The 57671-nt window shown below is 42.1% G+C and carries 61 protein-coding genes and 1 pseudogene (1 of these 62 running past the window's edge); 16 read left to right on the plus strand and 46 right to left on the minus strand.

What is annotated here, in order from left to right; all coding sequences use genetic code 11:
• The 4 genes from essC to MHB66_RS14985 form a co-directional block, all read right to left on the minus strand.
• Window positions 1-719, minus strand: partial view of a type VII secretion protein EssC gene (essC, locus tag MHB66_RS14970; protein WP_046313327.1) — the start only. Its footprint begins 3757 nt before the window's first position; 719 of the gene's 4476 nt are visible here — the first part of the coding sequence; it begins with the start codon at window positions 717-719; its stop codon lies off the left edge, out of view.
• 51 nt (window positions 720-770) lie between these two features.
• Window positions 771-2084, minus strand: coding sequence for a type VII secretion protein EssB (gene essB, locus MHB66_RS14975; protein WP_046313325.1), 1314 nt, complete (start codon window positions 2082-2084; stop codon window positions 771-773).
• A gap of 14 nt (window positions 2085-2098) precedes the next feature.
• The gene (locus MHB66_RS14980; protein WP_003213579.1) at window positions 2099-2338 is read right to left on the minus strand and encodes an EsaB/YukD family protein; all 240 of its coding nucleotides are present in this window, start codon (window positions 2336-2338) and stop codon (window positions 2099-2101) included.
• A gap of 95 nt (window positions 2339-2433) precedes the next feature.
• Window positions 2434-2727, minus strand: coding sequence for a WXG100 family type VII secretion target (locus tag MHB66_RS14985; RefSeq protein WP_003213769.1), 294 nt, complete (start codon window positions 2725-2727; stop codon window positions 2434-2436).
• A 406-nt stretch (window positions 2728-3133) separates the two neighbouring features.
• Here MHB66_RS14985 and MHB66_RS14990 point away from each other — a divergent pair, with 406 nt between their 5' ends.
• The 3 genes from MHB66_RS14990 (at window position 3134) to MHB66_RS15000 (ending at window position 6323) form a co-directional block, all read left to right on the plus strand.
• Complete coding sequence (locus tag MHB66_RS14990) at window positions 3134-4363, plus strand: PucR family transcriptional regulator (RefSeq protein ID WP_024423341.1); 1230 nt, start codon at window positions 3134-3136, stop codon at window positions 4361-4363.
• Between the two features lie 110 nt (window positions 4364-4473).
• Entirely contained in the window at window positions 4474-5610 is a 1137-nt protein-coding gene (ald, locus tag MHB66_RS14995) for an alanine dehydrogenase (RefSeq protein ID WP_034282594.1), read from the plus strand.
• Between the two features lie 116 nt (window positions 5611-5726).
• Window positions 5727-6323: a biotin transporter BioY gene (locus MHB66_RS15000; RefSeq protein WP_034282595.1), complete on the plus strand. Its 597-nt coding sequence runs from the start codon at window positions 5727-5729 to the stop codon at window positions 6321-6323.
• Window positions 6324-6362: 39 nt separating this feature from the next.
• Here the strand turns inward: MHB66_RS15000 and MHB66_RS15005 are convergent, their stop codons facing one another.
• From MHB66_RS15005 to MHB66_RS15015, 3 genes are all read right to left on the minus strand, one after another.
• On the minus strand, window positions 6363-7139 hold the full coding sequence (locus MHB66_RS15005; protein WP_041115801.1) for a sporulation protein: 777 nt from the start codon (window positions 7137-7139) through the stop codon (window positions 6363-6365).
• Window positions 7140-7297: 158 nt separating this feature from the next.
• A complete protein-coding gene (locus MHB66_RS15010) occupies window positions 7298-8626 on the minus strand; it encodes a Na+/H+ antiporter family protein (protein WP_041115799.1) in 1329 nt (442 codons plus the stop codon).
• Window positions 8627-8767: 141 nt separating this feature from the next.
• Window positions 8768-10258 (minus strand): leucyl aminopeptidase, encoded by a 1491-nt coding sequence (locus tag MHB66_RS15015; RefSeq protein ID WP_034282598.1) that lies wholly within the window; start codon window positions 10256-10258, stop codon window positions 8768-8770.
• Window positions 10259-10582: 324 nt separating this feature from the next.
• Between MHB66_RS15015 and MHB66_RS15020 the strand changes: the two genes are divergently transcribed.
• Window positions 10583-11059 (plus strand): divergent PAP2 family protein, encoded by a 477-nt coding sequence (locus MHB66_RS15020; protein WP_024423347.1) that lies wholly within the window; start codon window positions 10583-10585, stop codon window positions 11057-11059.
• Between the two features lie 40 nt (window positions 11060-11099).
• On the opposite strand, the gene MHB66_RS15025 is transcribed toward MHB66_RS15020, so the two are convergent.
• From MHB66_RS15025 to MHB66_RS15040, 4 genes are all read right to left on the minus strand, one after another.
• A complete protein-coding gene (locus MHB66_RS15025; protein ID WP_034282599.1) occupies window positions 11100-11744 on the minus strand; it encodes a 3D domain-containing protein in 645 nt (214 codons plus the stop codon).
• Between the two features lie 99 nt (window positions 11745-11843).
• On the minus strand, window positions 11844-12164 hold the full coding sequence (locus MHB66_RS15030; protein WP_024423349.1) for a YuiB family protein: 321 nt from the start codon (window positions 12162-12164) through the stop codon (window positions 11844-11846).
• An 81-nt stretch (window positions 12165-12245) separates the two neighbouring features.
• On the minus strand, window positions 12246-12371 hold the full coding sequence (locus MHB66_RS15035; protein ID WP_157840088.1) for a YuiA family protein: 126 nt from the start codon (window positions 12369-12371) through the stop codon (window positions 12246-12248).
• Between the two features lie 135 nt (window positions 12372-12506).
• Window positions 12507-13724, minus strand: coding sequence for an NAD(P)/FAD-dependent oxidoreductase (locus MHB66_RS15040; protein WP_170825856.1), 1218 nt, complete (start codon window positions 13722-13724; stop codon window positions 12507-12509).
• A gap of 391 nt (window positions 13725-14115) precedes the next feature.
• On the opposite strand from MHB66_RS15040, the gene yumC reads away from it, so the two are divergent.
• Window positions 14116-15114, plus strand: coding sequence for a ferredoxin--NADP reductase 2 (gene yumC, locus MHB66_RS15045; protein WP_034282604.1), 999 nt, complete (start codon window positions 14116-14118; stop codon window positions 15112-15114).
• A gap of 46 nt (window positions 15115-15160) precedes the next feature.
• Here the strand turns inward: yumC and MHB66_RS15050 are convergent, their stop codons facing one another.
• Entirely contained in the window at window positions 15161-15367 is a 207-nt protein-coding gene (locus tag MHB66_RS15050) for a hypothetical protein (protein ID WP_024425965.1), read from the minus strand.
• Between the two features lie 191 nt (window positions 15368-15558).
• On the opposite strand from MHB66_RS15050, the gene MHB66_RS15055 reads away from it, so the two are divergent.
• Window positions 15559-15975 (plus strand): hypothetical protein, encoded by a 417-nt coding sequence (locus MHB66_RS15055; RefSeq protein WP_046313321.1) that lies wholly within the window; start codon window positions 15559-15561, stop codon window positions 15973-15975.
• A 121-nt stretch (window positions 15976-16096) separates the two neighbouring features.
• On the opposite strand, the gene MHB66_RS15060 is transcribed toward MHB66_RS15055, so the two are convergent.
• From MHB66_RS15060 to MHB66_RS15070, 3 genes are all read right to left on the minus strand, one after another.
• Window positions 16097-16459 carry an iron-sulfur cluster assembly accessory protein gene (locus tag MHB66_RS15060; protein ID WP_024423354.1) on the minus strand — a complete coding sequence of 121 codons (363 nt, stop codon included), beginning with the start codon at window positions 16457-16459 and terminating at the stop codon, window positions 16097-16099.
• 73 nt (window positions 16460-16532) lie between these two features.
• Window positions 16533-17387, minus strand: a complete 855-nt coding sequence (dapF, locus tag MHB66_RS15065) for a diaminopimelate epimerase (protein ID WP_046313318.1) — start codon at window positions 17385-17387, stop codon at window positions 16533-16535.
• A gap of 270 nt (window positions 17388-17657) precedes the next feature.
• Window positions 17658-17894: a YuzB family protein gene (locus tag MHB66_RS15070; RefSeq protein WP_008346813.1), complete on the minus strand. Its 237-nt coding sequence runs from the start codon at window positions 17892-17894 to the stop codon at window positions 17658-17660.
• 255 nt (window positions 17895-18149) lie between these two features.
• Here MHB66_RS15070 and MHB66_RS15075 point away from each other — a divergent pair, with 255 nt between their 5' ends.
• Complete coding sequence (locus MHB66_RS15075; protein ID WP_034282611.1) at window positions 18150-19217, plus strand: NAD(P)/FAD-dependent oxidoreductase; 1068 nt, start codon at window positions 18150-18152, stop codon at window positions 19215-19217.
• A 50-nt stretch (window positions 19218-19267) separates the two neighbouring features.
• On the opposite strand, the gene MHB66_RS15080 is transcribed toward MHB66_RS15075, so the two are convergent.
• Window positions 19268-19498, minus strand: a complete 231-nt coding sequence (locus MHB66_RS15080) for a hypothetical protein (RefSeq protein WP_046313316.1) — start codon at window positions 19496-19498, stop codon at window positions 19268-19270.
• A gap of 100 nt (window positions 19499-19598) precedes the next feature.
• Window positions 19599-19928 carry a YuzD family protein gene (locus MHB66_RS15085; protein WP_034282615.1) on the minus strand — a complete coding sequence of 110 codons (330 nt, stop codon included), beginning with the start codon at window positions 19926-19928 and terminating at the stop codon, window positions 19599-19601.
• 121 nt (window positions 19929-20049) lie between these two features.
• Between MHB66_RS15085 and MHB66_RS15090 the strand changes: the two are divergent.
• A pseudogene (locus MHB66_RS15090) lies at window positions 20050-20349 on the plus strand (NifU family protein).
• Between the two features lie 212 nt (window positions 20350-20561).
• Here the strand turns inward: MHB66_RS15090 and MHB66_RS15095 are convergent.
• The 6 genes from MHB66_RS15095 to yutH form a co-directional block, all read right to left on the minus strand.
• Window positions 20562-22532, minus strand: a complete 1971-nt coding sequence (locus MHB66_RS15095) for a S9 family peptidase (protein ID WP_046313315.1) — start codon at window positions 22530-22532, stop codon at window positions 20562-20564.
• Between the two features lie 103 nt (window positions 22533-22635).
• Complete coding sequence (thrB, locus tag MHB66_RS15100; RefSeq protein WP_039181185.1) at window positions 22636-23568, minus strand: homoserine kinase; 933 nt, start codon at window positions 23566-23568, stop codon at window positions 22636-22638.
• Window positions 23565-24626, minus strand: coding sequence for a threonine synthase (thrC, locus tag MHB66_RS15105; protein WP_034282619.1), 1062 nt, complete (start codon window positions 24624-24626; stop codon window positions 23565-23567). Before thrC ends, thrB begins: the two co-directional genes overlap by 4 nt.
• Complete coding sequence (locus MHB66_RS15110; RefSeq protein ID WP_041115785.1) at window positions 24623-25927, minus strand: homoserine dehydrogenase; 1305 nt, start codon at window positions 25925-25927, stop codon at window positions 24623-24625. Before MHB66_RS15110 ends, thrC begins: the two co-directional genes overlap by 4 nt.
• A gap of 223 nt (window positions 25928-26150) precedes the next feature.
• The gene (locus MHB66_RS15115; protein ID WP_046313313.1) at window positions 26151-27119 is read right to left on the minus strand and encodes a D-glycerate dehydrogenase; all 969 of its coding nucleotides are present in this window, start codon (window positions 27117-27119) and stop codon (window positions 26151-26153) included.
• Between the two features lie 74 nt (window positions 27120-27193).
• On the minus strand, window positions 27194-28216 hold the full coding sequence (yutH, locus tag MHB66_RS15120; protein ID WP_046313312.1) for a spore coat putative kinase YutH: 1023 nt from the start codon (window positions 28214-28216) through the stop codon (window positions 27194-27196).
• 132 nt (window positions 28217-28348) lie between these two features.
• Between yutH and MHB66_RS15125 the strand changes: the two genes are divergently transcribed.
• Entirely contained in the window at window positions 28349-28849 is a 501-nt protein-coding gene (locus MHB66_RS15125; protein WP_025094161.1) for a phosphatidylglycerophosphatase A, read from the plus strand.
• Window positions 28850-28887: 38 nt separating this feature from the next.
• On the opposite strand, the gene MHB66_RS15130 is transcribed toward MHB66_RS15125, so the two are convergent.
• Genes MHB66_RS15130 through MHB66_RS15140 form a run of 3 tightly spaced genes read right to left on the minus strand, consistent with a single transcriptional unit; the run spans window position 28888 to window position 30409 of the window.
• Window positions 28888-29661: a TIGR01457 family HAD-type hydrolase gene (locus MHB66_RS15130; protein ID WP_087978090.1), complete on the minus strand. Its 774-nt coding sequence runs from the start codon at window positions 29659-29661 to the stop codon at window positions 28888-28890.
• A gap of 18 nt (window positions 29662-29679) precedes the next feature.
• Window positions 29680-30114 carry a DUF86 domain-containing protein gene (locus tag MHB66_RS15135; RefSeq protein ID WP_034282630.1) on the minus strand — a complete coding sequence of 145 codons (435 nt, stop codon included), beginning with the start codon at window positions 30112-30114 and terminating at the stop codon, window positions 29680-29682.
• Between the two features lie 19 nt (window positions 30115-30133).
• Window positions 30134-30409 (minus strand): YutD family protein, encoded by a 276-nt coding sequence (locus MHB66_RS15140; protein ID WP_024423368.1) that lies wholly within the window; start codon window positions 30407-30409, stop codon window positions 30134-30136.
• Window positions 30410-30529: 120 nt separating this feature from the next.
• Here MHB66_RS15140 and MHB66_RS15145 point away from each other — a divergent pair, with 120 nt between their 5' ends.
• A complete protein-coding gene (locus MHB66_RS15145) occupies window positions 30530-31165 on the plus strand; it encodes a YhcN/YlaJ family sporulation lipoprotein (protein WP_024425978.1) in 636 nt (211 codons plus the stop codon).
• Window positions 31166-31203: 38 nt separating this feature from the next.
• Here the strand turns inward: MHB66_RS15145 and lipA are convergent, their stop codons facing one another.
• Entirely contained in the window at window positions 31204-32100 is an 897-nt protein-coding gene (gene lipA / locus MHB66_RS15150) for a lipoyl synthase (protein ID WP_008360456.1), read from the minus strand.
• A 326-nt stretch (window positions 32101-32426) separates the two neighbouring features.
• Between lipA and MHB66_RS15155 the strand changes: the two genes are divergently transcribed.
• Window positions 32427-33371 (plus strand): M23 family metallopeptidase, encoded by a 945-nt coding sequence (locus MHB66_RS15155; protein WP_235362380.1) that lies wholly within the window; start codon window positions 32427-32429, stop codon window positions 33369-33371.
• A gap of 49 nt (window positions 33372-33420) precedes the next feature.
• On the opposite strand, the gene MHB66_RS15160 is transcribed toward MHB66_RS15155, so the two are convergent.
• The 5 genes from MHB66_RS15160 to MHB66_RS15180 form a co-directional block, all read right to left on the minus strand.
• Window positions 33421-33651 carry a hypothetical protein gene (locus tag MHB66_RS15160; protein WP_046313308.1) on the minus strand — a complete coding sequence of 77 codons (231 nt, stop codon included), beginning with the start codon at window positions 33649-33651 and terminating at the stop codon, window positions 33421-33423.
• A 216-nt stretch (window positions 33652-33867) separates the two neighbouring features.
• The gene (yunB, locus tag MHB66_RS15165; RefSeq protein ID WP_080701219.1) at window positions 33868-34638 is read right to left on the minus strand and encodes a sporulation protein YunB; all 771 of its coding nucleotides are present in this window, start codon (window positions 34636-34638) and stop codon (window positions 33868-33870) included.
• A 69-nt stretch (window positions 34639-34707) separates the two neighbouring features.
• The gene (locus MHB66_RS15170; RefSeq protein ID WP_034282637.1) at window positions 34708-35013 is read right to left on the minus strand and encodes a DUF1805 domain-containing protein; all 306 of its coding nucleotides are present in this window, start codon (window positions 35011-35013) and stop codon (window positions 34708-34710) included.
• Window positions 35014-35080: 67 nt separating this feature from the next.
• Entirely contained in the window at window positions 35081-36454 is a 1374-nt protein-coding gene (locus MHB66_RS15175) for a bifunctional UDP-sugar hydrolase/5'-nucleotidase (protein ID WP_046313306.1), read from the minus strand.
• A 66-nt stretch (window positions 36455-36520) separates the two neighbouring features.
• Entirely contained in the window at window positions 36521-37372 is an 852-nt protein-coding gene (locus tag MHB66_RS15180; protein ID WP_046313304.1) for a DUF72 domain-containing protein, read from the minus strand.
• A gap of 305 nt (window positions 37373-37677) precedes the next feature.
• On the opposite strand from MHB66_RS15180, the gene MHB66_RS15185 reads away from it, so the two are divergent.
• On the plus strand, window positions 37678-38847 hold the full coding sequence (locus tag MHB66_RS15185) for a helix-turn-helix domain-containing protein (RefSeq protein WP_046313302.1): 1170 nt from the start codon (window positions 37678-37680) through the stop codon (window positions 38845-38847).
• Between the two features lie 64 nt (window positions 38848-38911).
• Window positions 38912-40069, plus strand: a complete 1158-nt coding sequence (locus MHB66_RS15190; RefSeq protein ID WP_034282645.1) for an oxalate decarboxylase family bicupin — start codon at window positions 38912-38914, stop codon at window positions 40067-40069.
• 64 nt (window positions 40070-40133) lie between these two features.
• Here MHB66_RS15190 and MHB66_RS15195 read toward each other — a convergent pair whose 3' ends face one another.
• From MHB66_RS15195 to MHB66_RS15205, 3 genes are all read right to left on the minus strand, one after another.
• Entirely contained in the window at window positions 40134-40862 is a 729-nt protein-coding gene (locus MHB66_RS15195) for an NPP1 family protein (protein ID WP_046313300.1), read from the minus strand.
• A gap of 273 nt (window positions 40863-41135) precedes the next feature.
• Window positions 41136-42335 carry a tetracycline resistance MFS efflux pump gene (locus MHB66_RS15200; protein WP_046313298.1) on the minus strand — a complete coding sequence of 400 codons (1200 nt, stop codon included), beginning with the start codon at window positions 42333-42335 and terminating at the stop codon, window positions 41136-41138.
• Window positions 42336-42493: 158 nt separating this feature from the next.
• Window positions 42494-43729, minus strand: a complete 1236-nt coding sequence (locus tag MHB66_RS15205) for an alanine--glyoxylate aminotransferase family protein (protein WP_046313296.1) — start codon at window positions 43727-43729, stop codon at window positions 42494-42496.
• Between the two features lie 171 nt (window positions 43730-43900).
• On the opposite strand from MHB66_RS15205, the gene MHB66_RS15210 reads away from it, so the two are divergent.
• On the plus strand, window positions 43901-44779 hold the full coding sequence (locus MHB66_RS15210) for an endonuclease (protein ID WP_046313294.1): 879 nt from the start codon (window positions 43901-43903) through the stop codon (window positions 44777-44779).
• Between the two features lie 13 nt (window positions 44780-44792).
• Here the strand turns inward: MHB66_RS15210 and MHB66_RS15215 are convergent, their stop codons facing one another.
• The 10 genes from MHB66_RS15215 to MHB66_RS15260 form a co-directional block, all read right to left on the minus strand.
• Window positions 44793-45536: an IucA/IucC family C-terminal-domain containing protein gene (locus MHB66_RS15215; protein WP_046313292.1), complete on the minus strand. Its 744-nt coding sequence runs from the start codon at window positions 45534-45536 to the stop codon at window positions 44793-44795.
• Between the two features lie 21 nt (window positions 45537-45557).
• On the minus strand, window positions 45558-46595 hold the full coding sequence (locus tag MHB66_RS15220) for an iron ABC transporter permease (protein WP_034282658.1): 1038 nt from the start codon (window positions 46593-46595) through the stop codon (window positions 45558-45560).
• Complete coding sequence (locus MHB66_RS15225) at window positions 46588-47604, minus strand: iron ABC transporter permease (RefSeq protein WP_034282660.1); 1017 nt, start codon at window positions 47602-47604, stop codon at window positions 46588-46590. Before MHB66_RS15225 ends, MHB66_RS15220 begins: the two co-directional genes overlap by 8 nt.
• A gap of 73 nt (window positions 47605-47677) precedes the next feature.
• Entirely contained in the window at window positions 47678-48631 is a 954-nt protein-coding gene (locus tag MHB66_RS15230) for an iron-siderophore ABC transporter substrate-binding protein (protein WP_041115763.1), read from the minus strand.
• Window positions 48632-48770: 139 nt separating this feature from the next.
• Window positions 48771-49640: an alpha/beta fold hydrolase gene (locus MHB66_RS15235; protein ID WP_046313501.1), complete on the minus strand. Its 870-nt coding sequence runs from the start codon at window positions 49638-49640 to the stop codon at window positions 48771-48773.
• A 104-nt stretch (window positions 49641-49744) separates the two neighbouring features.
• Complete coding sequence (locus tag MHB66_RS15240; protein ID WP_046313288.1) at window positions 49745-50656, minus strand: alpha/beta hydrolase; 912 nt, start codon at window positions 50654-50656, stop codon at window positions 49745-49747.
• A gap of 318 nt (window positions 50657-50974) precedes the next feature.
• The gene (locus tag MHB66_RS15245) at window positions 50975-51775 is read right to left on the minus strand and encodes an HAD family hydrolase (protein ID WP_046313286.1); all 801 of its coding nucleotides are present in this window, start codon (window positions 51773-51775) and stop codon (window positions 50975-50977) included.
• 195 nt (window positions 51776-51970) lie between these two features.
• The gene (gene psiE, locus MHB66_RS15250; protein WP_046313283.1) at window positions 51971-52399 is read right to left on the minus strand and encodes a phosphate-starvation-inducible protein PsiE; all 429 of its coding nucleotides are present in this window, start codon (window positions 52397-52399) and stop codon (window positions 51971-51973) included.
• A gap of 37 nt (window positions 52400-52436) precedes the next feature.
• Window positions 52437-53744, minus strand: a complete 1308-nt coding sequence (locus tag MHB66_RS15255) for a HAMP domain-containing sensor histidine kinase (protein ID WP_046313281.1) — start codon at window positions 53742-53744, stop codon at window positions 52437-52439.
• On the minus strand, window positions 53731-54426 hold the full coding sequence (locus MHB66_RS15260) for a response regulator transcription factor (protein ID WP_046313279.1): 696 nt from the start codon (window positions 54424-54426) through the stop codon (window positions 53731-53733). The genes MHB66_RS15255 and MHB66_RS15260 overlap by 14 nt, the downstream gene beginning before the upstream one ends.
• A 250-nt stretch (window positions 54427-54676) precedes the next feature.
• Here MHB66_RS15260 and MHB66_RS15265 point away from each other — a divergent pair, with 250 nt between their 5' ends.
• On the plus strand, window positions 54677-55882 hold the full coding sequence (locus MHB66_RS15265; protein ID WP_046313277.1) for a DUF418 domain-containing protein: 1206 nt from the start codon (window positions 54677-54679) through the stop codon (window positions 55880-55882).
• Window positions 55883-55960: 78 nt separating this feature from the next.
• On the opposite strand, the gene MHB66_RS15270 is transcribed toward MHB66_RS15265, so the two are convergent.
• Entirely contained in the window at window positions 55961-56893 is a 933-nt protein-coding gene (locus tag MHB66_RS15270; RefSeq protein WP_034280828.1) for a WYL domain-containing protein, read from the minus strand.
• An 82-nt stretch (window positions 56894-56975) separates the two neighbouring features.
• Here MHB66_RS15270 and MHB66_RS15275 point away from each other — a divergent pair, with 82 nt between their 5' ends.
• A complete protein-coding gene (locus tag MHB66_RS15275; RefSeq protein WP_046313275.1) occupies window positions 56976-57620 on the plus strand; it encodes an NAD(P)H-dependent oxidoreductase in 645 nt (214 codons plus the stop codon).
• Window positions 57621-57671: the final 51 nt, after the last annotated feature.

Below are 57671 nucleotides of genomic sequence, written 5' to 3' on the forward strand. Positions count from 1 at the left end.
CTGCTGTTATTTTCACTCTCCTGCGAAGGAAAGCTAAAGGATACCCTGTCATCTGGCAAATCATAAATCAAACGCGGTGTACGTCTGTATGAAGGGTATTTTTGTTTTGTTTCCGTACTTGGCGGTCTTGTTTTTTCCAAACGTGTATGAAAAGGTTCGTAAGCTGTCACCTGTAATAAATCATCGTCTTTAAATATCACCGTCAGGAAGTTCCAGAACAGCTCATCTCCTGCATATACCTTCTCTGGACCGTGAATTTTCTTTCCGTTCACGTAAATCTTCTCGTCTTGAGGCATGACATACCATGTTCCTTCAATTTTCTCTAAAGTGAACTGGCTGGCATCTTGAAACATGGAATGGGCTTGTTCTTTCCAAACATCTATCTCATCTTTCTCTTCACGTGAAAAAGACAGCTCCACTCTATTTCCTAGGTAATAAATATGTTGATCATGATGTGCATCCATTAAAATAAGTGTAAGTGAACCAAGCTGATATGGTTCATGTGGAAGTAATTTGCCCTTCTTCTCATCTCCCTGATAAATATAAAAACCATCATTCGGTTCTTCAGGAGATAAACGAATGACCCCTTCATCAAACGAAAGTGAAGGGATTGTCACCGTATGCTCTATTTCAGGTCCTATCAGAGCTTCTCGATTGAACTGCTCATCTAAACGGACAGTTTGATAATCCTCCTCATAAAAAACCCAAAGAAGACTCAAACGCTCCACCTCCTCATGGGACAGCACCAACTGTCAGTTGTATCGAAAGAATTATTTTTTCTCATCTTTTTTCGTCTGAGAGGTTTTCTTTTTCGCTTCAGATTCTTTCTCTTTTTTCTCTTGATCGGCTTTTGACTGCTCTTTTTGTTCAGCTGTTTCATCTGTTTGGCTTGCGTCTGAGGAGTCACTTGTGCTTGTCTCGGTTGTTTCTTTTTCTTCATATTTCGCCATTTCCTTAATGATCGGATCTAGCTGTTTTTGTTTTTCTTCAGCAGAAAGACTGTCATCGTTTTGAATTTCATTGCGGTAGGCGACGAGTGCCGTAAATATGTACCTGTCGTCTCCAAGCACCCGTGCAATATCAAGTGCTTCCTTGCTATTCCCTTGTCCAATATGAATCCAAAAAAGGAAATATTGCGGATCTGTCTGCAATGTGTACGTTTCTGTGATTTCTTTTTTATGCTGATCAAGCAACAGACTGCCTTGGTTCGTTTGTACATACGAAATGGCCAGTTCATATTGAAGAGAGACTGGCATTTGATTGGCTGGATATTTCTCTAACGTATCCACCACTTGACTGTACTGCTTGTTGAGATAATATTTGTTTGCCTCGACGTACGCTTCTTGTTTTGGCATGGCAAAAAAGAAGGTGTAAATGGTGTACACCAATGCAGGGATTAACAGGACAAGCAGACCTAGTCCGATGTATCGCTCGATCTTCCATTTCTTTTTAGGTATGGTTAAGAGCGTTTTTTCTTTCGCATCGATTGCTTTGATCTTTTGCTCAATCAAAGCTGACAATTCTTCCAGCGACTTCGTTTCACTAATTTCTTTTGCCAGCTCAGATAATTTCAACGTTTCATTGTAAGCCGCATATTCTTGAAATTGATATTCATGGTCGACCACTCGAAGAACAACAGCCTTGACCTCTTTTAACAGGCGATACTCATCGGTTTCATATGGCGGAATGCTTTCTTTAACCCCATAATGCAAAAATGAAGGAGCTAAGCCTTGATGAAAAACAATGTTTTCAGGAGAAACAATAGGATGCAGCCGTTTCACATCGTGTTTAAGAACTGCATCGACAAGCTGGTATGAAAAAATCCATTTGCTTTTTTCATCCTTTGCATGGATGAAACGAAATTCCTGATAGGCAGGAGGCGGTTGTATAGAAATGATGACCTCATCTTCAGTTAATTGAATCTCTTTCTGAAATGAAGGATTGATGTCTTTGATCGGTGCCGCTTCTAAACCGTCTAAGAGTTTAATCGTCTCTTTTTGAAAAATAAAGGTATAGGTGCCTCCCTCTTTTTTCATGACTGCTTCTAATTGTTCTTCTAAATAGGAACTCTTTTTATCTGCCATTTACAAAAGTCCTTTCATAGTATTTCCAGCCTGTCTCCTGTGGTAATTCCACAGTCTGACAGCTTATATTCGCCTGAAAACACAGCTTTCTTATTGACTACTCGCACCCATCCGCCTTCCCTCTTTGGAAGTGAGATTTGTTTTGCCTGCCAGGCGATATGGATGACTTGTTTAATATGTAAATAATTTGATAGTCTCAAATCAAACACACTGCCATCATAATTTTTTAAGTCGATGGTAATATCGATATACACAAATTTCCACCTCACAAAATAGAAAGAGCGCCGGCATCCATTGACAGACTCGGCGCTTTTTCTGCATTTCACACTTAGAAAGGAAATCCCTTTGATTAGCCGCGGATTTGGCTTGCGATGTCTTGGTCAGTGCTTTCAAGTGTATTTGCCGTTTGATCAAGCTGATTGCTGACATCTGTTAATAGATCAGACATTTTGATAAATGAAGGCTTAAGCTGCTCGTACTGATCAGCAAATGCTTCACTAGAAGCACCTTCCCACATTCCTTTTAAATCAGAGATCATTCTATTTAGACGATCAACTTGGTTTAACACTTCTTGACTTTCAACACCATATTGCTTAGCGGTCGCTCTTAGTTCTTCTGGGGTTACGCGAATAATTCCTGACATATTCCTCATTACCTCCCGTGCATAGCCGCCATATAATGGGCTAATCCACTTATTTTTTGACGTTATTATTATAAAAACAGAAATGATACACAGTCAAACAAATCTGTTTTTATTTTACAAAATGAGTCTATAGAATTACTGTTTTTTCGCTTTTTATCTAGTATTTAACAGTTTTTTGGTCATATATTCTTAATAAGTATGCACCTGCTTCGGTGGACCTTTCCGCCTATTGATTTTTTACTACGTTATTATTGTACTATTTCTTTTTCAGCGTGCTTCAACATCCATTTGCTTGCTTCTCACACTTTTTGTTTTTTTAAGTTTATGGCAGTTTTTTGTTGATTTACGTACCTCATTCTCTTCATAATGTAAGTACGTGAAATATTCGAAAAAGCAGGGGTTTTTTATGACAAAAAAGACAGATCCGTTTAAGTATAGTCTTGATCGTTTAGAGGATGTGGCAGACCAAATTAGTGATGTGCTCAATTGCCCTATTACTATAGAAGATACTCATCATCGATTATTGGCATATAGCACACACAATGATTTTACTGATCCCGCCAGAACTTCAACCATTATCTCCCGCCGAGTACCGGAAAAAGTCATTAATCGGCTTTGGAAGGACGGCATCATTCCTACACTCCTTAAAACAGACGAACCGCTTCGTGTCCCTCAAATTGCAGAGGTGGGTTTATCTAGCAGGGTCGCCATTTCGATCTGGAAGGACAAAGAAGTGCTCGGATTTATTTGGGCGATTGAATCCGCACAGCCTTTTTCAGAAGAAGAAATGGACCTTCTCAAAATGGCAGCGCATGCCGTGAAAAACAAATTACTCAATTTGCAAATTCGAAAAACGAAAACAGAAGAACGTAATCAGGAGCTTTTCTGGAAGATGCTCACAGGTCATATTCATGAAAAGGATGAGATGCTTGACCTATTTTTAAGGCTTGGCATCAGATGTCCAGACACATATGCCATCATCATCTTCCGTCTTCGTGACGAACTCACAGAGGAGACAGAAAAAAAGCTGTCCTATCTGCTTGAAACAACACAGCAAGTACAGGTACTGTTAACGACTGTTGATTTTCACGAATTCATTATTCTTGTCTCACCAAAAACAGAACATCCGCTTCAAGATATTAAGCAATTCACAAGCGGCATGCTGCAGCAGCTTGCGGACCGGTATCATATTCAGCATGTTCAGGCAGCAATTGGAGGAATTTACGATAACATCTCTCAAATTCAGCCTTCCTATAAAGAAGCACTGGCTGTATTAAAGACGAAAGAACGCTTTCCAGTTGAAACAGAACGTTTAAACAGCTTTTCTGAACTAGGCATTTATCAATATCTTGATGTGCTTGCTGAGAAGCGAAAGGGATCTTCTTACTCCAGTTACTCTTTATCAAAGCTGGAGGATTACGACCTGAGGCATCATTCCAACCTTGTCGAAACCCTTGAGCGGTTTATTGACTGTGACAGCAATGCCAATATTGCCGCAAAGCAATTAAACATCCACATCAATACCTTAAATTATCGATTAAAACGGATTACAGACATCGCAGAAATTGATTTAAAAAACATGAATGAGAAAATGACCATCTACCTTGATATGAAGCTAAAAAACGTCCATTTGTGAAATTTCACAAAGAGGCGTTTTTTTATTTTTTATTTCAACCGAAGAATTTTCTAAACTTTCCGGATACACTAGACATACAATATCAATAGATAAGCATAGGAGGAATAAACATGATCATCGGCATTCCGAAAGAAATTAAGAACAATGAAAACCGAGTGGCTTTAACACCAGGAGCAGCTTCTCAATTGCTTTCAGCTGGACATCAGATTTTAATTGAAACAAACGCTGGTTTTGGAAGCGGATTCACTGATGACGATTATGTATCTGTTGGTGCAGAGATTCTTGATCAGGCGAAAGATGTATGGGCATCTTCTGATATGATCATGAAAGTAAAAGAACCATTACCTGAGGAATATCCTTATTTCAGAGAAGGACTCATCTTATTTACGTACCTGCATCTAGCCGCAGAGCCCTCCTTGGCTGAAGCATTAAAACAAAAAGGCGTTACAGCCATTGCTTACGAAACAGTAACGGACGGAAAATCACTCCCTCTTCTCACACCTATGTCTGAAGTAGCAGGCAGAATGGCCGCTCAAATTGGTGCACAATTTTTAGAAAAGCCAAAAGGCGGAAAAGGTATTTTACTTGCAGGGGTACCAGGGGTATCAAGAGGAAAGGTCACCATTATTGGCGGCGGTGTTGTTGGAACAAACGCAGCGAAAATGGCGATCGGACTTGGCGCAGATGTCACCCTGATTGATGTAAACGCAGAACGCCTGCGTCAGCTGGACGACCAATTTGGCCATCAAATGAAAACGTTAATGTCCAATCCTGTCAACATTGCAGATTCAGTCAGTGAAGCTGATCTTCTCATTTGTGCTGTGCTGATTCCTGGTGCCAAAGCACCGACGCTAGTGACAGAAGAAATGGTGAAACAAATGAAGCCTGGTTCTGTCATTGTGGATGTAGCGATTGATCAAGGCGGCATTGTCGAAACCATTGATCATATCACAACCCATGATCAGCCTACTTATGAAAAACATGGCATTTTACATTATGCTGTCGCTAATATGCCAGGCGCGGTTCCGCGGACATCAACTGTTGCGTTAACGAATGTCACTGTTCCATATGCGCTGCAAATTGCGAATAAAGGCGCTGCAAAAGCCATTAGAGAAAACAATGCCATCGCAGAAGGTGTCAATGTCATGAACGGACATATCACGTACGAAGCGGTCGCTCGTGATCTCGGCTATGATTACGTACCTGTCAGCAAAGCCATCGATGCCACTTTTATGACCGAAGCTTAATCAGCAACCCGCCCTATTCATGGGCGGGTTTTATTGTTAACCTAAAATAAAAACAAGTTGACAAAAATCCTTCTTCCCCTTAATCTATTTGTACAGATAAGACAGGGGGAAACATCATGCAAAAGAAGACAAGAACTGCTGACTTTGTGCTAGTGGGAATGTTTGCTGCACTCATGGCTATCGGAGCCAATATCACATCCATTGTGCCGTTTTTACAGGTCGGCGGAATTCCACTTACGATGCAGCCGTTTTTTTGTGTGCTTGCTGGTCTCTTACTCGGCAGACGGCTTGGCGCATTAGCTATGATTGTCTATGCCTTGGTCGGAATTGCTGGTGCACCTGTATTCGCCCAGTTCTCTGCGGGCTTTGGGGTCATTTTAGGCAAAAGCGGCGGCTTTGTATTATCGTACATCCCTGCTGCCTGGCTTGCCGGATTCATTCTAGAAAAAAGAAAAAACCCTGGCTTTGGCCGCTTTTTGCTTGCAGCCATTGCGGGTACGACCGTGATGTATGTGATCGGAACCACCTATACATACCTCGCATTAAATGTATGGCTCAATGCACCGATTTCCTATCAAACCACGTGGTTCTTTATGATCTGGTTTATGGTAAAAGACTACGCATTGACGATATTACTTGCGATGCTGGCACCTAAAATTTATCGCTCTGTTTCCAAAGCCACATCCTTTCGAAAACAAGAAGCTGTATCATAGAAAAAAGAGCCTGAATGAAGACAGGCTCTTTTTTCATCATTACTCAGCGTATTGGTCTATGATTTCTTCCAGCATTCCTTCAAGCACTTCTACATCTTCAAGATCTGATGGACTGAAGCGGTAGCGTACAAGCTGTTCTCCATCATTATACATCTCCTCAAGCCAGCCTCTCAGGCCTCTTGCTCTACGGTCGACTTCGAAAACAATGTCTAATCCGCCTTCATCTATCAGAAAAATCAGCTCTAACTCATCAAGCATATAGCGATAGTAGTCTGATGTCGGAATGAACTCGAATTCTTGGACGAATGGCAGGCGCCGCTGGAAGTAAGGTGCTTGCTCACAGTCTGCTTCGTTCAGGTGGAAACCTAGATTGCTAGTGGCTTCCAGCACATTTTTCACCCAAGGATGTGCTTCAACGAAAATACGGTCATAGTCAGATTTATCGATTCCGCCTTGGATATCAAGGTCTGTCATTACTGCAATTTCTACTTTTCCGATCGTCATCGGGGTATCGATAGGAAGAATAAATGAAAACGGAAATTCATGCTTTTCTCCAGGCTGGATGGTAAAAGAATCCGTCACCCGTAAAGTAAAGATATTCACATATTTTCTATGCTCTTCATCATCTTTCACAATCACATACTGTGTTTGAATCTTGAGATTGATATAACGGATATCCTGAGCAATTTTTCCGCCCTTTACATGGATAGTTCCCGTTACTTCTTGTCCTGGATAATAAGCGTTTTTCTCTAAAATGGTATCTACCTTTGCCGCACCAATTCCTGCACTTGCCGCTAGCTTTTTAAAAAATGACATGTCCCATCTTCCCCTTTTCATTTTTATCAGCATATATACGTAAGATAGAGGAAGAAAGATTCATTTAATTCATACTTTTGTCCTAATTATTTTTCATCTGCGAACAACAAAAAAGCTTATAGAAAAAACATCATCGTTTTCTCTACAAGCTTTTCATCTTACAGAATAATCGCCGCCAGCCAGCCGAACAGAACAAGCGGAATATTATAATAGATAAAAGTTGGGACACAAGTTCCCCAAATGTGGTGATGCTGTCCATCCATATTCAATCCAGATGTTGGTCCAAGTGTACTGTCACTTGCAGGTGAACCTGCATCTCCAACAGCCGCAGCAGAGCCAATAATGGCAATGGTGGCCATTGGACTAAATCCTAAGTGTAAGCAAAGTGGAACAAAGATGGTTGTAATAATCGGAATCGTTGCAAATGATGATCCGATTCCCATTGTCACAAGCAGACCAACGAGCAGCATTAAAATCGCCGCAAGACTCTGGCTGTTTCCGATAAATTGGGAAGATGCTTTGACAAGGGATTCAATGTCTCCTGTTTTTGTTAACACGTTGGCAAATCCAGCCGCAACAAGCATGACAAAACCGATAAATGCCATCATATTCATACCAGATGTAATCAGTTCATCTGCTTCATCACGTTTCATCATTCCTGTCACAAACAAGACAAGCAGTCCTGAGAGTGCACCGAAGATCATTCCTTCCACACCAAGGCTTTGCGATAAATAAAGCTGGACAATCAACGAAACGAGAATAGCAAGACCGGCAAAGAATAAGCTTTTTTTCGTATAAGCCGATTTTTCTACATCTGTAATTTCACGATCCTCATATACCTTCGGCTTTCGATACACAAAAATGGAAACGAGCAAACCAAGAACCATCCCCGCAACAGGAATCAGCATGGCATATGGAATATCTGCTAAGTTTACAGTCAGCCCCGCTTCCTTCATATTGTCACGAAGCATTCCGTGGAAAATCTGTCCAAAACCGACTGGAAGTAATATATATGGTGCAGTGAGTCCGAAGGTCATGACACACGCTAGCAGTCTACGGTCAATCTGAAGCTCGTTAAACACCTTTAATAACGGCGGAATTAAGACTGGGATAAAGGCAATATGAACAGGGACGACGTTCTGTGAAAAACAGGACACGATCAAAATGACAAGAACGATGAGCACTTTTGATAGTGTTTTCCGTCTTGAATCGCCTTCTTTTCCTAGAAGCTTCACTGCTCCTTCAACCATAGCATCTGGTAGACCTGTTTTCGTCAGCGCCGCAGCAAAAGCCCCTAATAGCGCATAACTAATCGCCACTGTTGCATTTCCTCCGAGTCCGTCCGTAAAGGCGTCCACTGTTCCTCCCAAGCCTAATCCACCTGCAAGTCCGCCAGCTAAAGCGCCTATAGCCAGCGCAATCACGACATTGACCCGCAGCAAGCTTAATATCAACATTAAAACAACCGCTAAAACAACTGCATTCATGGTGAAACCCCCGAAATCCTTTAGTTTACTAATGTAGTAGATAATTAAAGTACCAACGTATGTTACCATAGAAAAAAAACTTCGTCAAATGGCGTATGTCCTACATAAAAAAAGCCCTGCCACTTGGCAGAGCCTTCTCCTTTATTTCTTTCCTTCAAATCGTTCCACAAATGTTGCGAGTGATCTTACCATTACACCTGTTGCCCCTGTTGGTCCAAAGCATGAAGGTTTTTCTGTTGTAGCTGTTCCTGCAATATCTAAGTGAACCCAAGGGGTATCCTCTGCGAATTCGCCAATGAAAGCACCTGCCATGATCGCATGACCATCACGGCCTGGCGAGTTATTGAGATCCGCCATTTTGCTGTTTCGTACTCGTTTCTTATCTTTTTCCGTGATGGGCAGCTGCCAGATCATTTCACCGCATTCTTCTGATGCTTCTTTAAACTGAGCGTACAGCTCATCGTTATTGGTCATCGCGCCTGTTGTCTCATTTCCAAGCGCCACAATGACACCGCCTGTTAATGTGGCCACATCTACAAGGACAGAGGCACCGTGCTGCTTCGCATATGTCACCCCATCTGCTAAAACAAGACGGCCTTCTGCATCCGTATTGAGCACTTCGATTGTTTTACCGCTTAGTGACACAATCACGTCGTCCGGCTTCATAGCGTCTGCCGAGATCATATTATCGGTTGAGGCAATGACCGCAATGACATTTTGCTCTGGACGAAGTTCACCGATGATTTCCATTGCACCTAAAACAGACGCTGAGCCGCCCATATCTGTTTTCATGCCAACCATACTCGCTCTTGGCTTTAAAGAATAGCCGCCGGTATCATACGTGATGCCTTTACCGACAAGGCCGATGACGTCTGTCCATTCTTCCTTGCCTTGATATTTCAATACGATGAGTTTTGGCGGTTCTGTTGAGCCTCTATTGACGGCTAAAATACCGCCCATTCCTAGCTCTTCCATTTGTTCTTTATCTAAAATTTCAATCTCAAATTCATATTTATATGCAAGCTCTGCCGCATACGAAGCCAGATCAGAGGATGTGAGCATGTTTGGCGGCATATTCACAAGGGTACGAGCTGAATTGACTGACTGTCCGTACACTTCGCCGACTTTCAAACTCGCCTGAATTTCAGCTTGATCATGCTCTGTCGTTGCATAAACAAACTCGATAAAACGATCCGGTTCATTTGTTTTATGTTTAAAATCCTGTAATTCATATGTAGCTAAAAGGCAGCTTTCAGAAAGGGCATGAGCTGCATCTTGAGCAGGCAGATCCTTTCCAATAAACGTATCCAGCAAGACAGAAACCGCTTGCTTTTTATCTTGATGAAGCTTTTTGAATAAATGGGCAAACACTTCTTTTGCCTCTTCAAACGTGTAATCTGATTCCTTCCCAAGCCCGACAAAATAAATGCGTTTGATGCCTGTTTCAGGGGATGGGAAAAACTTCGAAAGCTGATTTCGTTTGGATGAAATGTCGCCTTCTTTTAATAATTCAGTGATTCTTCCTTCAAGTAATTCATCCATTTCTTTTGCTTTTCCTGATAATTGGCTCTTTTGAAAAAGTCCGATCGCCAGTGTATCTTTATGCTGCAATTCATTTGTCGAGAAAAACATATTTATCACACGCTCCTTAATGAACTCCATTTTTCACATTGGAACTTCTATTATATCAAAATTTGCGTTCCTATACGATCATTGCCAGTCTGTCTTTACTTGATGAACATTTATATTTTCACACGCGGAAGGGCATCATGAAAAAGCGGCGAAAACCTGAGCAGCCTGTCCGTGTTCTCCTCGTTCCACATCTACTTTCTTTAATGTTATAATGAACATGGACTTGGCAGCTTTTTTTACTGCTATCATTTTTTCATCATACTAGGATTTTTAGTTCATCATTTCGCACGATATTTTTTCTTAAAGAGAGGATGTTTCTTGTTCATGAGCGTACTGACGAATTTTCCGCTGCTTGCCAGCCTAGCAGCCATCTTTTTTGCACAATTTGTAAAAGTACCGATTCAATTTATCATTTCTAGACGACTAGATTGGTCGCTCATTACAAGCACAGGCGGAATGCCAAGTTCACACTCCGCAGCAGTAACAGCACTCTCCACAGCAGTGGCTTTAGAGCACGGGCTAGATACATCTATCTTTGCCATTTCCGCCATCTTTGCCATTATTACCATGTTTGATGCGACAGGCGTTCGCAGACAGGCAGGAGAACAGGCGACTGTTCTCAACAAGCTCGTAACAGATTTTAACCGATTTGTTTCCGAAGCAAAGAATTTCCCAAATGCGGAAGAAAAAGAAAAGCAAAAGAAATTAAAAGAGCTTCTTGGTCATAAGCCGATTGAAGTCTTCTTCGGCGGCTTAACAGGGATCTTGCTGACACTCATCTTAGATTATTACTTTATGTAGAAGTGAAAAAGCTTTGGACCTTAAACGGCCCAAAGCTTTTTTATTCTTTATTGGCTTGAAACTGCTGACGGAATACTTGCATCGATTCTGCTTCATTGAGCTGATTTAAGTCTTTTTCCGTTAACGTCCCTTCACCCTTTTTGATGATATACACATCGAGCACTTTTTTACCCCATTCTCTATACACATCATCAACGGTTTCATAGTATAAATCAAGCTTATGACCTTTAATGGCTTTCCCGGTATCTGCAACCACACCGTAGCCATAGTTCGGGATAAACAGCACCGTTCCAATCGGAAAAACAGATGGGTCGGCTGCCACTGTTGAATATAAATCACGTTTCACTTTAACGCCTGAATATGTAATGCCATATGCATGATGTTCCTTCGTTTTGCCTGTTGATTCCACACCTGCTGTATAGCCGGTTGCCACAACCTTCTGTTTCGGGTAATCGTTCCAATTAAACGCCTCTTCGAGAGAAACAGACCGCGCATCTTCACTTTTGAGTGCCATCGTTTCCCTTTTTGGCTGCTGAAAAAAAGAAGATACTTGCCTGCCCGCATCGGTCTCTTTCACCCACGCAGCTAAATCACTTGGTTCGACTCCAGATATGCCCGTAAAGCTTGTCAAAAGTGCAAGCATGAATAGGGCTGTCATGAACAATCGTTTCATCCATGTTTTCATCTCTATTTGTCACTCCTCTACCCATCTATTTGTTTCCAAACAAAATGGAAACTATGCAAAGGAGAAACAAAAAAACCCACTTGCGTGTCCACAAGTGAGTTAAAACATTTGATACCCTCTTTTTCGAAGTGCATTAATGACAAAACCTGATGTGATTGCACCGATCAGGCCGCTTAATAAGATGATGATATCTGCCGCAGCGAGTGAGACGATCCGGTCTCCTATTCCTGAAAAAGCGGTGCCAGGCTCTCTTACATAAGCGATCATCTTTTGATTGTTGATAATGAAAAGGCATACAATTGGATATAAAATAGCCATAATCCATGACATTCTCAGCAGCATATTGAGCAAAAATCCAATGCCGAAGAATAACACGAAAAATAAAATAACTGAAATGATAACGACTGGTAAACTGATCACTTCATCTCCACCCCCAAATATCCCATCATTAGTTTAACTTGGAAATAGAGATGAAGTCAATCAATGGAAAAAGCAGATCGATTAACGCTTCTTTCCTGTCCCTTTACATTCCTCACACGTTTCAGATCCGCCGAGCAATAGCTGAAAGTACCCTTTTCCTGAACAATATTGACAGGTTGATGTTTTTTCCTTTGTTTGTGCATTCATATTGCTCACTCCTTAATCTAAATTTTCTGATAATTCATCATAACATATTTTGCTGCCGATGACCAAGTGAGAAAATATACCACAACTTATAAAAAAACGTGTATCACGAGGATACACGTTTTTGTCTATAATGGTTTAGAAGAACTTGAATTTTCCTTTTTTCAGAACAAGTCCTGGTCCGCCAACCATGAATAAAGATCGGTTGTCGATGATTTTCTTCATTGCAGAAGCTTTTGTTCCTTGAAGTTTTTTACCAAACGCAACACCTACAGCGTCGTGTTCACCAAGAGAAGCAACTGTTCCTTTGATGTCTGGCTTAAAGCTTTCAAGAGAACCGCCTTTTACTAGTGCTGCAAGGTTTTTCGCTACTGTTTCACCTTGCTGCATAGCGATTTGTGCAGTTGGTGGGTATGGACGGTTGATTTCTTCATTGATAATCAATGAACAGTCACCAATGATGAAGACATCATCATTTTCTGGTACACGAAGATCTGGAGACACTTTTACGCGGCCGCGCATGTTTTCAAAACCAGCTTCTTCAACGATTGGGTTACCGCGTACACCTGCAGCCCAAACAACAGTTGCAGCTTTGATTTCTTCTGTATCATCGTCTTTTCCAACAATGATCCCCTCAGGCGTACATTCTTTGATCGCTGTACCAATTTTGAACTCAACACCTTTACCTTGAAGGTAGTTCATCGCATAGTCGATCAATTCTGGATCGAATCCAGGAAGAGCTGTTGGCGCAGCTTCTACACAGATGATACGCACGTCTTTTTGATCAATGTCATACTCTTTGCAAAGCTCAGGCACACGGTTTCCAAGCTCACCAAGGAACTCAATACCTGTGAATCCTGCGCCGCCGACAACGATTGTCAAACGCTCTGGACGTTTTTCAGCATCCGTATTATACGTCGCAAATTGAAGCTCAATGTGCTCACGAAGCTGACGAGCAGAGTTGATGTTAGAGATTGAGAATGCGTATTCTTTCAGTCCTGCAATACCAAATGTTTCAGGAACAGCACCAAGTGCAACAACAAGGTAGTCATAAGAAAGTTCGCCCTCTGATGTCACAACTTTCTTCGCTTCCTTATCAATGCTTTCAACTGTTGCTTGTACAAAGTTGACACGGGAACTGTTAATCACATCTTTGATTTGATAACGACAGCGGTCATGATGAAGAGTACCTGCACTTGCTTCATGAAGCCATGTTGTTTCGTAATGATAATTATGCTTGTTCACAAGAGTAATGTCCGCATCATTTGTGCCAAGCTGTTTTGTTAATCTTGTTACAGTCATTAATCCGCCATAACCTGCACCTAATACAACGATTTTCGGTTTATTCACTGGAATCACATCCACCTTTTTTAAATTTGCTGTAAAACGGATAAAGAATTACATATCGTTATTCTCAACCGCTTTGCGGCATTTTATGAAATTTAAACAAAAAAATAAGTATGTGAAAATCTGAACTTTCACCTACATAAAACGAAAGCATTTGACCGTATCCGACAAAAATTCATAAAAAATTAATATTTAGTTCCCTTAACAATAATAGCGAGTTCTGCTCCAATTTTCAAGGCTTTAAACTGAAAATCCTTATGATAAACGGTCTTTCTCACTTTTTCCTCCTTTTCAAAGCTTCAGCATCAAAAAACGACAAGTTTTTCAAAACAAGTCAAACGACGATATGTGGTATGATATGATATAGTGATAACAATTTTCATTTGGGAGGATTAAAGGAATGCAAGAAGATTCTAAGGTATATGACATTACCGTTATCGGGGGCGGCCCAGTTGGATTGTTTACTGCGTTTTACGGAGGCATGAGACAGGCAAGTGTGAAAATCATTGAAAGCCTTCCTCAGCTCGGCGGTCAACTATCCGCTCTTTACCCTGAAAAATATATTTATGATGTGGCTGGATTCCCAAAAATCCGCGCACAAGAATTAGTTGATAACTTAAAGGAACAAATGGATAAATTTGATCAAACCATTTGCTTAGAGCAGGCAGTTGAAACGGTTGAAAAACAGGCAGATGGGATCTTTAAACTTGTGACAAATCAAGAGATTCATTATTCTAAAACAATCATCATCACAGCTGGTAACGGTGCATTCCAACCGAGAAAGCTTGAACTAGATGCAGCAGAATCATTTGAAGGAAGCAACCTGCATTACTTCATTAATGACTTGAACCAATTTGCCGGCAGACGTGTTGCCGTTCTTGGGGGCGGAGACTCTGCGGTGGACTGGGCACTTATGCTTGAACCAATCGCAAAAGAAGTATCCATTATTCACCGCCGCGATAAATTCCGCGCGCATGAGCACAGTGTAGAAAACCTGCACAACTCGAAAGTCAATGTACTGACACCATTTGTACCAACTGAGCTCATTGGTGAAGACCGCATTGAACAAATCGTGCTCGAAGAAGTCAAAGGCGACAAAAAACAAGTGCTTGATGTGGACGACGTGATCGTCAACTTCGGTTTTGTTTCCTCCCTTGGACCAATCAAACAATGGGGCCTTGAAATCGAAAAGAACTCCATCGTGGTGAAATCTACAATGGAAACAAACATTGAAGGCTTCTATGCGGCAGGAGACATCTGTACGTATGAAGGAAAAGTCAAATTGATTGCAAGCGGATTTGGTGAAGCACCAACTGCTGTCAACAATGCGAAAGCTTACATGGACCCGAAAGCCCGTGTACAGCCTCTCCATTCCACAAGCTTATTTGAAAACAAATAAGAGCGGATCAAAAAAGGAGTTCCCACTCGCGGAACTCCTTTTTCGTTTATTTAAAAATCCCAATATAGGCATTTGCCATCCCAAGTACCATTGCAGCAAGCAGCACCACAACAATCCCTGCCACAACCAAAATCACCCGATCCTTCACACGTTCCTTTTTCGGAAGCGGCTTCTCAATCCCGCAAGATGGACACGTTTTGGAACGATAAGGAATCAGCTCATGACAGTTCCTGCAATTGATTTGTTCACTCAAACCTCAGCAACCTCTTTTCTGACTACAGTTTATGTTTGGTTCTCATGATACCCTTTTCGAGTGGAAATAGCCAGTTGTTCGGGCAAGCTGTAACAAAATTGAGCGATTTGCGATGTATGGAAATTAATGAAGGTATCATCTGTTCTACCGATATAAAGAAAGTAAAATAGATCATGAAGGTTAGGTGAAAGATGTTGAGGCGTTTCATAATTAGTGTTTGCTTGTTACTCATTATTGGCGGCTCAGTTGAACTGTTTGCAAAAGACTTTAACAAACGTGATGCTGAGTTCGCAGCAGGGTTGAATATTGATATTAATCAATTAGAACCTTTTTTAAGACATGTCTCCTCTTTGATTTTGGATTCTGGTTTGAATGATCAAGACATCAAACAGATACAGTCTGAAATAAAGAAAATGCAAAAGGACAATGAAACGAAAGAAATCGGTACGTTTGAAGTCATGTATCGCGGAGAACCAGCAAAGATTCGAGTTGAGGTTGAAGTACATGTGGAAGATGTCAATAAAGAAGTCTTGATCTATTTGTTTAGTACACATGAGTTGATCTATGTCCTCGACAAAGAACTGTTAAAAATCGAAGAAGAAATATGAGAAAAAGATGCTGAGTGAGTGTCTTTTATCTTTGCTCTCAGTTCGATTAAAAAAGCCTCCTTGATCGTGTTGTTTACAAAACAAACGAACAAGCAGGCTTATCTTTATCCATGATCAGTTGTTAACACTCTTCCGGCGTACCGGTATTCGTCGCTGTTCTGAAAGAAGAACCGCACCCGCATGACGCGATGGCGTTCGGATTGTCAATCGTGAAACCGCCGCCCATGAGTGATTGTTTGAAATCAATGATGGTTCCGTTCATGATATCAAGGCTTTCGGAATCGACAAGGACATTGATGCCGTGCTGTTCGAACTGCGTGTCTTTCTCTGAGACTTCATGGTCAAAGCCCATGCCGTATGAGAGACCGCTGCAGCCGCCGCCTTTTACGCCCACTCGAAGGAACGCATTTTCTTCTTCATGTTCTTTCATCATATCTTTAATCTGCAGTGCAGCAGCTTCTGTAATGGTTACTGGTGTACTCATGATCATCCCTCCTTTTGACTGGATGTTTCTTTTCAATTATAAACGTGATGATGCCTTTTCTCAAATAAATGGTTTAGAGATAAAATGTGCCGTCACAAATCGTTTCAGCAGGTCCTGTCATGAGCACGTGGTCATTGTCTTTCCAGCGAATGATGAGGTCTCCGCCTGCTAAATGAACGGTCATGTCTGTTTCTTTTTTCGCCTGACCATTCACAATTGTGGATACAGCCGCAGCACAGGCCCCTGTTCCGCAGGCCTGTGTAATCCCTGAACCTCTTTCCCACACACGAAAATGCAGTTCTGTTTCACTGACAACTTCAACAAATTCTACATTGACGCCTTCTGGGAACATGTCGTGTTTTTCGATGATTGGTCCAAGTGTATGAAGCGGTGCTTTTTCAATGTCCTCTAAATAAAAAACGATGTGCGGGTTTCCCATTGAAACGGCCGTTCCATTTAAAACTGCCTTGCCAAAATCAAGTGCCTCATTAATCGTTGTGCTGGCCGGTTCACCAAGCATTGGCATCGCTTCTTTTTCAAAACGTGGTTTTCCCATATCTACTGTGACTAGCTGAACGTGACCATCCTGAGCGTGAACGGTCGCTTCAACGAGTCCTGACAATGTCTCAATCTGGAACGTTGTGTCCGTCACAATTTGATGCTCATACACATACTTTGCAACGCAGCGCAGCCCATTACCGCAGTTTTTACCCTCTGATCCATCATTGTTGAAAATGCGCATCTTCACAGGTGCAACATCTGATGGGCAAATCAGGATCATCCCGTCAGAACCGATTCCTGTATAAACAGAAGAAACGCGAATCGCTATCTCTGATAGCTGCTCTTCTGGAAGCTGTTCCTTCATCTGATTGACGTAAATATAATTATTTCCTAATCCGTGCATTTTCGTGAATTGAAATGATGTCATGAGCTTCCTCCAAAAATGTTGTTTCTTTATAGTATAAAAGGAGTCGATTCAGGAGACAATCTTATCATCCCCCGTTTTTCATACATAGAAGCTCTTTGCTGCCATGGCAAAGGGCTTTTATTATGCATATGCCTCTTTTTCTCTCGTGTGATGCTTCATATTGATGATATTTTATTAGCATAACATATTGGATGCGCTTTCTATTAATTCTCCTTAAAAATGGAAGATGAAAATGTGAAAAAAATGCACCTCATGACCCATGTGGTGCATTTAAAACATGTCGTTTTCCTCTATAAAAGCATAAATACGCTCGACTAGCTGCTCTGCATTTTCTCCTGAAACAAATTCTCCATTCACAAGTGCAAATGGGGAGTCCATACATTTGCCGCAATAGCTTAAACAGCCGTATTCCATTACGTCTAGGTTTGGGTCTTTTTCAAGCTTCTCTTTTGCTTCTTGAGACCCTTGTGCAAGATTACTTACACAAAATTCGATCAGTGGAAACACTGTGCTTCACCTCACATTGCCTTACCATCCTACCGAAATTCCTTGTATTAGTCAAAATATGAGCTTCATCTGTATCGTTACACCTATTCCTCGTAAAATGTTTTACTATTTAGGACTAACTGATGAATATGTAGGTTATTTTGAAACAATTATTGTGGTTTCACAGTAAATTCGATATAATTTTATTTGGTATTTTAACTTAAAGTTTTTTAGTATAAGTGTTTTTCAATGTCTACGGGGAAAAGGAGAATCGTCATGAAAAATTTAGTCTTGATCGGCGGAGGTTACGGGAATATGCGGGTTCTCCACCGCTTATTGCCAAATCAATTACCTGATGATGTCACTATCACATTAATTGATCGAAATCCTTACCACTGTTTAAAAACAGAATATTATGCACTTGCTGCTGGAACGATCTCTGATCATCACATTCGAGTATCTTTTCCAGAGCATCCGAAGCTGGATATTCAATACGGGGAAGTAGAAAAAATTGATATTGAAAACAAACAGATCTTATTCAGCGACCGTGAACCGATTCCGTATGATGATACGGTGATTGGACTCGGCTGTGAGGACAAGTATCATAATGTCCCTGGTGCGAAAGAACATACATACAGCATTCAAACCATTGATCAGTCAAGACATGCGTATAACAAATTAAACAATTTGAGCGCAGGTGCAACGGTTGGCATCGTCGGTGCTGGACTTAGCGGGGTAGAGCTGGCCAGTGAACTAAGAGAAAGCCGTGCTGATTTAAACATTATTCTTTTCGACCGCGGAGAGCTGATTCTATCGAGCTTTCCAAAAAGATTAAGTTTGTATGTGCAAAAGTGGTTTGAAGAAAATGACGTGAAGATCATTAACTGTGCCAATATTACAAAGGTTGAAGAAGGTGTCGTTTACAACCATGATGACGCGATTGAAGCAGATGTCATCGTGTGGACAGCAGGAATACAGCCAAGCAAAGTGGTACGTGAGATGGATGTTGAAAAAGACGCACAAGGCCGCGTCGTATTAACTCCTCATCACAACCTCCCAGGGGATGAGCATGTATATGTTGTAGGTGACTGCGCAAGTCTGCCGCATGCCCCAAGTGCACAGCTTGCTGAGGCGCAGGCAGAACAAATTGTCCAATCGCTGCAAAAACGCTGGAAAAATGAGCCGCTTCCTGAGGCTTATCCACAGTTTAAGCTAAAAGGTGTTTTAGGTTCTTTAGGGAAAAAAGCCGGCTTTGGCTTAGTGGCTGATCGTCCACTTGTTGGGCGGGTGCCAAGACTCCTGAAATCTGGACTCCTTTGGATGTACAAACATCACAACGGCTAAAATTATGTGAATTTTTTCTCAAAGCTCCTTCATGATGAGGGAGCTTTTTTCTATGAAACGGCATGTGCCGATGAGTGGGTCCATTTGATCGGAGCAAGGGCAAGGATGCAGTCTTTACGAAAGGTTCTCATCGTCTTTTTCGATAAACAATATGCTTGGATGAGCTGATCCGTTTGACGGTGGACAATGATTTTTCTCTTTGTGCACTCTCCATTTTTCTTCATATAAATCATCTCAATCGGTATTTGCTGATGAAGAGATTGTTTCAGTAAATAATTCATGATGCTCACGCTCCTTTCATTTCATTATAAACGAACAAACGTTCTTTTTCAACACAAAATGGAACGTTTGTTCTATTTTCTTCCTCAAAAAAAGAACAGCTTATTCACTGCTCTCCTTGTACCCGTATTTCTCCATTTCTTGATAAATGTCTTTTAATTTTGGATTGCCCTCTCCAACGATTTGATCCTCTACTAAGACAAGCGGATAAAAGAATTCATCATCAAGAATTCGTTCAGACAATTCCTTTTGTTGTTCATTTTCTGGCGGGTGCTCAATATCAATATATGTGATGCGAAATGGCTGATTCGGATATTTTCGTTTTAATGCTGCATCTAACCATTCAAACGTATCTTTTGAAGAAGGCAGATTCACGCAGCTGGCGCACAGTACATCTCTTCCATAAACATAAAGATCGACGGTTTTGTTCATTTGACAAGCCCCCTATTCTTACTTCATTTTAGCTGAATTTTCTGGATGAAAAAAGCAAAAATCACTTTTTGTTTCAAGATGAGATTGTGCTATAATGAAAAGGAAACTTTGAAACCAATCAATAGATTTTTATCGTCCAGATGAATATAATGGTGATATGTTGTGAAAGGAGCGATTATATCTAATGACTGAAGTCGAAATGAAAGACCAAGTACAGGAAGTACTGGACAAACTTCGTCCATTTCTATTACGTGATGGTGGAGACTGTGAGCTTGTAGACATTGAAGATGGCATTGTGAAATTACGTCTTCTTGGTGCATGCGGCAGCTGCCCAAGTTCAACCATTACATTGAAAGCCGGTATTGAGCGCGCATTATTAGAAGAAGTGCCTGGCGTTGTAGAAGTTGAACAGGTTTTCTAATTCATATATGACATGAAAACGACCCAATCAGGGTCGTTTTTTTCATGATTGACAAAGGCTTTAGCCCTTTGTCTTCTTTTCAGCGTGATATGAAAACCCTTGAAGTCTAGGAAGGACGAGTACTGGCGCGGAGCGAATTTTCTATTCGTGAGCACCAGCACGCAGGACTGACACCGAATGCGAGGGTTTGTCAGCACGCTGAAGGGTCGTTATTAGGCTAGCTTTTCTCTAAACCATTCCTTTATAAAAGTCAGTCTTTGAATACGCTGCCCCGGGTGGCCGCTTCTGGATAAATCATGAGATGCCTTCGGGAATTTGACCAATCTTGTGTCTTTCCCAAGCTCCTTCAAGGCCACAAAAAGCTGCTCTGCTTGATCAACTGGACAGCGATAATCTTCATCACTGTGCAAGATGAGCAGCGGCGTGTTCATCTGCTTCACATATTTTAGCGGCGAACGATCCCATAGCTTATCGACAGAATCATAAATATCCCCATCAATCTGCCACCTTGTAAAGAAATAACCAATATCACTGATGCCGTAAAAGCTAATCCAGTTTGAAATGGAGCGCTGTGTGACCGCTGCCCGAAAGCGGTCAGTTTGCCCAACAATCCAATTGGTCATAAAACCGCCATAGCTGCCGCCTGTCACGCCAAGCCTTGTTTCATCAAGGAAATCATAGGCTTTGAGCACATGATCAACAGCCTGCATGACATCGTCATAATCAACGTCACCATAGCTTCCTCTCACGCGATCGGTAAACATCTGTCCATACCCATGACTGCCGTGCGGATTGATATACACGATGGCATAGCCTTCAGAAGCGAGCATTTGAAATTCATGAAAATACGTATGACCATACATCGCATGCGGACCGCCATAAACCTCTAGAATGAGCGGATATTTCTTTCCCTCTTCCATCTGGGAAGGCTTCATAAACCAGCCATGCACCTCGTCTCCATCTTTTGACTGAAAAGAAAATGATTCAGGTTCCGATACGATATGCTTCTTTAGAAAATCATGATGCTCGAATGTGATTTGCTTTAGTTCTGTCTCCCCTAATGTCATCTCATACAGCTCACTTGGTGAGACAGGTGAAAGCCGGCTGAGCAGCAGTTTGGATTCATTTGGATGAAGGCTGAAATTGGTGATATGTTCCGCCTCTAGTCGAACAGGATAGGCTAAACCTTCAATAGAGAAATAATAAATCCCTGTACTGCCTTGATCAGAAACAAGCGCATAAAACCCTTGGCTGTCCTTTGTCCACTGCGGAAACTGATAGACCTCTCCCATCACGCTATCTCCTGCCATACAGTTCCCAACATACATATCGAGCATTTCTGACAGTTGAACCGTCTTTTCTTCCTTCAGATCATACAACCATAGTGATGGGAAGGTGGCATTTTGAAATTCGCGCTCATGTCCAATATACAAAAGACTCTCTCCATTTGGAGAAAAAGATACGGTGGAATAAGCGCCATTTGCTTGTGTGATCTTTTTTGTCTGACCATCTTCTAATGACAGAAGACACACGTCACTTATGTAAGGTATCTGTGGATTTAATTGAATAAAGGCAAGCCATTTGCCGCAAGGAGAAATCGTATGATTCATATGATGAACCTGCTCGCTCGTGACAGGCTCTATCTCTCCTGAATCGATATCCACCTTCACGATCTGCGTGACACGCCCATCTAAAAAGCCTCTTCCATCTGCTTTATAGGTCAAATCATCATATACCGCTGGAGCAAAGTCATCTTGCTCTTCCTTTTTTTCATCATGAACAGATTCTGATTGTTTCAATGACACAGCCGCATAAAGAAAAGCACCATCTGGAGAAAAGACAGGATGAGATACTCCGTAAGGAATCGTCGTTAAAGTTCGCACGCCGCCTCCTTCGCTCTTCATGAGCGCCAGCTGAGGAACTTCCTTTGGCTTTTGTAAAATAAAAGCAAGCTGCCTGCCGTCTTTTGACCAAACTGGCTGATGATGCTTTCCATCCTCAAATGTCCATTGTGCCAGCTCCTCTGTCTCTTCATCTCGAACCCATAAGTGGATGTTGTAATCGTCTTTTTTCTCATTCACAGTGACTTTTGTAAAGACTGCCTTTTTTCCATCTGGTGAATAAACCGGATGGGAAACAGAAACAATCTTCGTTAAATCTTCTGCCGTCATCAATTTCTTCATGAATGTATCTCCCCCTTTTATGCTTAAAAAATAGTTCGATCCTCTAAATAATAATCCCTGCTTCTTCATATAAAAACAAGCATAAAAAAAAGAACGTGCAGATTCACAGCACGTTCTTTACTTGATTAACAGGATAATGCTGCACGACAACACCTTCTACTGGAACCGTCAGCAAATCGACTTCGCAATGCGGGAAGTTTTGGGCAAGCTGCTCTTTCAGCGCTTCTCCCTTCCCTTTTTCCACTAAGGTGAGGATCGTCGGACCAGCACCGCTCAAAGCCGTACCATACGCTCCTTTTAGAGAAGCGACATGCTCTACCTTCGACAGCTCTGGAACGAGCATTGTGCGGTAAGGCTGATGAAATAAATCCTTATTCATCATTTCTCCAACAAGCGGCCAGTTTTGCGTCATTAAGGCGGCCACAAGGACGTTGCTCACAGCACTCGCACTGACGGCATGCTTATAGGAGAAATCCTCTGGCAGGACATCGCGGGCATCCTTTGTCAGCACTTCATAAAAAGGAATCACCACGACGACATCTACATCCACATGCTGCACTTTCACGGCATGTGTTTTGTCTTCTTCATGGAGTCCAATTAGTAAACCACCAAATAAAGAAGCACCCGCATTATCTGGATGACCTTCTACCTCACTTGCATAAAAGAGCTTCTGATCATCTGTCATATTTAATTCAAGAAGCTGATTGGCGAGTTCAATGGCGGCCACGATGGCAGCAGCACTGCTGCCAAGCCCCCGTGCCAATGGAATGTCACTCCACACTTTGACATGAACAGGCGGGAGTGTTTTTCCAAAGTCATCTGCGACCTTTTTGGCTGTTTGATAAATCAGGTTGTCGGTGCCTGATGGAATCCCAGACACGACATCTGTTTCTGCTTCAAACAGCCAGCTATCATGGTCATAGACCGATAGCTTTAAATAGCGGCTGAGCGCCATTCCAACTGAATCAAAGCCTGGTCCTAAATTGGCAGTGCTTCCCGGTACTGTGATTGAAAAAAGCATGGAGGCTTCACTCATACGCGTGCGGCCTTTTCTAGGTGTTCAAGAATTTGATCTTCATCTGCATCGAGTGTGACCGGCTTGATTTGTGAAATATCGATAGCCGTATTTGGATCTTTCAGTCCGTTGCCTGTTAGTACCGCAACAACTTTACTGCCTGGCTTGATTTCTCCAGATTTCACCTGCTTTAGAACGCCCGCAATCGACGCACATGAGCCCGGCTCTGCAAACACACCTTCTTCACGTGCAATCAATTGATATGCATGAAGAATTTCTTCATCAGTCACTTCATCAATCTTTCCGTTTGATTCATCTGCGGCTGCCACAGCTTGTTTCCAGCTCGCTGGATTTCCGATACGGATAGCCGTTGCCACTGTTTCTGGCTGCTCAATCACTTCATTTCGAACGATTGCCGCTGCACCTTCTGCTTCAAAACCGCGCATGACAGGCAGTCCTGTTCCCTTTTTCTCATGATATTCCTTGAAGCCTTTCCAGTAGGCCGTGATGTTCCCGGCATTTCCAACAGGAATCGCCAGTACGTCTGGGGCAGAGCCTAGCTGCTCACAGATTTCAAATGCCGCTGTCTTTTGTCCTTCAATTCTATAAGGGTTGACCGAGTTCACAAGGGCAATCGGCGCTTTTTCACAGATGCTGCGGACGATTTTCAGTGCATCATCAAAGTTGCCGTCAATGGCAATGATTTCTGCTCCGTACATGACGGCCTGTGCAAGCTTACCGAAGGCAATTTTCCCGTCTGGAATGATGACAATACATTTCATATCAGCACGGGCTGCATAAGCCGCTGCTGCTGCAGAGGTATTCCCTGTTGAGGCGCACATGATCGTATCATTGCCTTCTTCTTTCGCCTTTGCAACGGCCATGACCATTCCTCGATCCTTGAAAGAGCCTGTTGGATTGACGCCTTCTGTTTTCACATGAAGCTCAATCCCCAGCTTTTCTGAAAGCTTGGCGAGGTGGACCAGCGGTGTATTCCCTTCATTTAATGTTAGTTTAGGTGTAGATTCGTTTACTGGTAAGAATTCTTGAAATTCTTCAATGAGTCCATTCCATTTCATCGGCTTAAACCGTTCCCTTCTACTCGGTACGTGCTCTTCACTTGAACCACCACGTCGAGGTCGTTTAATTTTTGCAGGATATTTGAGAAATCTTCTTCTGAGGTCTGATGTGTAATAATCACAATTTCAGCCAGCTCATCATGTCCTTTCACAGGAAGCTGAAGGATCTTTTCAAAGCTGATGCCTCTTTCAGAAAAAATAGATGTAATGCGGGAGAATGCCCCGACTTGATCTCTAACATGAATTCTTAAAAATTGCTGAGCAAATATTTCTGATGAGGATTTGATCTTCTTCTCAAACTGCGGTGCGATAAATCCGCTTCCGTTCACGCCAAGGCGCATGTTTTTCATTACTGCGACTAAGTCTGATACAACAGCTGTTGCCGTTGGCAGACTTCCTGCTCCAGGTCCGTAAAACATCGTTTCTCCTACAGCACTTCCGTAGACATACACCGCATTGAATTCATTGTTGACAGATGATAATGGATGATGATCAGGAAGTAAGGTTGGCTGAACGCTGACCTCTACTTTCTCTCCGTCCCGCTGAGCAATTCCGATCAGCTTCATTGTATAGCCAAACCGCTTACTGAAATTAATATCCTCATCAGAGATATCAGAAATACCTTTCACCTTGACATCCTCTAAATCTACATTCATGGAAAAGCCGAGCCTTGCAAGAATCGCCATTTTCCTTGCTGCATCCAGTCCTTCTACATCAGCTGTCGGATCTGCTTCTGCAAAGCCTAGATCCTGTGCTTCTTTTAAGACATCCTCATATGCGCTTTTATCGACATTCATTTTCGTTAAAATAAAATTCGTTGTACCGTTCACAATCCCCATCATCTTCGTGATTCGGTCAGAGGCCAGCCCTTCCTCCAGCGTACGCAGAATCGGAATTCCTCCGGCGACACTTGCTTCATAATAAAGATCACAGCCATTTTCTTTCGCTACATGTAAAAGCTCCGTACCGTAAAGCGCCATTAAATCTTTATTGGCTGTAATGACATGCTTCTTCTCATTCAACGCATCTATTAAATATTGTTTTGTCTCTTCAATGCCGCCCATCACTTCAATGATGACGTCGACCTCTGGATCTCTAATCACATCGTATACTTCAGTTGTGAAGACCTCTCTTGCGACATCCACATCTCTTTTTTTATCGGGATTGCTCACAAGCACTTTTTGTATTAATACCGGACAGCCGATTTGGTGCATTAATTTATCCTGATGGTCTTGGATAATTTTTACGACACCGCTTCCCACTGTTCCTAATCCTAATAGCCCAACTCGAATTGCCTTCACCTGAAATTCCACCTTTCTACGTAAATGTCCTCTCTAAAAAGACATTTGTTAACCTTACACAGACATTCAATGTACACACATTATAAAGGGGTATCCTCATTTTGACAAGGTAATAAAATAAGAGATTGTCAGAATGAAACCGCTTAACAGCTATTTATATCAAGATTCTATATTTTCAAAATATTTTTGTTAGAAAAGCTCCCGAACACCGGGAAGCCTTCTATTATGAACGAACCGGCGTTTTGGCTGGCTCGTCTTGTAAGACAAGCGCAATATTTTCAGCACATAAACGCATCATCGTTTTTCTCGTTTCGACACTAGCACTTCCAATATGAGGGAGGACTGTGACGTTACGTAATGTCGTTAACGGATGAGACGGACTGACAGGTTCCTGTCTAAATACATCCAGACCAGCGCCGGCAATTTTTCCTTTCGTGACAGCCTCGTATAAAGCATCCTCATCCACAGTCTGTCCTCTTGATACGTTAATGAAATAAGCAGAGTTCTTCATCAGATCAAATGCTTTTTCATTAAACATGTCTTTCGTTTCCGGGGTTAACGGCGTCAGACAGACGATGAAATCAGACTGCTTGAGCAGTTCCTCAAAAGCCGCATAGGTCACGCCAAGCTGCGCTTCTGCTTCGGGTTTTCTGGAACGATTATGATAAAGGACATTCATATTAAAGCCTTTGGCCCGCTCGGCAAGTGCTGTTCCAATGCTGCCCATTCCGACAATCCCGAGTGTTTTGTGATGAACATCAGCACCGGCAAGAAGAAGCGGCCCCCAGCCTGTCCAGTTTCCATCCTTAATCCAATCACTCGCCTCGACAATGCGTCTAGCTGACGCCATCAGAAGAGCAAAGGCTAAATCCGCCGTCGATTCTGTTAAGACGTCTGGTGTATGACATACGGTGATTCCGTGCTTTTTGGCTGCTTCAAGATCAATATTGTCATAGCCAACAGCAAGGTTTGCAACCACCTTGATATTCGGAGCCTTTGATAAAAGCGGCTCATCTATTTGATCTGACAGCATGGTGAGAAGCGCATCCGCTTTAGCAGCTTGTGTTTCTAACTCTTCTCTTGGACACGGCTCATCCTCGCTTTGCCACATCTCAACATGAGCGACTTCTTTTAATGGTGTAAGTGATGCTTCATCCAGCTTTCTTGTGATATAGACATAAGGTTTTGGCAAGAAGAACACTCCTTTAATTGATTTCTTTAAGCATAACGAAAAACGCCTCAAGAGAAAAGAGACGTTTCGTCTGTTCACTGAAACTTCAAATCAGCTGCAGGCTGAATCCAGCCAACAGCCGGAATGGGGCTCCCGCCGCTTCGCATGGCACTCATTTCTTGAAAGACCTTTAGAAAGTATTCATAGCGATTGGCATCATTTAAGACGTAATCTAACCGCTCTTCATAGTATGACTTTTCATTTTCTCCTGACATATAGTAGCCTTCCACAATTTCAAAGTAATGAAGCGGAAACAGCAGGCGGCTGTATAACAAACGCTTTGAAAAGGAGGAAAGAGGTGTCACCTCCTCATATTGCTGAAGAAAGGAAAAGCCTTCTTCAATTAAATCCTCCTTATGCTGTACAAAGGTCTCTCTTAAGTATTCGGCAATATCACGGGTTGGATGATCAAAGACCCAATCCACAGGTAAACGCAGCGGCTGCTCATGCGGCCATGTCATACGTGAAAAGCGCTGATGACAGACAGTGCCTGAGTCACCTTCTTTCGGTTCATCATCAAGCTCAGTATCGACTAAATATTGAATGGCATTCTCCGTTAATCCAAGATAATACGGAAACGATTCAATGAATTTTTGTTCAAACCGTTCCAGCGGTTTTTGATGCATTTGCTGCATCCAAAAGCCTTCGAGCTGATCTAATCGTTTTGCCCATAATTCCTTCCAGGCACCGACACGTTTTGTTTCGGATACTTCATATGGAAAGCCTCTTCCCTTGACATGAAAGGCTGCCAGCTCTGACGCTTGCTGAAAAGAGCGGCTTGAGATCGGTGGCGCCGCTTTTAATAAAGCGTACTGCTCCTTTCCATGAGTAAAGGTGGGATTCTCTTCATTTGTTAATTCAAACACAGCGACGTATGGGTCTCCAGCATTCAGTAAATACTGACTGATATGATACAACTCCGAGAGTTCTTCTTCTCGCAAATGAGACACAGGAACAATGAGGAAGAGAGCCTCCGCCGTTTGAAAGCTCTGATAACTGCCATATGGCGTAAATTGACGAACATCAATACCAAATGTGTGATAAATGGTTTCTTTCATGTTTTCACCTGCGTTCCTATGATCAATCTCTTATCATATCGTAGTCGCAGGTTGAGGGATTTATGAATACTATTTACTATCCGAAGCTTTTTACACGTTGTGGACAAATTACGAGGATTGGGTGAGGAATACATGCCGCATCATCATGAGATGAACGAAGTAGAAAAAACAGCAAGACGCCGTTTACAAGAACGAGGCGTAACCATTCAAGATATAGCAGACCTTGTCTACTTTTTACAGGAAAAATATCATCCTGGCTTAGACATGACAGAGTGCATCCACAATGTGGAGCGTGTCATCGCAAAACGTGAAGTCCAAAATGCGATATTAACGGGCGTTGAACTAGACGTACTCGCCGAACAAAAAAAGCTGACTGAGCCGCTTCAATCAATACTTGAAACGGACGAAAGCTTGTATGGCGTTGATGAAATTTTATCCTTTGCTATCGTCAATATTTATGGTTCAATCGGCTTTACAAATTACGGATATATCGATAAAGAAAAACCAGGTATTCTGGGGAAACTCAACGATAAATCCACAGGCGAATGCCACACCTTTTTAGATGACATTGTTGGCGCTATTGCTGCTGCCGCATCAAGCAGGCTGGCACATAGTGCAAGAAATGCGGAATAAAGAAAAAGAGGACGCGCGCGTAACGCTGTCCTCTTTTTTTATGATAATCGCTCAATCCACTCGGATAATGAATCAATGACATAGGTTGGCTGCTTTTCATACTTCTGAAGCAGCTCTTTTGTTGTCACACCTGTATGGACGAGTAATGTGTCCATTCCTGCATTCATTCCTGCCATAATATCCGTATCATAGTTATCACCCACCATGAGCGTCTCAGATACATCTGTCCCAAGTACACGCATCGCTTGTTCCATAATAATGGATTCCGGCTTTCCGATAAATGTTGGCTGAACCGTTGTCGTCACGGTCAGTACGGATGTTAACGAGCCGTTCCCTGGCAAAAGCCCTCTTTCTGTTGGAATAGCTATATCTCCATTTGTTGAGACAAATTGTGCGCCTTGACGAATGGCAATCGCACCTACTGCTAATTTTTCATATGTAATGCCCCGATCAATTCCAACAACAACGAAATCAGCGTCTTCCTGACCAAACGTCAGCCCCTTTTCTTCAATGGCCTGCTTGATTCCTTCTTCACCGATCACGTAAACTGACGCATCTTTCTTTTGTTCAGCAATATAATTGGCCGTCGCCATACTTGTTGTAAACACTTGTTCTTCTGTTGCTGGGATATCAAATGAAACGAGTTTTTCCGCTACCTGCTTTGGCGTACGTGATGAGTTATTCGTGACAAACAAGTAAGGGATGTTCAACTCATTTAACTTTTGAACAAATTGACCTGCTTCCTCGATCTTTTCTGTTCCTTTATACATGGTCCCGTCTAAATCAATTAAATAGCCTTTGTATTTCATGATGCTCACAACTCCAATGGTTTATTTAAATGCTGATACTGGGCCAAGCTCCTGTTCCAAGTAGGTACGGATGCGGCTTGGAAAGACCTCTAGCGCCTGCTCTACTTCGCTGATCACCTGCAATAAGTCATGATGAACCACTTCCTGATATTGCTGCACAAGTGTTTTGCGGGATGAGACAAGCTTTTTCAGCTGACTTCCTTCCACTTCTGGTACAACCTTTTCATCAACAAGTATATCCATGATGTCATCATAGCTTCCTGGGTCACGCATAATAAAGCCATCAATCATGTCATTTCCAGTATCAAGAATACATTCGACGAGCAAATGAACAATTCGTTCCAGCGCTTTTTTCTCAAGAGGACTTGTCCATGTTTGATGACTCTGCATCAATCCATATTGCTCCTCGAAAAAACGTAATGTCTCTTCAATCTTTTTTCTGTCTACGAAATACATTATGACGCTCCCCTTTGCGTTATTTTCTGATTCGCTTTAAGACAAAATAGGCACAGCCAAAATTACAGTATTCATAAATGTATTCATCGAGTGTGCTGATTTTAGTATCAAATGTGGCCTTTTGGTTTTGGTCATCAAAGAACCCTTTCAGCCTGAGCTGATTATAGCCCCAGTCCCCCACAATATAATCATACTTATTTAAAATATCTGAGTACCTTGCTTTAAACGCTTCTTCATTAAAGCCGTCTTTGATATCTCTTACAAGATCAAAGGTAGCATTCTGAACGACGATCATCTTCTCACCTCTTTTTAAACGATCCATCTTTAATGATAATTCATTGGAAGAACTCCATCAATTGCTAAAGCATGTTTTTTCCGATTTAGACGAAGCTAAAGGAAAAAGGAGGTCACATTTATGAAGAAACAACTGACAGCCGCGATTCTCCTCAGCATGCTTTTAGGCGGGTGCGGCTTTCAATCAGGTATGAACCGGCAAGTGGATGAAGATTCTTCAAGTAAAACCATCCGTCTGTCGGATCGTCATGAAGGAAATAATTCCAACATGCCAGAAGCAGATACAAACAGAGCAGGATATGTTCGTTATCAGCGCCAGCAAGTAACGGATCAAAAAGAAAGAACCCCTGCTTTAAATCGTGAGCATCTTGCCCACGTGATTACAAGTTTAACGGTGCAGCTGCCAAACATCAAAGATGCAGCCACACTTGTGACAGATGAGGATGCACTCATCGTGTATCGAACAGGAAACAAAAATCGTGATGAATCTGCCGATCAAGTAAAGAAAACGGCGGTTTCTGTTCTCCCTCGTTATTATCATGTATACGTCTCTGATAATCCAGAGCACTTTCAATCCATTGCCAATTTTTCACGTCTTCAAACCAATTCACGTGATTTTGACCAAATTTTAACCAAAACGATTCAGCAAATGAAGTATTCTCCTCAAGGCGGGAACATATCGAATCAAGAAGATGCAAATGGGATGACGAATTCCGACCGTACGATGAGAAGAAACGCCCCTTACGGCCAAAATTAATACGAGAAAAACGCCAGAGAGCTCTGGCGTTTTCTTTGTTATGCTTGCGCCTGACGTTTTTTAGACGCTTCGTTTACTTGTTCATCTGCATGGTAGGAAGAGCGCACAAGCGGCCCAGCTTCACAGTGGCTAAAACCTTTTGACATCGCAATTTCCTTCAGCTCTGCAAACTCATCCGGATGGTAGTATTTTTGAACTTTCAAATGCTTTTTCGAAGGCTGTAAATACTGGCCAATCGCCATAATATCCACATTATTGGCAAGAAGATCATCCATGACTTCAATGATTTCTTCCTTCGTTTCACCAAGTCCAATCATAATGCTTGATTTTGTTGGAATGTCTGGCTGCATTTCTTTTGCACGACGCAAGAATTCTAATGAACGATCATATGTAGCACGCGCACGAACTCTTGGCGTTAATCTGCGAACTGTTTCAATGTTGTGATTTAAAATGTCAGGACGAGTGTCCATTAACGTCTTCAAGTTATCATAATTACCGCCCATATCTGAAGGGAGAACTTCAATGGTCGTGAATGGGCTTTTTCTTCTAATCGCACGAACGGTTTCAGCGAACACACCTGCTCCGCCATCCTTTTGATCATCCCTTGCAACCGCTGTTATGACAGCGTGCTTTAAATTCATTAAGGCTACTGAATCTGCCACGCGTTCTGGCTCTTGCAGGTCAAGCTCAGTCGGAAGTCCAGTTTTCACCGCACAGAAACGGCATGCGCGCGTACAAACAGATCCAAGGATCATAAATGTAGCGGTTCTTCTCACTGCCCAGCATTCATGAATATTCGGACATTTTGCTTCCTCACAAACGGTATGCAGGTTGTTTTCCCGCATCATTTTCTTTAAACCGGTATAGTTTTCATTCGTATTCAGCTTAATTTTAAGCCAGTCCGGTTTTCTTACGTGCTCTTCCTTCTTTGCCAATTCCATCATCTCCATATGAATTCGTTAAAGGTGCATCTACAAAAATCTTCCTGCTATATACGATGGATGCAGCCAAGAAGCTGCAAAAAATTGAATCTTCGGCCTAAAGCCTTTTCTTTAGACACTTTAACATAGTACAGATTGAACAACAAGGGAATGAGCTGCAAAAATACCCAAAAGCCTCCTAAAAAAACAGAAGAAAATTACTAACATTTTCTTCTTATGAAATAGAGTGTTCTAACCACACTAAACGGTAGAAGATGATGCTCGATGAAAGGAGATGGACGTTTGTGAAAGTGGTTTTAGCCATCATGATTGCTCTTTCAATGCTCCCTTTACCTGTTCATGCAAAAGGGACGGGCAAGCAGCCAGATGAATTGAAGCAAAGAATGGCCCTATATGAAAAAGTCTCCATCACAACACAGGTTCCATGGTATGTACTTGCTGCAGTTGATCAGTATGAACACAATATTCGAAAAAGCAGAAGAGATTTACCGAAACAAAAAGGCGTCATTGGCATCTACATTCCCCGGGAAATGTGGATTGGACCAGAAAACCCGAATAAACAGGATACCTCTCCTTTAAGCATTAAAGTGTTTGATGGAATTGGTCTTGATGGGAATGGGGATGGCAAAGCAAGCAGCGATGACGATGAGGATGTATTGTTCACGTTTGCTCAATACTTGCTTCACTACGGCAACAGCATTGATCAATTAAAAATTGGCTTATGGGACTATTATGGACGTGATCAAACCGTTGGAATCATTTCATCTTTTATGAAGCTATATAAGCACTACGGCCATCTTGATCTTGGAAAGCATGCTTTTCCTCTTCCAGTTGGAGCTGACTACAGCTACCGAAGTACATGGGGAGATGCGAGAGGGTTTGGAGGCAGAAGAATTCATGAGGGAACCGATTTATTTGCCCATTATGGACTTCCCGTTCGTGCGACATCGTATGGCGTGATTGAGATGAAAGGCTGGAACCGTTTTGGCGGCTGGCGGATAGGTATTCGAGATATTCATAATCATTATCATTACTTCGCTCACTTAAATGGCTTTGCGAAAGGACTCAAGACAGGTCAAATTGTTGAACCTGGCCAGGTGATTGGATCTGTCGGAAGCTCCGGTTACGGTCCTCCAGGCACTGCAGGAAAGTTTCCGCCGCATCTTCACTATGGCATGTACAAAGACAACGGCAGAACGGAATGGTCATTTGATCCATATCCTCATTTGAGGGCGTGGGAAAGAGCTGAACGGAAACGAAAGTAAATAAAAGGAGAAGTTTAGCGTTTTCGCACTCTTCTCCTTTTTTTATTGTTCACTGCTTATTTTTCTCCTTCAAACCTAAAACTAAAAATACAATACCCAGAATAAGAAATGTGATATACACAACAGTTACTTCCAGTGGAATCATATCAAACATCCCTCTAAATATATCAATACTCAAACTTTCATTTCCTATTAGCAATATTGATGCTGCAATATATTTAGCACTAAATACTATAGCAAAAACCAAAAAACAAATACCACTTACATAAAGTTTCTTCATAAAATCCCCCTCACCAATGCATTCACTACTGGCAATAGTAATAATCACTTGCATACAAAGCCGAACATTTCATCAATATAAAATTAGCCACTAATTATTTATCATGACACATTCTCATCTATGGAATCAAGTGGTGAAATAGGATTTTATTAACACTATCCAAACATATAATACGATTACATCACATTAAAAAACAGCCCAATCATTGTTGGGCTGTTATTCCTTTTTCTCCTTTTTCTCTGGGAGAACAATTGATGGAGCACCTGAGTTTGTTCCGCTGCCATTATAATAATCTGGTACGTCTCCTTGAACGGCTTGTATGGAGACTGGAACAGAGTTTTTAACTACAATTGTTTCAGAAGCAAATGGGATAATGACTCTTACCTTGACCTCGATCAGAACACTAATATCAATCAAGGCATTGTTGATGCCATAAGGCTTAATGTTTTTTTCAACGTCCGTATGCGGATCACCAATCACACTAAAGCGCACAGGCACTTTTGGTCCGAGGTTGGCGATGAGTGCATTTCCAGATGCTTGCCCAAGCGGAATGTTATATATAATGCCGTCATGTCCATCTGTTTGATCCTTTAATGCTTCTTTTGCCTCTTTTTGAAAGTTCCCCTTTTCAATGTCCTCTAAATTTTTTTGAAGATGACGCGAGAGGTCAGCCATTGCTTTCGATGTTGCTTGCGCATTAAAATCGATGGTCGTCACTTTTCCGTTCTCACTTGTATTCATGACCACCATATCCTTCATATTCTCCTGATCATCTGCAAAGTCTTGCACTGAATATTGTATGAGGTGATTGGCGATGCGCTCTGTTTCGAGTTCAGCAATGTGAATAAGGGTAGGTTTAATGGATCGGTTGATAAAAAATAAACTAATCACGGTTGAGAGCACAAAGAATAAGATCGCAAGCAGCATGACGTAACGAAATGGCAAAGGGCCCTTCTTGTAGGGGCGATAACGGCGGTTCATTCTCAATAAAAAATCCCCCCTTCTCCATTACATGTGTATGCAGACAGGCGGGGGGATAGGAATCATCTCTCTATTTTATTTCACCATTTTTAATAATGCATCTCTTCCAATTGTTCCAGCTGAGATGCCTAGCGCTTCTGCGGCGTATGTCACAGATTCTAAAGGAGCATCGAGCAATTGCTCAATGGTTCTTACACCAACTGCTCTTCCTGCAATAATTCCTCTATCTGCAAGCTTTTCATTCAAGAGCCCGACATCCAGTGCACCGCACATAATATACCCATGTTCATTTGATACTGCCATAAAATTTGTCTTCGGCAGCTTGACGGTGACCGCTGTAAAGGAATGGCCATCAATTGTAATAGGTGTTAAATTCACCAAATCCCTTCACTCCTCTCATCACAATCTATGTGAAAAGAGGGCGCGTGTTGTTAGGCTGAAGCGGATTTCAATTGGCTTCCTTCAAGCGCCATGTCAGAACATCACGTAAAAATTCAGGCATGAAATATTCAATGTGTTCGTGATCACGGATATGAGGAAAAAGAGAGCCTAATGTATACATATCGACTGTGCCAACTGTATAGGAGGCGTCTTTTTTGATCAATTGACCATGTACAAAGACATCCTTCACCAGTTTGGCATCGCCTTCCTCTAACGTATAGCTGAGTCCGCTATATAGCATTTTCCCCATTAGCTCACCTCTAAATCCGAAGCCTTTGATGCGCAGCTGTTCCATTTTTTCTTCACAGCCCCGTCGAACTGTTTCGATAAGCTGTTGACCGGTAAGCGTCACCCGAATGGGATTAATGGGATGCGGACATATCCGGTGGATTTCTTCTCTTGTGACGATCCCTGCCTCTAATGAATCAAGCACCATACCTGCATTCATCATGCCAATATCTGCTCCGCACCAATCTTTAATGGCATCTGTTAAGAGCTGCGGAAGCGGAGATTCGTCGAACCATTTCGTTTCTAGCTTCGACTCAATCGTTGTCACTTTTTCCTGCATGAGTGCTTTCGCTCTTCTTTCTGCTTGCTGTAAGGTGGTGATGGCTTCATCTGATTCACTGATGAGCTGATCTACTGACTGTACTGTCGCTTTTTTCTCTATCAGCTCTTTGCGCGCTGTATCGATTGTCAGCTCAACACAGCCAATATAATGCCCATACTTTTCAGCGCATGCAAGCAGCACACCATTGTCCATTTCACCTTGTTCTAACAGATGATGCGTGTGTGAGCCTAGGATGATGTCGATGTCAGGGAAATCACGGGCGACCTCTCGATCATGGATGATACCAAGATGGGATAAAAGCACAATGACATCTGCCTGTCCCTTCACTTCCTGCAGCATGTCCCGTATGCTGTCAAACGGATCAGTAATGTTCCAGCCCAGCTTTTCATATACAGGTGTATACGCAATGGTCACGCCTAAGAGACATATCTTCAGTCCGTTTTCCATTGTGATCATATGATAGGGCTTTGCCCATGATGGCCTTTTGCCTTTCTCAAATAAATTAGACAGGACCACTGGAAATTGTGCATTCTCATATAAGTGATCCAGCTGATCATGGGGCAGCGTAATGCCTTCATTATTCCCGATCGTGACTCCATCATAGCCAAGCTGATTGAGGAGCTTGACGTTTACCTTTCCATAATCCGCTTCGGATACGAGGTTCACTCGATCCATATGGTCGCCAATATCAAACAAGAGCATCTGATCGTGAACTTGACGCTTTTCTTCAATATAAGCTGCAATTTTTGGCCAGTTCTCAAAGTGGCTGTGCAAGTCGTTTGTATGATATAACCATAGCTTCTGCAGCATGTTGATCTCTCCCTCAAGTTGTCACTGACCGTCTCATTCAGGTTGAAAGCTTCAGTCAGCTCTCGGTTAACTAAATAAATCTAACTGCTTCGGAGACAGGTTTGAATAGGTGATATCCAGCAAATCAATCATCTGCTGGCCATTCGCCGCTGCATCTCCGCCAGAGTTATTGTTAAACACGACATAGACATCTTTCGATTGCTGATGCAGGATGTCGAGATTCTTTTTCCACTCTTTTAATTCAGCTTCATTATATAAATATAAGTATCTCACTTCACGCCAATTCTCATGGTCTGCCGGGTGAAGCCAGCCCTGTTTATTCCTCCCGTGAAATCGAACCAAGGTTTTATCACGGTGTGTAGCTTGTATGACTGGCGGAATGGAGCCTTCTCCGACTTGCGGTTCATCACAGACGGAATGAATCCATCCTTCCGTTTCCATAAAGGACAAAGTCTGCTCATAAAATTCCTCTGAAAACCATGTACGGTTTCGGAATTCGAGAGCACATGGAATATCGCCCATCTTATCCTTACACCATCTTAAATAGTGAACGTGCTCTTTTTTGCAATCAAACCAAGGTGGAAATTGAAAGAGCACCATGGCCAGTTTCCCTTCACGAATGAGCGGAGTCAGCGAAATAATAAATGCATCAAACATGTCCTCCTTCGAAGCAAACGGAATCTCGCCCCTTTGATGTCCAGTCATTCCTTGGTATGCTTTCACAACAAATTGAAAGTCATCTGGCGTATCCTTTATCCACTTTTCATGATTACGCTCAGGCTGAACCGCATAAAAGCTGGCATCCAGTTCCACAATCGGAAACGTTGATGCGTAGTGAAACAGCTTTTGCGCGCTGCCGATTCTCGGCGGATAAAGACTGTCATGATCTCCCCAGCCAGTTAATCCGATATAAATCATGTTTCTCACCTCTTGCCACTCTCATGTATAGACGGCTTCCTCACATCAAAGCCTTTATTCCTTGTGATACCCATATTTCTGAAAGAAATTCTTCTGTCTACAACATATCATATTTGCTCGTAATTCTGAATGAAGATGACTGGCGGCACGTGATTTTGTCCTGACGCTCTGTTTGTTTGTTATATGAATTGACAACTTTCTATCTAAAATGATTTTAGCTGATAACATAAAATGCATATCAGAGATGTTGACAGTGATTGTCCATTTTTTTATTCATCTTCACCAATAAAGGAGACCCAGTGGATATGAACATAGACGATAATCAGTTTAAAATTTTACAAAAATTGGCCAAAAAGATTCACAAGCCCATCTATTTGTTTAACCAGCATGGACGTATTCTCTATACCTCTTCCCCCATGATCACGAGCCCAGAATGGATGCACATTCTCCCCTTTTTCCAAAGCAGGACAACTCATTCTTTTTCAATGATACATGCAAAACAAACCTTTTCCATCTTTCCAATTGATCTAAACGAACAAACATGTGATTATCTGGTCATCCTTGCTTTCATTCACCCGCAGAATAAAACTTTGCATGGGATCATTGCAAAAGCAGTAAACGAAATGTCGATTGCACGTATGAGACAATATGCCGCCCTGCAAACGGCCAAGCGTGCCAGAAATGAGGGCTTTCGCAAATGGATAAAGAGGGCATCGTCTTCCCAGCAAGATCCCTTACATTTCGCTCAGGCATTTGGATTAAACGCCGAATGCCGCTATCTATGTATGATCTGTCAGCTTGACGAGCGCAGTGATTCCACATGTTTTATGAAGCAGCAAATGGTTTTAGATCAAATGGTTGATCTGCTCGAAAGTGCACTTCCAAGCTGCCCATTTCCTGCTTTTCTGTTTGTCAAAGGTGATATGGGTGTTGTATTGATGGAGGAGACTGGCAGTTGGCCAGAGGTTAGCGGCAGGCTCAGCTCTTTTTTAAAACAGTTGCAGATGCTTGTTAAACTGCAAGTGAATCATACTATTTCTTTTGGGGTGAGCTTGACGGGCTGCCTCATCTCCCATCTGTCTGAAGGCTACAATGAAGCATTAGAGGCTCTTCAAACAGGACATCTCTCATCGCGTACTGAATATATTCAATTTTATCAAGCGAAGGATGTGCCAGATTTACTAAGGCTCATTCCAAGAAAGGATATGATCACGTTTCACCAGCTGCACCTTCACCCGTTATCTGAACCATCACAAGTCGATCAAAGCCTTCTTCACACCTTATCTGTCTATTTAGAAACCCATTGCCACATTTCAGAAACAGCCAAACGATTGTCCATTCATCGCAACACGGTCATTTATCGCCTCGAGAAGTGTGAAGAATTGCTTCGAATCAGCTTAAAAGATTCTGACGCAACATTGCGGCTGCGCTTAGCATTCCGTATTCAAATGTTTCTCTCATCCCATCCTGATTGAATTTTTTCTTCTGAAACTTCATATAGTTTGGAGGAGAAAAATGAGACTCAAGGAGGGATGATAAATGGATGATGAGCTCCGTCACATCCCGCAGCCCATTCGAAAGGATGGCGCGGGTGCCACCGACTTAGGCCCGCGCGATGTCCTTCGAGATATAGAGAACCCAGATATGCTCGTTCCCCCTAAAACCGATGCCGGAACAATCCCCAATTTAAAATTTTCATTTTCTGATACACACATGCATTTGAATCACGGCGGCTGGTCGAGGGAAATTACAAAGCGGGAGCTGCCGGTTTCAACAACGATTGCAGGTGTCAACATGCGGCTCACACGCGGAGGTGTTCGTGAGCTTCATTGGCATAAGCAGGCGGAATGGGCGTATATGATTTTAGGCAAAGCCCGCATCACATCTGTAGATGCAGAAGGGCGGAATATGATCGCTGATATAGAAGAAGGCGATTTGTGGTATTTTCCACCTGGTATCCCGCACTCTATTCAAGGACTTGAGGATGGTTGTGAGTTCCTTCTTGTATTTGATGATGGCGATTTTTCTGAATTTGATACATTCACGATCACAGACTGGTTTGCCCATACACCAAAAGAGATTCTCTCCGCCAATTTTGGTGTTCCTAAGAAATTGTTTGACCATATTCCGAAAAAGCAGCGCTATATGTTTCAAGGCTCGCCGCCGTCATCCTTAGAAAGCCAAATGGTATCTGATCCATACGGCAGCATCAAGCCGCCATTTACGCACCAGCTTCTTCGTCAAAAACCGATAACGACCTCTGGCGGAACCGTCCGAATTGTCGATTCACGGAATTTCCCGATTTCAAAAACGATTGCAGCTGCACTTGTTGAAGTAAAACCTGGCGGCATGAGAGAAATGCACTGGCACCCTAATAATGATGAGTGGCAATACTATTTAACAGGTACAGCTAAAATGACGGTCTTTGGAGCAGGAGGTACTGCCCGCACCTTTAATTACAGAGCCGGTGATGTTGGATATGTTCCTTTTGGCATGGGGCATTACATCCAAAATATCGGCCAAACGAGCCTTTGGTTTTTAGAGATTTTTAAAAGTGACCGGTTTGCAGATATTTCGTTGAATCAGTGGATGGCCTTAACCCCGCCTCAATTAGTGAAAGAGCATTTACACGTAGATGAAGCGATGATTCGTGCGCTTCATAAAGAAAAATCACCTGTCGTGAAATATGAGAGATGAAGCGATTTTGTTTATAAAAAAACCGATCATTTTTAGATGATCGGTTTTTAATCATGGTTAACCCTTATCGATACCACGCTTTTGCTAAATTGTTTTTAAAGTTACTATCTTTGAAAGGTACGTTTGCACTACCAAAGTCTGTTGTATTCAGTGCATGTCTTGCAGCCGGCGTTAGATCATCCCAGCCAATTATAGGCTGCATTCCTTTTCCGCTCACATTGCCGCTTACATTCAACTCATGATTTAATGGCCAGTTGCTATCATAACCTACTAAAGGATTTGTCCCTAAAATACTTGCTGCACTCGGTGCTACTTTCTTATATTGTCCATGACCTGAGTAAGCAATCGATTGAACACGCGGATTGGCTACAGCTGGATTGTCAATCCAAACGACAATGGATTCCCAATCATGACGATGACCTAAGCCTGGTGAAGGATTATCTTTTGGGAAATACCAAGCATACATAATCGCCCAGCTGCCATTGTACCAATCTGAACGTGAATATACTTGACCGATATTACTGCTGCATCCACCATTATGTGAACCGCTCGTTTTTAACCCTCTGCTTGTGTTTCCAGCAGCATCTACAGCTGGGAATGGTACACATCCATGCCATACTTTCAAATAAGGCTGAAATTTTTTCGCCGCTTTTTGTGTAACAGTTGTTGGGTTGACTTCTCTAAAACCAACTACCTTGTCATGATCAATTTCTGCCGCATGAACTGCTGAAGGCACTGCTGTACTAGACATGGTGACGATAAAAAATATAATGGCAAAAATAAAATTCTTCATTTTCTATCCCCTTTTCTCTTGATTATCTCAGTTACCTCATGCTGTCGAGATTGATGTTACCATTGCGGAAAAAACCAATCAATCACTTTTTACACAAAATGTATAATTTAGTATTTTATTAACAAGTTTTTATTGATCTCAAAGACCTAAATATATGGATTCCCTCTTAGAAATATTGATAAACTCTACTATTCATTTAGATAAAATATATACTATTTCTAATTGAAATTTTTCTAAATACATTTCATTCAATAAAAAAAGACTGTAGATCAACTACAATCTTCCTTGCGCTGCATGAGCATGCTGCACTTTTTTCCCCCACATGATGGATGCAGCGAAGCTTACGCAAAGCACCAGTGTTCCAAACATAAAAGGAAACTCAATATTCATATCAAATAATATACCCGCAAGACTCGGTCCGATGATATTGGCAAGGCTCATAAAGGATGTATTGAGACCGCCTGCTACCCCTTGCTGATTGCCTGCCATCTTGGACAGCAATGTATTGAGGGCTGGACGGACGAATGACGTAGCCGATAAAAATAAAATCGAACCTGTAAAAATCAACCAAAAGGACGGCGCAAAACGGCAGGCGATCAGCATGAAAGCCGCACCTAACAGCGCATAACGCACGACTCTCATCTCCCCAAATCGTTTCACACAAACATTCACTAACGCACCCTGGACAAGCACCCCGGCAAGACCTGCAACTGTAATCACAAACGCAATATCCTTCGGTGAAAATCCGTGTTTTTGGTCTACATATAAGCCAAAAATCGATTCAAAATGAATGATTCCGAAATTGAGGACAAAGGCCAAGATAAACAAAAAGCCGTACGATGTCCTTAGAGCCTCGATCATTTGTACAAAAGGATTGAAATGAATATCCTTGTTGAGGCGTGCCTCTTCCTGTTTTTCCTTTGTTAATGTTTCAGGTAAGAAGAGGATGGATAACAAAGTAGAAAGAGCAGCAAAGGAACCGGCAATCAGAAATGGAAATGCGATCCCGTACTCAACCAAATAGCCGCCTACGCCCGGTCCAATGACAAAACCTAGTGTCATCGCTGCACTGAATAGACCCATTCCTTTCCCTCGATCCTTTTCACTTGTGATATCAGCGATGTATGCAAACATGGCCGGCATAAGCAAAGCCCCAGCAGCACCGCCTAAAAACCGAGACACGAACAGCATCCAAAGCTGATCAGCAAAAGCAAAAATAAACTGAGCAATCGTAAAACCCGCAATCCCCGCAATGATCAATTTTCTTCGTCCAAATCGATCGGTCAGTGCCCCGGCAACCGGCGATAACGCAAATTGTGTAAAACCTGTTGCAGCGACAAGAAAACCGAGTGTTTTCCCTGTTGCACCAAAGGCTTCGATGTAACTCGGCATAACAGGTACAATGAGGCCAAAGCCAAGCATGGCAATAAAAATATTGAGCATCAAAATGTATAATCTGCCCATCTTCTTCATATAAAAACCTCTTTCTGCAAAATAAATGAAAATGATGACAAAAATGGTGAGAACTTCTCCAGTATAGCGATAACCTCATCTATAAGTCTAGTTTTTCAAAAATTAGCGTTCTTTTCCAAAATAAAAATACCCGCCAATGGCGGGTATTTTAGATATCGTTATTCAGCTTGTTCATAGATAGAAAGAGCCGCCTGAAGCCCTGCTCCGCAATGGATAGACGCACCATGTTTGATGAGGATCGCTTCAAGCCCTGCTAACACAAACAGCACATTTTCCTTTCGGCAGCTGTAGCCCATTGTCCCAATTCTCCATATACGGCCGGCAAGTGGTCCAAAGGAGCTTGCAATCTCAACCCCAAAATGATGGAGCAGGTCGGCACGGACCGCTTCTCCGTCAATACCACTTGGAATGACAATACAAGTCACAACCGGCATTTTACAATCTGGATCACCAAACAATTCAAGCCCCATTGCTTCAAGACCTTTCATCAAGGCTTTCTCATGAAATGCGTGCCTTTGAAAACGTTCAGACAGCCCTTCTTCCAGCACAAGACGAACCCCTTCTCGCAGTGCATAGAGCATCGTTGTCGCTTCTGTATGATGATTTAATCGTCTTGGGCTCCAATAATCCTGAAGCTGGCTTAAATCAAAATAATTGCTTTTGATTGGAGAAATGTCCATTTGTTTTTGTAATTCATCCTGTGTCGCAATGCCTTTTTCTACTTTCTTTCTCGATTCAATGACAGCTGCGACCCGGTCATTATACGTAATAGGTGACATACCTGATGGAACAGATAAACATTTCTGCGTGCCGCCAATCGCCGCATCAATTTTCCATTCATCCACTTTTACCTCGACACCGCCAATGGTTGCCACAGCGTCTACAATGAACAGCGCATCAAGAGCCCGGCATGCTTGCCCGATTTGCTTGAGCGGCTGTAATCGCCCGGTGGATGTTTCCCCATGAACCATGGCAACGATTTTAGGCTTGACCTGCTTTATTTCTTTGATGATGTCGTCAGGGTCAAAAACCGTCCCCCATTCACATTCCATTGTATGTACCTCAGCACCGTAGCGCTGTCCTATTTCAATGAGCAGGTGACCGAAGCGGCCAAAGACAGGCACAAGCATTGAATCTCCCGGCTCAATCACACTGGCGAGCACAGCTTCAAGCCCTGAACGGGACGTACCGTCAATTGGATAAGCCCATCTGTTTTCTGTTTGAAAAAGTGACCGCAATAAGGTCATTGTTTCATTCATAATGTGTGTAAATGCTGGATCAAATTGACCGAGAATAGGCGTGCTCATTACACGGAGTACTCTCGGGTCTACTTCTACGGGTCCCGGTGTCATAATCGTTCTTGAAGGTGTTTGCAGTTCTTTCACGTGATCCATCCTCTCCCTTGCTGTCCATCCTTATAAGCCCACTTATACAGGAATGCGCTTAAAATAGCAATCTCTTTTCCTATGAACTTATTACATAAAATTTACGAGAAATCCATTTATTTCTTCATGGCAATATGATAGAAATAAAGAGAATACATTCCCTATCAAGGAGGAAATCGAATGAAAAGATCTTTATTTGGAACTGTGGCCGCCGGAATCATGATATTCGGCACATTCGCCGCCCCGCTGCCTCCAGCTGCAAATGCTCAAGGTTTCAATCTGAGTGAACCTAGTCAAACGATCACCTTTTCCCCGTTACAGCTTCAAAACGAAACATCTGCACAACAAACGCAAACTGCCGCCACAAGTCAAATCGATTCCTATTACCAATCTGCTGCTGGCAAGTCAGGACCCGCTCTTAAGAAAGCCTTACACGATATCATTGATGATCATACGCAGCTCTCCTACAGCCAGGTTTGGAATGCATTAAAGGAAACAGATGAAGACCCCAATAACCCAAACAATGTGCTGCTGCTTTATAGTGGTACCTCCCGCTCAAAGCAGTCGAATGGCGGAAATGTGGGCCAGTGGAACCGGGAGCATGTCTGGGCCAAGTCTCACGGCAATTTCGGGACAAGCCAAGGGCCTGGGACAGATCTCCATCACCTTCGTGCGACAGATGTGCAAACGAACAGCACACGCGGAAATTTAGATTTTGACACGGGTGGTAATGAATACAAAGGAGCGCCGGGCAACTTCTACGACAGCGACTCATTCGAACCTCACAGCCGGGTCAAAGGAGATGTCGCGAGAATGCTCTTTTATATGGCGGTTCGCTACGAAGGCGATGACCGCTTTCCAGATTTAGAATTGAACGACAAAGTGAATAATGGAAGCTCTCCCCTTCACGGCAAAATGTCTGTACTTCTCAAATGGCACAAGCAGGACCCAGTCGATCAAATCGAACGGAACCGCAATGAGATTATCTATCAAACGTATCAGCACAACCGCAACCCTTTTATTGATCATCCTGAATGGGCAGGCGAGATTTGGGAATAAAAAAAGGGCACTGCTACGAGCAAGCAGTGCCTTTCTTTTTTTCAAGCGGACAAACAAGACAATAATCGAGACTCTCCGATTTTTTCTCAAGCTTATAATACATACAGCAGGTCTTCCGGTTGGATGTTTCTAGTAAACTGTCGTCTAGGTTTAGGCTGTGCTGAAATGGATTTTGCTGAGCTCCGAATACATCACCAGCCGCTTGCTTCAGATACAGATAATCCTCCCGCACACGCTGCTTCACCGCAGGTTCTTCCGCTTCCCGCATCATGCTTCGATAAAGAGAGTTGATTCGAACCGCTACATTTTCCCATAAAATACGATAAGAGAGTTTTGATGTGCGGTTCAGCACGTCTAAAAGAGGCGTGACACACTCCGTAAACAGTGCACGCACGACCTTCTCTCTCCACTCATGCCTGTCTCCTTCTAGTGGAACAAACGAAGACGCCGTCTCATCCAATTCAATTTTCCGATCCTCTCTAAATGCACATGCTGCTGGTGGAAACTGATAGACACCGTCATACAGCGTCATCAAGTATAAAGAGGAACTGACAGCTAAGTAGGCGTACCGCTTTGAAAACATAGAGGCTGCTACCGCCAGATTCGGTGCATGCATCGCTTCCTTTTCAGCTTCTAATAAACGCATGACGGCTGCTTCTGAAAAAAGCGCAGCAAGTGTGCGATCAGATGTCATTGGTCCATTTGTGATGTGTACCCCAAAATCAAGTAATTCTCTCTCAACCCACTCTGGCCTCATATCAAAACCCCCATCTTCTGTTTATCGATTTCGCTGTTGATATAACAAATAAATAAAGAATGGTGCACCAATGGCCGCCGTAAATACACCTGCTGGGACGTCTAACGGTAGAAATGCGGTTCTAGCCACAAGATCAGCCAGCATCACGAGAATACTTCCAACAAGCGCAGATGCTGGGACAAGTGCTATGAAAGAACGGCCAATAATCATCCGTGCAACGTGCGGCGCCATGAGTCCAACAAATTCAATGCCTCCTGCAAATGCGACTGCAACACCAGCCAATGTCACACTCATCAGGAGAAAGAATAATCGTTTCGCCTGCACTTTTACCCCGAGACCTGTTGCAAGATCATCGCCAAGTTCTTTTACATTCATCGTTCTTGCTAACACCATGACAATCGGTAAAATGATCATCACCCAAGGAAGCATCGCAGTGACGTCTTTCATCGTAGAACCATATAAGCTGCCCGTCAGCCAGATGTATGACTTTGTCGTTGTCATCGTATCACTAAGTACAAGCGTAAACGTCACACATGCCTTCATAATGGCAGAAATCCCGATTCCCATCAGGACAAGTGTGATCGGCTTGACCCCTTTTTTCCATGAAAGCAAATAGATCAGGCACGATACTGCAAAAGCACCCGCAATCGCCCATAAGGATTGATAAGCAATGGGCACAGTGCCCATCCAAAAGACGATGAACATAATCGCACCAAACGAAGCACCACTTGTAATTCCAATGATATCAGGTGATGCCAGCGGGTTGCGGATCAATCCTTGCAAAATAAGCCCTGATACCGCAAGCGCGGCTCCGACTAAGACAGCCAGCAGCGTTCGTGGAATCCTCAGCGTATTTAACACAAAGGAGTTTCCCTCTCCCTGACCGATTAAATGAAGCAGCACATCGACCGGCTGAATGAACCGGCTTCCCATACTGAGACTGAGAATAAATAAACAAAAGGCAATAGCCGTCAATAAAAGTAAAATCAAAAATGTCCGCTTTGAAAATTGAAATGAAATGCGCCCGCCTTTAGAACGCACTGTATATGTTTTAGCCACCTGTCTTCAACCCCTTGCGCACGAGATAAACAAATAGAGGCGCTCCTGCTACCGCCGTCATGACACCAATCGGCACTTCCTGCGGCATGATCAGAAAACGAGCCGCCAGATCCGCGGCAAGTAAAAGCGACGCCCCCACTACGGCACAATACGGCAGTACCCAGCGGTGGTCAGGCCCGACAAGCTTTTTCACAATATGCGGCACAAGAAAACCAACAAAACCAATTGAACCAGCAACAGCGACAGAACCACCTGCTAAAAAGACAACGAGTACACCCATCGTGATTTTCAGCAGCAGTGTACGCTGGCCAAGTCCTTTGGCAATATCGTCTCCCGACAAAAGAACATTAATAGAACGTCCCAGAAGCAGCGCCACAATAGTCGCACCTAAAATATAAGGCAAAACAGGGATTAACATATCAATGCTTCTTCCAGACACTGAACCAGCCATCCAGAACAGAATACTTTGAATCGACTGTTCATTCACGATTAAAAGACCTTGTGTAAAAGACGCAAACAGTGCAGATATCGCCGCACCTGCAAGGACAATTTTGACCGGCGTCAATCCATCTCTTCCAATGGAGCCCAATAGAAAAACGAGCATCCCAGCAATCGCTGCGCCTAGAAAGGCTGTCCACATATAGCCTGTTAACGACTCTGTTGAAAAGAAAACAATCGATATCACGATAAAAAATAGCCCGCCTGCATTAATTCCTAATAAATCAGGCGCCGCAAGCGGATTTCTCGTCAATGCCTGCATGAGTGCACCTGAAATCGCCAGGCTAGATCCAACGACCGTTGCGATTAAAGCTCTTGATAATCTGGATGTCATGACAATGACACTGTTTGGATCCGATTCATCAAATTGAAGAAAAGCATGGATGGTGGCTTTGAGGGAAATAGAGGTTTGCCCAAGGGAAATACTGAGCATAAAAAAGACCAACATCAACACAATGAATCCAGCAAAAAGCAGTGCCTTGCTTGAATCCTTTTTTAATAAACTTCTCATCTGATTCCCGCTTTCAATCTGTTATGGAAAAAAGGAGAAAATGGTATGTTCACATTTTCTCCTCTGTTATGTCTTATTTATCAATTCCTAGACGATCGTAAATATCATCAAGCATCATGTTTGCTGCGATAATACCGCCGCCCATGTTCCAAGTGATTTCATCTACTTTATGCACTTGTTTCGCTTTCACTGCGTCAAGCTGCTTCCATAAAGGATGACTCGTCCACTCTTTATATGCTTTTTCAACTGCTTTATCCTGATCATCCATAAAGTAATAGATCACATCTGCATCCATTTGCGGAATGCTCTCTTTGTCTGTAAGTGTAATGATGTCTTGCTTTTTATCTTTGACATTCTTAGGTCCTTCAAAGCCTAGCTCTGTTAAAATGGATCCTGCGAAACCAGTTTGATAGATTCTAGCATGATCTGCACGGAAGTTCACCACAGATACACTCATCGGCCAGTTTTTGATGTCTTTTTTCGCTTTTTCTTTGAAATCAGCGACGCGGTCATCCCACTTCGTCAGCAATTCTTTTGATTTGTCTTGCTTGTTTAATGCTTCACCCATTAATTTCACTGTGTCTTTAAAGGTGAACACAGTTTCAGTTGCAACAGTTGGAGCGATTTCTTTCAACTGATCAAAAATTTGCTCGTGGCGGATTTTCGATGCAATGATCAAATCAGGCTTGAGCTTTTCAATTTCCTCTAAGTTTGGCTGTGTTTCCTGCCCAACAATTTTAACATCCTTTAAGTCATCTCTTAAATATTTATACGTAGGTGCTTCAAGCCATGATTCAACAACACCTACTGGTTTAATGCCCATAGCGACTGCTGCATCCGTTGCTCCTTGGTACAGTGTCACCACACGTTTAGGCGATCCTTTAATTTCAGTTGAACCGATAGCGCTTTCAACAGTTCTTGTTTTCTCTTTACTATCTGACTTGCCGTTACTGCTATTGCTGCCGCAAGCTGCAAGTAAAACGATGGAGAGCACAACTAAAAGCGACCAAAAAGATTTCTTGAACATGTACCTCACCTATCCATTCTATATGTAGTCATATCGTTTGATAACGATTCTCATTATCACACTATGATTTTATCATAGAAAAGGATGGTGTCAATGTAAATTTTTAAGAAAACGGGAGAGTGTTGACTAGTTGTTCATGCTAAATAGAACGATTCCACACTTGGATAGTTCCTCCAATCTGTTTTCCCACTTCTAGTAGAATCGACAAATGAGTGTGTCCATCCAGCACTTGATAGACTGATTGTTGTTGGATCGCTTCATTTGGCAGCTCATGATAGGCAGGAAATTTTTCTATATCAAACAGTTCATCCTCGCTGCCTACTAACATCGCATATGGCCGATCCATTCTCGCAAATTGTTTTTTAGGTGCTGATGGGGTTAAGGCAAGTGATAGTTTGACGGTGATGGCTGTCAATAAAAGCGGATCCTGCTCGACTGCCCATTTTGGATAATGAAAACGTACGGCTTCAGAATGACTCATCAACATTCCTTTTGTCATGGCAGACAGAACGAATTTCCATACTTGAACGGCCGCAAAAGGAATTTGATCTGGCCTCGCAGTATCTGATTGATAGCCAAATTCAGGTGCAATAAAAAAGTAGCCATCAACCTCTCTTTTTTCTTGCCAAGATAGATAGTTTAACAGCAATCCCGCTCCAGATGAATGACCGCAAAGATAAACGGCTCCTTTATGCTTCTGTTTAACCGCATCCACGATCTGCGAAATATCCTGCCACACATCCGTGATATTAGGTGTATCACCCTTTTTTCCATCCGAATGGCCGTGACCTCTTAGATCGAGCAAAAACGTATTCACATGAAATTCATGCTGCAGCGTATGGGCGATATGCTCATAACCAGCCAAACTATGAGCACCACCGCCATGAATTAAGATCACATTGGCCTGCGTCTTCTTTTCTGATAAAAATGGATAATACGCAAGGCTTGTACCATCATGTGATGAAATGTATTGTCTTTCTGGAATATGTACAGGGACTGCCTGCTGCATACTTGCAAACGAGAATGGTTCGGTCTTGATGTCTGTCAATTTTTTCGCTACTTCAAACAGAAACAAGAATGGCCAGCCGCGCTAGTCATCCTCATTTCTATTTCTTATTCATTGCACTCTTTCAAAGGAAAGGTATTACTTTCAATAATCGCGACAATTTGGTTTAACGCTTTTTTTGCTTCTGGTATAGGGAAGACAGGAAACACGTGATTCATTTTAGGATATTCTATATAATTTATTGGAACCCCCTGCTTATCTGCCATCTCTTTGAATTTACGGGCATCTGGGAGGAAGAATTCGTGAGTGCCTATAAAAACAGAAATTCGTCCCAGTGACTTGATCTCTCCATAGATTGGACTGACTAAGTAGTGTGTTTCATCCATGTCACCCGCATATCTTTTTCCTGCTTCAATTAATAATGCTAGATTGAGCATTGGTTCTTTTGGAACCATAGCAGCGATATGAGGGTTACTTAATGTAACATCTAGCCATGGTGATAAAAGAATGATATTCCCTGGCTGCGGCAATCCCTTTTTTGCCAAGTATTGAGCAAAGGCTAACGATAAACCTCCGCCAGCAGAATCACCCATGATGACGATATTTTCAGGCGTTCCTTTCTCTAAAAGAGCTTGGTACACAGGAAGGACACTTTCGATCGCATCCATATACTGATGGTTTGGTGCTTTTGGATAAACCGGCACATACACCCTACTATTTAATTGCTTCGTCAATCGGTCTAAAAAACGCCAATGCCAAGTCAAAGGCTGCTCAATATAGCCGCCACCGTGTATAAACAACACTTGATGGTCATCCGGCTGGACATTTGATTTCAGCATATACGTATCGACTGGAAACGAGTGATTTTTAGTGATTTTGTACTTATTCTTAAGTTTTTCAGGCAATTCATAAGGTAATTGATTTGCCCTTCTTCGTTCTTCTAGATAATCATTTAGGTTGAGTTTCTTTTTCGTCAAAACAAGCAGCTGTTCTACTAAAAAACTTTGAATACTTCGCATATGATCGACCCCTGTTCATAGAATCATGATGATCGATGCCGATGGAAAGATAAGGCTTCTAAAGCATACCGTATGAAGACGTACATCAGGAAAAACCTTTTATCCAGCTGATCACTCACCACAACAAACACTTATTCATTAATGAACAACTGTTATTTATTGTTACTCATATTCTACTTTTTAGACGCATGACAATCAATTGTCAATCTGACCCTAACCGTTCATTAATAGACAGATAACGACCGAGTGTTCATCTCGTCAATGTCCAGACATGAAAAAAGACGAACTGGACAAGTTCGTCTTCTTAAGTGAGTACGATTAAGGCTGCAAGCTTAGGATTTTTTGAATCGTATGCATGACCCCGCTCTCTTCATTTGAAAGCGTAATAAAATGAGCAGCATCTTTTACCTCTTGGATGGCATTTCTTACAGCAAAACTGTATTGAGCGGATTCCATCAGTTCTAGATCATTACGACCATCACCGAATGCCATCGTTTCCTCTTCTGTCACACCCAATATGTGCTGAAGCTGTTTCACAGTGGTTCCTTTGTGAACGCCAATATTGGCAATGTCGATCCACGTATCCTCTGAAGCGACAACATATACTTGTTCAAAGAATTCACTTATTCTCTCCCTTGTCTGTACGCATTTTGCCTCAGGATCATGAACGGTGATTTTCACAAAGTCATCTTGTATGTCTGCAAAGTTTGATACCTTGAGTACATTTGTATAAGAGCCCGTCACAAATCTCATTTCACTCTCAGATAAATGCTCATTGACCACTGCACCATCTTTCGTACATGCAATGATCGTTTGCTCTTTGCTTATCTCCTCCAGTTTATGGATGATCGATAAACCTAGATCATTTTTTATTAATGATTCATAAACAAATTGCCCATCCTTTTTAATTCGCGTTGCACTATCCCCTAAAATCCAAAAATCCTTTGCATCATCACCAAACAATGCCTCTACTCGTTCACACTGCTTACCCGTACAAGGAGCGAACGCCACATTTTTCTCTTCCATTAATGCTTTTATTTTCTGAAATAAAGCTTGATCAAATGATCCTTGGCGGTTTAAAAAGGTGCCGTCTAAATCCGTAATTATTAATTTAATCATGTTCTTCCTCCAATTCCTTAGCTGAACAAACACTATACGATGAAAATTGTATATGTGTACGTGTCAGTAAGTAAATAAGCCAGGAACATGTTGTTTGTCATCACACATAAAGGCACTTGTTACATGTACGTCACACGGTGTTTCATGAATCATTCTATACAAAAAAGACGAACGGTCATCGTTCGTCTTCTTTCCTTACTTCACTTCCTCATGCTCTTGAGCAGCATTTCTTTTGCTCGCGATAAAGAGTGCACAGGTCATGGCAAGAATGGCCAGCGCCCACCAGAATGTCGATACTGCCTCTTCATGATCAATGATAATCAAACGGATGACAGCTGTGATCCCTATATAAATAAAATAACGAAGCGGAAAATGAAAGTTAGATTTAAAGTATTTAATAATTAAGGCAATAAACTCAAAGTACATAAAGAAGATCAGCAGTTCCCCAAGCATTCCATAATAGCTTTCTCCTTTGTTGAACAGTGTCTTATAAACAAATTGGACAATGTACCATGTTTCACTGATTAAGAGAACGCTTAAAGCGATGGCCAAAAAGAACAAACAGATATTGAGAAGGCCTTGCAAGAGATCAGGTATCTTTTGGAAATTGTTGAATCGTTTCATTGGGCTGTCTCTCCATTCCAGTATATTCATTTGTTTTCTACATTTTGATGTTCCAAAATCGCAGCACGATGTAGTAAACATCGTTCCTTTCTATACTTTCAAACTGCCCGTGCATGCGGGTCATCATTCGTCTGATACTTCGTTCACCAAGTCCATTGCTTTCCGGCGTAACCTTTGTCTCTTTTATCGCATTGCTGACATGGATCTCAAAGATTTCTTGATCGGATAAAAACGTGAGATTGATATCCTTTTTAGGATCTGCGTATTTCCGTAAATTGGACATCACATTATCAAATACTCGGCCGAGCAGTTCGACATTCACATTGATATAGCTGTCAGGCAGCTCTCCTAAAAGATGAACCTTAAAGTTCTCTTGATGCAGGATGGCCACCTGATCTGACAGAAGATCGTAAATCACCTCTTTGACTGCAACGGTCTCAAGCTCAGATTCATGTTCTTTATCCAGCAGAAAATAGGCAAACAGATTGTCAGACAGATTTTTTAATTGCAGTGCTTTCCCGTAGGCACTCGCTATATATTGATCTTTATGGGTATCCGCTCCAGTCTCCTCTTTTTTCGCAAACTCCAGATTCATCATCAGCGACGTCAGCGGTGTCCTCATATCATGGGACATTTCGGTGACCAAGCTGCGGCTCTCTTCTTGCAGCTCATCAATGGCTTGAAGCTTGTCCAAAAAGGCTTTACGCAGATCCTCAATACTTTTGGCAATCATCGCTAATTCATCATGCCCTTTTACCGTCATTTCATAGTCCAGCTCTCCGCCTTCAAGAATATGAATCTCTTGATGAATCGTTTGCAGGTAGCGCAGACTTTTGCGAATACCGAGAAGAACAATGAGGAGAAAAATAAGCGTCGCCCCGAGCAGCTCGAGTGTAAAGGCAAGATCGTGGTAGCGAGATGAATAGAAACCGTCCACCATGACGCAGCCTTTACCGTCGCTAAACTGAACCGGATATGAATGATGCTCAGCGTACTGGGTCATCTTTTCTTTTCCGTACGCCGATTCATCGTCAGCGGAATAAATAGAGTCATATTGCAGCACTTGATCCTTGAAGATGGTCAAATTAATGTAATTCTCTTTTTTCACCCACTCGCCAAACGCTTTTCGATCCGTTGAAGACAGCTCATTCTCAGACACATAGCGGCTGAATTTTTGAATGTACTTGGCTGACTCCTGCTCGTAATACTCGTCTGAACTCAAATATCCATCGATCAAATCATTGGTGATCTTTTGCAGCGTCAAAAAGACAATACCACTCACAATTGCAGCCGCCAAAATCAGCAGTGCAAGCTTTTTGGCCAGTGTATATTTACGATGTGCCAAACCGGTATCCTCTTCCCCATTCAGTTTTGATATATACAGGACGCGCAGGATCATCTTCAATTTTGGCACGAAGCTTTCGAATATGCACCATCACCGTATTGTTGGAACAATAGAAATAGGGCTGCCCCCACACGCTTTCATAAATATTTTGAGCAGAAAATATTTTGTTTCGCCTGCTCATGAGCAGCTTTAACATCCGATATTCTAGATCAGAAAGCTTAATTTGCTGGCTTTCTTTCCATACTTCATTAAATTCTTCACTTACCCTCAGCTTGCCCCCGACAAGAAACGTATCTTCCTGCTCCTTTTTTTCCTGATAAATGGTATATCTGCGTAATTGTGCAATGACTCTAGCATGAAGCTCATCTTCTGAGAAGGGCTTTGTCATATAATCATCCCCGCCGGCAAGTAATCCTTCAGTTTTATCGAAAGTGCTCGACTTGGCTGTCAGAAATAGAATCGGAACGTTAGATGAGGCTCTTATGTGTTGGCATGTTTCGATGCCTGAGAGCCCCGGCATCATCACATCTAAGATCACCAAATCGAGCGAATCCTCCACAAGCTTCAATGCTTGCTCGCCATTCATCGCTCTTAGCACCTCATATCCTGCACGTGTAAGGGATTCCTGCAGAAGGTCACCAATATCCTGATCATCTTCTACGACTAATATTCGATGGGTCATGTCTCTCACCTCATGTAATGTGATGCTCTTTCTTTTATGTCTTTACTATATATCATCTAGCTATATGAAAAGATACAGCATAAACCTTAACAGTTTATGAATTTGACCATCTGCCATCAATTCGTCACATTCATTTTCAAAAAATTGGATCTTCATAAATTGTTAAGAATTGGGCCGTATATTGATTCATTGTAAGGATCGATGAATTGATCCGCATTACATTTATCATAACAAGAAAAGGAGCATGGATATGAATGCAAACAAAGTAGCACACGGACAACCGATGAGTCTGCGCGAACGGGTTCATTTCTTGGACATCGTACGAGGATTCGCCTTAATGGGGATTATTCTAGTCAATTACTTTTTGATCGTGGATTCAGCCAAGGGATTTGACATGCTGTCAAATGATGTCTTTCACAATGTGGTGAATTGGTTCGCCTCTGGGAAATTCATTACACTGTTTTCCTTTCTATTCGGGGTTGGTTTTATGATTTTTATGGACCGAGCTGCTCAGAAGGTGGACAGCCCGAACAAGCTGTTTGCCCGCAGATTAACCATTCTCTTAGGATTTGGCCTTCTGCATTTGACCTTTGTTTGGATTGGTGACATTTTGGCCTATTATGCAGTCGCTGGCTTTTTATTGCTTTTCTTTTACAAACGCACAGCTAAAACCATCCTATACTGGCTGATTACACTATTTGTGATTCAATTGCTTACACCTTTTTTCACGATGCTGTTCAATACCATGAACACAGCATCATCAGCCAAGCCGGATTTTGCTGATTTCGAGCTGACCAGCCACAACAGTCTGACTTATTTAGCATCAATTAGTGATCGGTGGACAGATATGGTCACAATGGCTTCCAGTTCTTTTTCCACCGTCTATTCTATGTTTTTCATGTTTTTACTTGGTGTGTATTTTGTGAAAATGAAGTTTTTCAAAAACATGGAGGCGAAAAAAGCGATTTGGAATCGCATTTGGATCATTTTTGCTATCGCTTTTCTCATCACCCAAGGCAGTACGATCATAACAGGGGTCAATCCTTTTGAAAATACACTCTGGATGAACATAGCCTCTGCCCTTGAACAAAACGGCGGATTAACAGGCAGTATGTTCTATATGAGTACACTTGCGATGCTGTTTCTTCACGTCCCTCAGCTGCGTGGTGCTTTGATGGTCTTTACCAAAGTTGGACGGATGTCATTGACCTGCTATTTGCTTCACTCCATCATTGGCACAATGCTATTTCTGAAATATGGAGCCGGACTTGCCGATCATCTTCAGCCGGCTGGCACGTTCATGATTGGACTCGGGGTTTATGTCTTCCTCTTGCTCTTTAGTACATTATGGTTAAAGCGGTTTAAATACGGTCCGATGGAGTTTATCTGGCGTCAGCTGACGTATGGGAAGGTTGATGATCAACCGAAAACAAATACCTTTCATGCGGCGAAGTAAAAAAAAGAGGCGAATTGCTATAATTCGCCTCTTTTAATATGTGGAGTTTTTTGTGATTCAGAGACAATTCGTTTACTTTCAATACTGATCAATCACTTCTCGCAATTGATTCAAATAACTTTCTTTCAATTCATCTGGGTATTCAATTTTCACATGTTTCCCAAAAGACATCAAATAGTGTGTCATATACGATAATTCTTCTTGGTTGTACCCACCCACAATATAAGGAATCTGATCAATGATCTCCAATCTCATATTTGGGTAATGATGCTTCAAAAACTTTTCTTTTCCTTGTTCCGTTAATCGACATTTAAATGAGATATCATGATAAGTTTTTTCGTACTCGAGCTGCAGTTCTTTTAATTCATCCTTCGTAAATGTGTCTCTCATTTCTTCTTCAATCATCATGTCCTTCATAAAGTCACATCTATAGATGCCCCACTTTTTATTTTGAACATCATATGCTTGAGAAAACCAAATGCCATTTCGATAAAACAACTCAAGAAATTGCAGCCTGATCCATTTATTTTCATATTGAGTGTACGTCATCTTCACGATTTGATCTTTCATCATTGCCTGTAAAATCAATTCCAAATGATTTTGTTCACTAACTGGTGCGACATTATAGTAATGAATCACATCCAAAGTCTCCGTAATCATTTGCTTTCTCTCATCAGACATTGTGGCAAACAACTTTTGCCGAATTTGTGAGTAGGATTTTTTAAATGGTGTTGCTGACACCAGGTCTAGCGCTTTAAGAGCGAAAAAAATAGCTTGGACTTCTTCAATATTGAAATAAATAGGAACCAATGGAGATTGATTCACCAGTCGATATCCTCCGTGTCTGCCAGGTTCAACGTAAAAAGCTAAACCCATTGACTCTAGCTCTTCTATATCTCTTAAAGCCGTCCTTTTAGAAATGCCGAATTCGGACTGTAAATCCTTTAACTGAAAAGAGTGTTTATCGCTTAAAAAAATAAGTTCTTGGTTTAATCGTTCTGATTTTTTCATTTGTTTTCCCTCTTAAAAAGGTGCCTTCTTTTGTCACCTTTATCATTTATACTCAGCTTATCAAAAGAAAAGGAGCATGTACATGCAAACATTAATCATTAACGCACACCCAGATTTCACTCATCGAGAAAGTTATTCAAACAAACTGCAAACACTATTTTTAAAACAATTTAAAGAAAGGTTTCCTCATGAGGAACCAACCATTTTACATTTATATGGAACTGAAATTCCTCGTATCGAAAAAGAACAGCTGCTAGGAATTTGGGATAAGCAAGCATCCAAACAAGCATTAACGGCTGCCGAGGAAAAAATCGCCGCTGCTTCATCTGCTTTAATGGCTCAATTCAAAGCACATCATCGAATTGTGATCGTGTCACCTGTTCATAATTTCAATGTGACTTCACGAATGAAAGATTATATAGATAATATCTTTATTGCGAGAGAAACGTTCAAATATACAGAAAATGGTTCTGTTGGTCTGATGACTGACGATTATCGTGTACTTTTACTTCAAGCAAGCGGCTCAATTTTCACAAATCACGATCGATATACACCTCTAGAATTTTCACATTATTACCTAAAAGAAATATTTCAAAACTTGATGGGGTTTCATCAATTTCATATTGTCCGAGCACAAGGAACAGCGATTGTAGAACAAGATGCGATCTTACAATCTGCATCTGATGATATGACGAAAACCTTAGAGGAGTTTTATGCTCCTAATTAACCTCTATTTAATCAAAAAGACCCAAAACGAAAAATCGTGCTTTTTTTAATA

Origin of the sequence: Bacillus sp. FSL L8-0167, assembly GCF_038630295.1 — a bacterium.
GTDB lineage: Bacteria > Bacillota > Bacilli > Bacillales > Bacillaceae > Bacillus > Bacillus safensis.

Excerpts from the sequence above, each read along its gene's own strand:
- essB (WP_046313325.1), bottom strand. The coding sequence starts at position 2,084 with ATGGCAGATAAAAAGAGTTCCTATTTAGAAGAACAATTAGAAGCAGTC.
- MHB66_RS14985 (WP_003213769.1), bottom strand. The coding sequence starts at position 2,727 with ATGTCAGGAATTATTCGCGTAACCCCAGAAGAACTAAGAGCGACCGCT.
- MHB66_RS14990 (WP_024423341.1), top strand. The coding sequence starts at position 3,134 with ATGACAAAAAAGACAGATCCGTTTAAGTATAGTCTTGATCGTTTAGAG.
- ald (WP_034282594.1), top strand. The coding sequence starts at position 4,474 with ATGATCATCGGCATTCCGAAAGAAATTAAGAACAATGAAAACCGAGTG.
- MHB66_RS15000 (WP_034282595.1), top strand. The coding sequence starts at position 5,727 with ATGCAAAAGAAGACAAGAACTGCTGACTTTGTGCTAGTGGGAATGTTT.
- MHB66_RS15005 (WP_041115801.1), bottom strand. The coding sequence starts at position 7,139 with ATGTCATTTTTTAAAAAGCTAGCGGCAAGTGCAGGAATTGGTGCGGCA.
- MHB66_RS15010 (WP_041115799.1), bottom strand. The coding sequence starts at position 8,626 with ATGAATGCAGTTGTTTTAGCGGTTGTTTTAATGTTGATATTAAGCTTG.
- MHB66_RS15015 (WP_034282598.1), bottom strand. The coding sequence starts at position 10,258 with ATGTTTTTCTCGACAAATGAATTGCAGCATAAAGATACACTGGCGATC.
- MHB66_RS15020 (WP_024423347.1), top strand. The coding sequence starts at position 10,583 with ATGAGCGTACTGACGAATTTTCCGCTGCTTGCCAGCCTAGCAGCCATC.
- MHB66_RS15025 (WP_034282599.1), bottom strand. The coding sequence starts at position 11,744 with ATGAAAACATGGATGAAACGATTGTTCATGACAGCCCTATTCATGCTT.
- MHB66_RS15035 (WP_157840088.1), bottom strand. The coding sequence starts at position 12,371 with ATGAATGCACAAACAAAGGAAAAAACATCAACCTGTCAATATTGTTCA.
- yumC (WP_034282604.1), top strand. The coding sequence starts at position 14,116 with ATGCAAGAAGATTCTAAGGTATATGACATTACCGTTATCGGGGGCGGC.
- MHB66_RS15055 (WP_046313321.1), top strand. The coding sequence starts at position 15,559 with ATGTTGAGGCGTTTCATAATTAGTGTTTGCTTGTTACTCATTATTGGC.
- MHB66_RS15060 (WP_024423354.1), bottom strand. The coding sequence starts at position 16,459 with ATGAGTACACCAGTAACCATTACAGAAGCTGCTGCACTGCAGATTAAA.
- dapF (WP_046313318.1), bottom strand. The coding sequence starts at position 17,387 with ATGACATCATTTCAATTCACGAAAATGCACGGATTAGGAAATAATTAT.
- MHB66_RS15075 (WP_034282611.1), top strand. The coding sequence starts at position 18,150 with ATGAAAAATTTAGTCTTGATCGGCGGAGGTTACGGGAATATGCGGGTT.
- MHB66_RS15080 (WP_046313316.1), bottom strand. The coding sequence starts at position 19,498 with ATGAATTATTTACTGAAACAATCTCTTCATCAGCAAATACCGATTGAG.
- MHB66_RS15085 (WP_034282615.1), bottom strand. The coding sequence starts at position 19,928 with ATGAACAAAACCGTCGATCTTTATGTTTATGGAAGAGATGTACTGTGC.
- MHB66_RS15095 (WP_046313315.1), bottom strand. The coding sequence starts at position 22,532 with ATGAAGAAATTGATGACGGCAGAAGATTTAACGAAGATTGTTTCTGTT.
- thrB (WP_039181185.1), bottom strand. The coding sequence starts at position 23,568 with ATGAGTGAAGCCTCCATGCTTTTTTCAATCACAGTACCGGGAAGCACT.
- thrC (WP_034282619.1), bottom strand. The coding sequence starts at position 24,626 with ATGAAATGGAATGGACTCATTGAAGAATTTCAAGAATTCTTACCAGTA.
- yutH (WP_046313312.1), bottom strand. The coding sequence starts at position 28,216 with ATGAAAGAAACCATTTATCACACATTTGGTATTGATGTTCGTCAATTT.
- MHB66_RS15125 (WP_025094161.1), top strand. The coding sequence starts at position 28,349 with ATGCCGCATCATCATGAGATGAACGAAGTAGAAAAAACAGCAAGACGC.
- MHB66_RS15135 (WP_034282630.1), bottom strand. The coding sequence starts at position 30,114 with ATGTATTTCGTAGACAGAAAAAAGATTGAAGAGACATTACGTTTTTTC.
- MHB66_RS15140 (WP_024423368.1), bottom strand. The coding sequence starts at position 30,409 with ATGATCGTCGTTCAGAATGCTACCTTTGATCTTGTAAGAGATATCAAA.
- MHB66_RS15145 (WP_024425978.1), top strand. The coding sequence starts at position 30,530 with ATGAAGAAACAACTGACAGCCGCGATTCTCCTCAGCATGCTTTTAGGC.
- MHB66_RS15155 (WP_235362380.1), top strand. The coding sequence starts at position 32,427 with ATGCTCCCTTTACCTGTTCATGCAAAAGGGACGGGCAAGCAGCCAGAT.
- MHB66_RS15160 (WP_046313308.1), bottom strand. The coding sequence starts at position 33,651 with ATGAAGAAACTTTATGTAAGTGGTATTTGTTTTTTGGTTTTTGCTATA.
- MHB66_RS15175 (WP_046313306.1), bottom strand. The coding sequence starts at position 36,454 with ATGCTGCAGAAGCTATGGTTATATCATACAAACGACTTGCACAGCCAC.
- MHB66_RS15180 (WP_046313304.1), bottom strand. The coding sequence starts at position 37,372 with ATGATTTATATCGGATTAACTGGCTGGGGAGATCATGACAGTCTTTAT.
- MHB66_RS15185 (WP_046313302.1), top strand. The coding sequence starts at position 37,678 with ATGAACATAGACGATAATCAGTTTAAAATTTTACAAAAATTGGCCAAA.
- MHB66_RS15190 (WP_034282645.1), top strand. The coding sequence starts at position 38,912 with ATGGATGATGAGCTCCGTCACATCCCGCAGCCCATTCGAAAGGATGGC.
- MHB66_RS15195 (WP_046313300.1), bottom strand. The coding sequence starts at position 40,862 with ATGAAGAATTTTATTTTTGCCATTATATTTTTTATCGTCACCATGTCT.
- MHB66_RS15200 (WP_046313298.1), bottom strand. The coding sequence starts at position 42,335 with ATGAAGAAGATGGGCAGATTATACATTTTGATGCTCAATATTTTTATT.
- MHB66_RS15205 (WP_046313296.1), bottom strand. The coding sequence starts at position 43,729 with ATGGATCACGTGAAAGAACTGCAAACACCTTCAAGAACGATTATGACA.
- MHB66_RS15210 (WP_046313294.1), top strand. The coding sequence starts at position 43,901 with ATGAAAAGATCTTTATTTGGAACTGTGGCCGCCGGAATCATGATATTC.
- MHB66_RS15215 (WP_046313292.1), bottom strand. The coding sequence starts at position 45,536 with ATGAGGCCAGAGTGGGTTGAGAGAGAATTACTTGATTTTGGGGTACAC.
- MHB66_RS15225 (WP_034282660.1), bottom strand. The coding sequence starts at position 47,604 with ATGAGAAGTTTATTAAAAAAGGATTCAAGCAAGGCACTGCTTTTTGCT.
- MHB66_RS15230 (WP_041115763.1), bottom strand. The coding sequence starts at position 48,631 with ATGTTCAAGAAATCTTTTTGGTCGCTTTTAGTTGTGCTCTCCATCGTT.
- MHB66_RS15235 (WP_046313501.1), bottom strand. The coding sequence starts at position 49,640 with ATGCAGCAGGCAGTCCCTGTACATATTCCAGAAAGACAATACATTTCA.
- MHB66_RS15240 (WP_046313288.1), bottom strand. The coding sequence starts at position 50,656 with ATGCGAAGTATTCAAAGTTTTTTAGTAGAACAGCTGCTTGTTTTGACG.
- MHB66_RS15245 (WP_046313286.1), bottom strand. The coding sequence starts at position 51,775 with ATGATTAAATTAATAATTACGGATTTAGACGGCACCTTTTTAAACCGC.
- psiE (WP_046313283.1), bottom strand. The coding sequence starts at position 52,399 with ATGAAACGATTCAACAATTTCCAAAAGATACCTGATCTCTTGCAAGGC.
- MHB66_RS15260 (WP_046313279.1), bottom strand. The coding sequence starts at position 54,426 with ATGACCCATCGAATATTAGTCGTAGAAGATGATCAGGATATTGGTGAC.
- MHB66_RS15265 (WP_046313277.1), top strand. The coding sequence starts at position 54,677 with ATGAATGCAAACAAAGTAGCACACGGACAACCGATGAGTCTGCGCGAA.
- MHB66_RS15270 (WP_034280828.1), bottom strand. The coding sequence starts at position 56,893 with ATGAAAAAATCAGAACGATTAAACCAAGAACTTATTTTTTTAAGCGAT.
- MHB66_RS15275 (WP_046313275.1), top strand. The coding sequence starts at position 56,976 with ATGCAAACATTAATCATTAACGCACACCCAGATTTCACTCATCGAGAA.